This window comes from Buchnera aphidicola (Thelaxes californica), from assembly GCF_005080825.1.
Lineage (GTDB): Bacteria > Pseudomonadota > Gammaproteobacteria > Enterobacterales > Enterobacteriaceae > Buchnera_I > Buchnera_I aphidicola_V.
In genome coordinates this window covers 258,812-316,482 of record NZ_CP034852.1, presented here as the reverse complement: position 1 = coordinate 316,482, position 57,671 = coordinate 258,812, and the positions used below count along the sequence as shown (strand labels likewise).

The window sequence follows — 57,671 nt, the reverse complement described above, 5'->3', positions numbered from 1 at the left end:
AAAATTCTAATCATTACCCTATCACTTCTAAAAAACATACTTTAGAACATTTAAGAAATTTTAGTCATCTTCGACCTAGAACTAATTTAATTCTTGCTATTACTAGAATACGTAATATTCTTATTCAAAGTATTCATTCTTTTTTATATCACAACAATTTTTATTGGATTCCTACTCCTATTATTACTAGTCTTGATGCTGAAGGAACTGGAGAAATATTTCATGTATGTGTTAAAAATAAAAAAACAATAAAAAATTGTACAAATAATCAAAAAAATATTTATGAAAAATTTTTTAACCAGGATGCTTATTTAACAGTATCAGGTCAATTAACTTTAGAATCGTATGCTTGTTCTCTTTCAAGAGTATATAATTTTGGACCTACTTTTAGAGCAGAAAATTCTAATACCAGTAGACATTTATCTGAATTTTGGATGTTAGAAGTAGAAGCTGCATTTTTTAATATGCATAACATTTTAAATTTTGCAGAAAAGTTAATTAAATATACGTTAAAAGAAGTTTTAAAAAAAAACGCTATTGAATTAGAAATATTGTCAAAATTATTAAATATAAATATTTCAGAAAGAATTGTAAAATCTATTAATACTAAAATTATTATTTTAACATATAGTAAAGCTATAAATATTTTAAATAAACATTGTTCTTTTTTAAAGAAAAAAATATTATTTGGAGATGATTTAAATTCTGATCAAGAGCGATTTCTTGTAGAGAAATATTTTAATTATTCAATTATTGCTATCATTGATTTTCCAAAAAAATTGAAAGCATTTTATATGCGAATAAATGATGATAATCAAACTGTTGCTGCTATGGATATTTTATTTCCTTATATAGGAGAAATAATTGGAGGATCTCAACGAGAAGAACGTTTAGATATTCTAGATTCTAGAATAAGGGAATTAGGTCTAAATAAGAAAGATTATTGGTGGTATCGTGATTTACGTAAATATGGAACAGTTCCTCATTCTGGTTTTGGTATAGGTTTTGAAAGATTATTAATGTATATAACAGGTATAAATAATATCAGAGATGTTATTCCTTTTCCAAGGACAGTTAATCACGCTAATTTTTAAAAATAATAATATTAATTCCAACTAAGGCACAAAAAACTTATTGGGAATTAATATTATTATTCAAATATGTATTTTTATCAAATTTTGAAATATTTATATTTTTAAAAAAATATTTTTATTTTTTATGTAATATTGGACCTAAAAATTCTCCTCCTAATAAATGTATATGTAAATGAGGAATTTCTTGCCCTCCGTTTTTTTTACAATTTATGATAATTCGATAACCTGATTTATCAATATTCATTTTTTTTGCCATTTTAATGGCAATTTCCATCATTTCTAATAATATAATATTATTTTCTTTATTGATTTCATTAAGTGAATGAATAATTGTATTAGAAACGATTAATAAATGTATTAACGCTTGCGGTTGTTTATCTTCAAATACCGTTACTAATTTATTTTGATATAAAATTTTTTTATTTTTTGGTGTATTAATAATTTTAGAAAAAATTGTTTCTTTTATCATAATTTACTCTTTTTTTTCAAAAAACAAGGTTTGGATTTTAATCATTACTTACCAATCCTTATTTTTTGTTTAAACAGTCATAGTTGTATTAAAAATAAAATATTTAAAAAATATCATTTTTTTAAATATTCGTCTATTTTAGTTTTAATATTATCTGATTTTGTTCCAAATACAACCTGTATTCCAGACCCTGAAATTAATACTGCAGTTGCACCTAATTTTTTTAATGTTATTGAATTTACTTTTTTAGACGATTTTACAGTAACTCTTAAGCGTGTAATACAAGCATCTAAATTTTTTATATTATCAGCAGATCCTAATGCTTCGATAATTTGAGGAGTAAATGTTATGTCATCAATATTTACATTATAACATTGTGCATCTTCTCTTCCAGGAGTTTTTAAATTTAGTTTAATAATAACTATATAAAATATGATATAATATAATAATCCGTATAAAAATCCTACTATAGGAAACATCCAAATATTATGACTATGTCCACTTAATATCATAAAATCTATAAACCCATGAGAAAAACTAGTTCCAGATTTCATATCTAAAAAAATACAGAGAGAAAAAGATAAACCTGCTAAAATTGAATGAATAGCATATAATATTGGTGCAACTATGATAAAAGAAAATTCAATTGGTTCAGTTATACCAGTTAAAAAAGAGGTTAAAGCTGCAGAAATCATGATACTTCCTATTTTTTTTCTGTTTTCTTTTTTTGCAGTATGCCATATTGCCATTGCTGCACCAGGTAAACCGTACATTTTAAATAAAAATCCTCCAGATAATTTTCCTGCTGTTGTATCTCCAGCCATATATCGAGCAATATCTCCATGAAACAATTGCCCCATAGAATTACTAAATTCTCCAATTTGCATTTGAAAGGGAACATTCCAAATATGATGTAAACCAAACGGAACTAAACTTCTTTCTACAAAACCATATATACCGAAAGCAAGCATAGGATTTTGATATGCTGCCCATTCGGAAAAATGTTGAATACACTTTCCTATTGGAGGCCATATGAAGGATAAAAAACATCCTAAAAAGATAGAAGAAATACCTGAAATAATAGGAATAAATCTTTTCCCTCCAAAAAAACCTAAATATTCAGGTAGTTCAATACGATAAAAAGTATTAAACATATATGCTGTAATAATTCCAGCTATAATACCTCCAAAAATACCTGTATCTGTAAATTGATTATGTTGCATTTCAATCAAAGGGATTTTAAAAAAAATTGGAATCATTACAGAAATTGTTTTTACCATAATACCGTATGAAATTACTGATGCGAGTGCTGCAACTCCATCATTTTTAGTGAAACCTAGAGCTACTCCTATAGCAAAAATTAAAGGCATATTAGTAAATATAGAACCTCCTGCTTCTGCCATTAATCGAGATATAATTTCTGGAATCATATGAAACTTTGCTGATCCTATTCCTAATAAAAGTCCAGCAATTGGTAAAACTGATACTGGAAGCATCAAAGATTTACCTACTTTTTGAAGATTAGCGAATGTATGTTTAAACATATTTAAAATCCTTCAATAATAAAATTTTTTTTAAAAAAAATAATGAGCTCTTTTAAAAATTATTTTTTGAATAAAAAACACAAAAATTAACAATAATATGCATTTTTATTTTTAATATTAATGTCATTGAAAATTAATAAAAAAAATCATTTTTTGATACTATAATTTAAATAATTTTTTAAAGTTGAATAATATATTTTCAGATAATTCTATTAAACTGATGTTTTTTAACATTGCTATATATTTCGCAGTTTCATATAAATAAGCTGGTTGATTTTCTTTTCCTCGATATGGAACAGGAGCTAAATAAGGAGAATCTGTTTCTATTAAAATACGATTTAACGGAACAAATTTAGCAATTTTTTTTACATCATTTGCATTTTTAAAAGTAACAATTCCAGAAAAAGATATGTAAAATCCTAAGTCTAATATCTTTTTTGCAGATGAAATATTATCTGTAAATGAATGTACTATTCCTGAACATTTTTCTGCATTATTGTTTTGAAGTATTTTTATAGTGTCTGACATGGCATTTCGAGTATGTACTATTATAGGTTTATTAATTTTTATAGCTAAATCAATATGTTTTTTAAAAATTTTTTTTTGTAATAATTGATTATGGATAGGATGATAAAAATCTAATCCTGTTTCTCCTATTGCAATTACTTTTTTGTATAATGAAAATTTTTCAACAACTTTATTTATAAAACAATTTTGTTGAACATATAAAGGATGAATTCCACATGAATAAAATATTTCTTTGGTAGGAACTATCATAGTTAACATTTTTTGAAAGTCATCTATAGAAACTGCAACATTTAATAAATACTGAATTTTTTTTTTTTTTGCCAAATTGATAATTTCATTAATTTCTTTACTATTTATATTTTTTTTTTTTAAATGATGTAAATGGCAATGAGAATCCACTAATAACATAAAATACCTTTATAATAATGTTATAAATATTTTTTAAATTAATTTAAAGTCCATTTAATTAGTTCTTTTGCAATAATTAACTCAACATTTATGAAAGGAGTAGTTGATAAAATTTTTTTACAATATAACCAAGATCTTATTGTTTTATCAATGTCATTGTTAGATAATAATTTTGTAATTTTCTTTATTAATTTTAATTGATCTTGATTATATATATAAATATAATTTTTATATTGAAATCTTAAGGCATCTAATAAAATTGAAAAAATCCATTCTATTTTTAAATTATAATTTTTTAATTGAAATTCTGGTAATAAAAGAAAGAAATTTTTTTTTTTACAAGCAAGATAAAATTTTTTAAAAAAATCTTTTCTTTCATTCCATAAATGACTTTGAAGTAAATTTATAGCTTCAATAGGATAATTATTACTAACATCAAGAGCTATTTTACATTTTTTTTTTTCAATTGAAGTTTTTTTTATTAACCAATGTAAACTGATTTTTGGATCAGGAATAGGAACTGTATATATATAACATCTACTATATAATGTAGCATTTAAACTATTTAAAGTATGAGTGTGTGTTAAAAAAAAAAATGTGTTATTAGGAGGCTCTTCTAATGTTTTTAATAAAGCATTATTTGATGAATGTGTAAGTGAAATAGGTTCATCGATCCAAATAATTTTTAAACCTCCTTGTTTGGATGTTTTTGATATATGATTAATAGTTTTTTGAATAGTATCCATTTCAATATTATTATTGTTTTTTTTTAAAAAATACCAGTCTGGATGAGTTTCAGATAATATTAAAGAACAATCTAAACATTTTCCACAACTTTTAAATTTTTTTTTTTAGAACATAACAACCATTTATTAATTGCCCATACTAAAGAATATATTCCTATACCTGGTGAAGATTGTATTAATAATACTGGATGATTTTTTTTACCATAATATTGTGTAATAATTTTTTTATAATGTTCATTTAACCAAGGATACCATGGTACATTTTTTTTTTTTATATCCATTTTTTATAATTAACTCCAAGTAATCTTTTATTATATTTTTTTTTCTGCATTAATAAAAACTATAGTTAATCATTTTTAATGAGTTTTAAATAACTGTTTTTAGTTTTAATAAAAAAGAGATATGTTTTTAATTTTATCAAGATTAGAGTGTATATATTTTTTGCAATACTATTTTTGATTTAATATTTAAATAAATTGTTAAACTTAGAGAAAAATTTTGTAAAGATATTTTTTTGTAATACTTGAATATCTTCAAAGTTAATACTTAATCCTCCTTAATAAGATAAGGAGGAACAATTATGTCTAATTCCTATTACTGTATAAACTTTTGTTAAATCAGGTTTAATAACATTTTCAACTAATTGAATTCTAAAAGCATAAAGTAGTAATAATTCAGTTTTTATGTAAAAAAATTTTTTTTTAGCATGATTTAATAATATTTCTTAATTATTTTTCTATAATAGTACTTTTTATTTCTCTAACTACGAGAAGATTATTAATACCATTTTTTAATATTTTTTGATTTATTTTACATGATTCTTTTTTTTAGATCCTTCAATATCTTCTATCACAATGAATTGATTTTTTTTTTATCATAATTAAATATATTTATTTAAAATTATGTTATTAAAATTATAATTAAATTAACAAAAGTATATACTATTATGAATAAAGCAATTATTTGTTAGAATTTTTATACAATTTAATCATTCTGACTGATATTTCAATAATCTTATTATTTTTTTAGCAACTATGATGAAACACAAATTGTACAATTTTTTCTACATTGTTTAAGTCCTTAATATCTTCATCTGAAATTTCTATATCAAATTCATTTTCTAATTCCATTATAAATTCTATCATATCCAATGAATCAGCTTTTAAATCTACAGTAATATCTGTTTTATTGGAAATTTTGTCATATTCAATTCCAAATTGTTTTGAAATAATTTTTTTTATAGTTTTTGTAATATTTTCCATAATTTTTATATTATTCTCGTTTATTTAATTTAATTAAAATACATGCCACCATTCACATGTATGGTTTGACCAGTAATATAAGATGCTTGATGTGAAGACAAAAAGAAAACGACATTACTGATATCTTGTGCTTTTCCAAATCTTTTTAACGGTATTTTTGATAAAAAATTTTTTTTTTGTTCAGAATTTAATTTTTTAGTCATACCTGTATCAATAACACCAGGAGAAACAACATTGGCTGTAATGCCAAATGGAGCCACTTCTAATGCTAAAGTTTTATTAAATCCAATAATTCCTGATTTAGTAGTAGAATAATTAATTTGACCTATGTTTCCTGTTGTACCTATTATAGAACTAATTGTAATAATTCTTCCATATCTTTGTTTCATCATATTACAAATAACATATTTACAAAGATAAAATAATGAACTTAAATTTGTCTTAATAACATTATCCCATTCTTTTGGTAACATTTTTAATAATAAATTATCAGAATGAATAGATGCATTATTTATTAAAATATCAATAATACCATATTTTTTGTAAATATAATTTATGGTTTTTTTAATTTTTTTTGTTTGATTTATATTTAATATTACCCCATGACCGACATTTTTTAGTGTTTTATTTATTTTTTTTACACCTTGTAAAGATGTAGAAGTACCTATCACTGTTATCCCGTTTCGAGAAAAATATTTAGCAATATTATAACCAATTCCTTTATTTGCACCTGTAATCAATGCAATTTTTTTTTTTTCATTATTATATTCATCGCTTGTACAAAATTTGAATAATGATTTAGAGATATTGTTGATGTTTTTATAATTTTTTTATTAATATTAGTTAAGATACAATTAGAACTTATTTCTAAAAATAAAGAAACCTTTTTTTTTTTTAAGTATAAGATACAATCTTTCCAATTAATTGTATATATTAAATGTTTAACTAATGCACTTTTTATATTAATTACATCAGTATAGTATGCAATTGAAAGTGGATTTAATATTTTATACATAGGTTTTTTAAAAACATAAGTACTAATTACATTTTTAAGTTGTTTAGCTACTTTATACATTAATATACAATGTGAAGCAACTTTTATAGGTAAAATAATATGATGTGAAGATCCATATAATTTACATAATTGTATAGCATTCATCACTCCATTTACATTGCCTGCAATAATTATTTGATTGTCAGTATTAACACTAGCAATTGATACAATTTCTGTTTTTGAAGAAATAGTTTGACATATTTTCAATATATATTTTTGTTTTAAACCTAAAATAGCACACATTCTTCCTTTTGTATAATTTGTACTTTCTAACATCAATTTTTCTCTAATCATAACAATATTAATTGCATCTGAAAAATTAATAGTTTTAGCACAAACTAAAGCAGCATATTCTCCTAAACTATGACCAATCATTAAAAAAGGATGTATTATACTCATTGAGTTCCACATTTTATATATTGCAATACAAATTGTTAATAAAAGAACTTGAGTACCTATGTGATATTTTTTGTTTTTATTTTTTTTTATAATTTTCCATAAATCTACTTTAGCATATTCAGAAGCTTCTATAAAAGTTTTTTTAATTATAGGAAAATTTAAATTAAGTTGATAAATAGATTTAGGAGAATAATGTCCTTGTCCTGGAAACATAATCACAATATTCATATTATCTACTTTAATATAATTAATGTATTTTTTGATATTTTGATGTTTCCTAAAATATACAAATTTAGATATATATTTTTTTAAAAAAATTTTAATTTATTTTTTTTTGTTTTTAATTTTTAAAACTAAATTTCCTTTATAATAACCATTTTTAGTAATATGATGACGTATATGAAATTCTTTACTAGATTTATCTTGTGAAATATGTAAATGCATACATTTATCATGAGAACGTCTCATACCTCTTTTAGATCTAGTAGGTTTACTTTTTTGTACAGCCATATAAAATTTTTTCCTTATGTATATTATGCGCGTTTTTTGTTTGAAAAGTAAAGATAATTTATTAAAATATATAAATTTATTATTTTAATAAATTTATATATTTTTTAAATCTTTCTTCCAGTGTAGCTTGAATAAACATTTTTTTTTTTAAAATTGGATGTATAAAACTTATTGTATAAGCGTGTAATAATATTTTTTTTATTTTTTCAATTATAGGTATTTTTGAATCTAATTGAGTACTTCCGTAATCATTATCAAATAACAAAGGATAACCAGCATAAGTGGCATGCACTCTAATTTGATGAGTTCTTCCAGTAATTGGTTTAATTGACATTAATGTAACATCATTATATTTTTTTTTTATTTGAAACTTAGTCATCGATGGTTTTCCGTTGTTTTGCACTATCATAATTTTTTTTTTATCAATAATTTTTTTTATTAAAGGTGCTGATATAATATGATTATTATTATTCCATCGACCATGAACAAATGCAATATAACATTTTTTTATAGTTTTGTTTTTTATTTGATCATGTAAATGTCTTAAAACTGATTTTTTTTTAGAAATTATTAATATTCCTGAAGTATTACGATCTAATCGATGTACTAATTCAAGAGAATCAAGATGTGGATAAATTTTTCGAATAGTTTCAATTACTCCAAAATTTATACCACTACCTCCGTGTACTGCAATCCCAGATGGTTTATTTAATATGATTAAATATTTATCTTCATAAATAATTTTTTTTTTCAAATATTCAATAATTTTTAAATTTTTGGATATTGTTATTTTTTTTTTTTTAATGGGATCTTTTAAAATGGGAAAATAAATTATATCTCCTTTTTTTATTTTATATTTTGGAGTAACTTTTTTTTCGTTAATTTTAATTTTACCTATTCTTATAATTTTATAAATCATACTTTTAGGAATATTATTAAATTTTTTAAATAAAAAATTATCTATTCTTTGATTTTTTTCTTTTATTGTGGCACATAAAGGAGTGAAAAAAGAGAACTTTTTATACATAATTTTTACATACCTTAATAATTTTTTTGTGTTCTTTACAATAATTTTTATATTTTTAAAAAAAAATAATAATATTATTATAAAAAATAGTAATGATTTTTTAGTATTTTTATAAAAAATATTATTTAAATACATGATACTATATTTCATACATTTTTTTTTTGCAAACGTTTTTTATAAAATATTTGAATAATTTATTATTCAATTGATTTTATTTGTTTTTTTTTAAATGTTGTTTTAATATAAATTTTTAAAAAATTATATTAAAAATAAACATTATTTTAATATTTAATATAAGAGTTTTCATCATGAAACGAATGTTAATTAATACTATAAAAAACAATGTTATTAAAATTGCAATTATACATGATACATATTTACATGATTTTTATATTGAAAAATTTAATTTAAATAATATTAAATCAAATATTTATAAAGGAACTATTCGTAGAATTGAACCGAGTTTAGAAGCTTTATTCATTGATTTTGGAAAAAAAAAAAATGGTTTTTTACCATTTAAAGAAATTTCTGATCTTACATTAAGAGATCAAATAAAAAAAATAATTAAAATAGATCAAATAAAAAAATTTATATCCAAAAAAACAGAAATTGTTGTACAAATTACAAAAGAAAAAAGAAAAAATAAAGGACCTACTTTAACTAATTTTATTACTTTATCTGGTATTTATTTAGTTTTATTACTTAATAATCCAGGTATTATACGTATTTCTAGAAAGATTAATCATCAAAATAAAAAAAAAATAAAAATATTAATATTACTATTACAAATACCGAAAAATATGGGTATTATTGTTAGAACTGCTAGTATAGGAAAATCTATAAAAGATCTTCAAATAGATTTAAATAACATATTAAAGAATTGGAAAAAAATAATTCAAATCTCTCATAATAAAAAAGCTCCAACTTTAATGTATAAAGAGAATAATATTCTTTTTCGTGTATTTCGAGATTTATTAACTCAAGAAATTCAAGAAATAATAGTAGACGACCCACATACTTTAAAATTAACTTATGAAAACATGTACCTTTTAGGTAGATTAGGATTTGAAAAAAAAATTAAATTATACGTAAATATTATTCCTATTTTTAGTTTCTATAAATTAGAAGAGCAAATAAATTCTATTTTTTTAAGAATCATTCAACTTCCATCTGGAGGTTCTATTGTTTTAGATATTACAGAAGCATTAGTAGCAATTGATATTAATTCTGCTCGTTACAGAAAAGGTAGCGACATTCAAGAAACAGCATTTCATACAAACTTAGAAGCAGTTGATGAAATTGCAAGACAATTACGTTTACGTGATCTTAGTGGAATTATTGTAATTGATTTTATTGATATGAAATCTTTAAAAAATCAAAAAATTATAGAAAAGAGAATAAAAAATGTTATTCAATATGATCGAGCTCGTATTGAAGTTGGAAATATTTCTAAATTTGGTTTATTAGAAATGTCTAGACAATATTTAAATACTTCAAATATTTGTACTAAAAATAATATTTGTCCTTCTTGTAAAGGTTTCGGAAATTATATTATTTTATAAAAATAAAAACATTAATGATGTTTTTGAATAAAAAATATTATTTTAATTATATATAAATTAATCTTTATATATTTAACAAATAAATTTATTGTTATTTATTGTTTTGTGTTAATGTTTTCAAATAATGTTTTATTAAAAACATTTTTAATTACTAAAAGAATTAACAACAATTTAATTTAATTATTATCATGTATGATTATTTTTATTGATGAAAAATTATGATACATGATAATAATATAAATAATAATATCTTAAATTTTTAAAAAATATTAACTTTTTTGATCATATAATTTTTTATATATATTTTTATAATATTATAATATTAATTCTTTTATGTTTATACTTTTTATATATTAATAAATTATTTTTTGTTTATATATTTTCTTTTAATTGTTTTTCAATAATTTTGGATAAACCTAATCCTTTAATACTGATTAAAGTACACATACATTGATCATATAAATCAGTAGATAATTCCGTTTGTTCATTTCCAAATATTTGCTGTTTATTGATTGTTTTTTGCATACTATCAATTAATATTTTAGTGAAAATACTTTCTACATTTTTGGATAATTGTGCAGAGGAAATATTTTTATTATTAATCATAGAATTTTCAATATTAATATTATTTAATATTCTATTATTTATAATATCATTCTCTAATGAGAAGTAATTATTATTGTTCATTGTGATATCTCTATAGGATATGAAAAAAAGTTTAATGTTTTCATTGACTCTAATATAGATGCTATTTCAATATTAGAAAATCCTGTATATTTTAAAATATTTAATAACTCATTAATATCTAAATTAAAAATATTATTATTGTTGCTATTATGTATATTTATTGCGTTAATTTTTTTAATTAAGATATCAGGATTTTTTTGAAAATTATTAATTTTATTATGAAATATAATGGAAATGTTTTTATATTTTAAAACATTGTTTTTAATAAAACAATAATTGTTAATATTTAATATATTTGGATCAACATTTTTTGAAAGATTTATTGTTACAGGAACATGATTTTTTTGTTGTTTTTGATTTTTAATTTCTAAATTTTGAATTGTAGAAATTAGTTTAATTTGTTCAGTTGTATTTTTTAATGCATGATGAATTTGAATTATTTTTTCGTTAACAGGTTCTGCTATGTTAGGAAATAATGCATTTATTGTATCAGCAATTTTTTTAGCTAATTTAAAATCTTTTTTTTTTAAAATTAAAGTAATTTTTTTAAATGGTTGAAGATCATCATTATCAATTTCACTTTGTATTACTCCTCCATTTGGAATAAACCCAGTATTTATTTCATTTTTTTTGTTTAAATGTTTTCCTGTAAGTCGATGACTAGAATTTTTCATTTCTGAAACAGGTTTACATGTTTTTTTAATTAGAGTTCCTTGTGCAATTGCATATACTTTGTTGTCAATTCCTTTTAATGGAGTCATTAAAAGTACTCCACCACTTAAACTTGTTGCATTTCCAATAGATGAAACGGTAATATCAATGTTTTCTCCTAATTGAGATAAAACATTTATTTTTCCTACTACTATTACTGAAGCTATATTTGTTATATGAGCATCCTTTATATCTGGAATATCAATTTTTAATGTATGTAACATGGATTGTAATGTACTATTAGAAAAAGGTGTATTATTCATTTGATCACCTGTACCATTTAACCCAATAACTAAACCATATCCTATTAATGGATGGTCTTGTATTTGTTTAATATTAGTTAAATTTCCAATAATTTCTGATTTTGAAACATAAGGAATAAAAAATAAACATAATAATAAAATTATTTTAGATGATAGAATTTTATTCATAATATCCTTTTATAAAAGAAATATATTAATAAAAAACTGTATTTTTAAAAAAATAAAAAGTTTAAATTTTTTTAAATAAGTATAATAATAACAATGATACATGTAATTGTTTTCAAATTTAAATAGGTAATAAACTTGAAATCCAATTACCACCCCAAATTATATTTTGATCATTAATTTCATTTTTTGAATTAACATAAAAAATATAAGTGTTGGCAACTTTTTTCGATTCAATGAAATTATTAGCATTGATATTATCTGGATTAATAATTCCAGAAAAACGAATAAATTCTACATTTTGATTAATACCTATTTTTTTTTCACCTGCAATTTTTAAATTTCCATTATTCATAATTTGAGTAATAGTAACCGTTATAAACCCTTCAAAATGGTTTTGATTACTGTTTAAATCTCCATTAACGTTAAAATTTTTAGATGATTCATCAAAAATAGCTCGATTTTGATTTATACCTAATATCATACTAATGATACGAGGTATAGAATTGAAACCAAAAGCAACATTTTTATCATTACTATTTCTAGAATTAGAGTTATTACTAGCAATAGTATTTTCTTGTAAAATTACTGTGATCATATCCCCTACTGAATATTTTTTCTTATTTTCAAAAAAAGGATAATAATCTTCTTGTTTTTTTTGTAACATTAATTCTTGTAATTTTACTATATTAGGTATAGTAGGTTTAATAATAGAAGAATCTTCTAAATATTTTTTTTTTATTATATCTTCTTGAGATAGTTCAGAACAAGCACTTAAAGATAAGATAACTAATACTAAAATTATCCATTCTCTACATTTTAAAAAAAAATGTAAAAACATAATAATTTTTTCCTTTAAAAACAATAGTTACTACAAACATTAGTACTAATTACATTAAAGTTGTGATAATCTTTGTAACATTTGATCAGATGTATTAATGGCTTTACTATTAATTTCATAAGCACGTTGTGTATGAATCATATTTATTAATTCTTCAGCAACGTTGACATTAGAAGTTTCTACATACCCTTGATATAAAAAACCTGATCCATTAGTTCCAGGAGTGGTTTCTTTTGGTACACCAGATGCATTAGTTTCTTGATATAAATTTTCTCCTATACTTTCTAATCCAACATCATTTAAAAAAGTGACAATATTTAATTGTCCTAATTCTGTTGTTTGATTTTTATTACCTGTTACTGCAGTAACAATTCCATCTTTTCCTATACTTATTTTTGTAGTATCTGGAGGAACTTTAATTTCAGGTTGAATAACAAAACCGCTGTTTGTAACAAATTTTCCTTCTTTATTAATTTGAAATGATCCATCACGTGTATAACCAAATTTTTCATTTGTTAATAAAACTTGGAAAAATCCTTTTCCATTAATTGCAATATCTTTATTAGAATCAGTCTTTAATAAATTTCCTTGAGAATGTACTCTTTCTGTTGCTACAGGACCTACCCCTGTACCTACCTGAAATCCTACTGGAAATATAGTATCTTGAGTAGAATTTAATCCTGAATAACGTATATTTTGATAAAGCAAATCTTCAAATATTCCGCGTGATTTTTTAAATCCATTAGTACTCACATTTGCTAAATTATTAGAAATAACATTCATATTAATCTGTTGTGCATCCAATCCTGTTTTTGAAATCCATAAAGAAGAAAACATAATAATATTACACTCCATATTAATTATTAATATTCATAAATTTATTAGCAATTTTTTCATTATCATTATAATATTGTATCAATTTTATATTCATTTCAAATAATCGAGCATTACTAATCATATTAACCATATTATCTGTAAGAGATACATTGCTATCTTCTAAAAATCCTGAAAGAATAATATCTTTGATTTTCTTTTTTTTGAAAAAAGACTTTTTCTTATTTATTACATTTGTTGTATATAAATTACCATACTTTGATGGAATCATATGATGGTTTTTTAAATGTATTATTTTTATGATTCCTATATTTTTTATAATGTTTTGATCATTTTTATTCATATGACAAACAATTGAACCATTTTTTAATATATCTATTTTTATATTTTCTGGAATAATAATAGGTTTATTATTTATTCCAATTAATATATTTCCAGCAATATTAAGTTGTTGTTTTTCATTAATATGTATATTTCCATTTCTAGTGTAATATTCTTTTTTATCATTATTTTTTTTGACAATAAACCAATAATTTTTTTTAGAAATAGCAAGGTCTAAAGACCTTTCAGTATTTTTTAATAACCCTGCAGATGTATTAATACATTCATGCACGTTTTGTACTAAAAAATTTTTTTGACCTTGCTGAATATCACAATATCTTTGTTTTTTGGTTAAAATTGTAGCAAATTTTTCTTTAAATCCAGGAGTAGATGCATTAGCAATGTTATTTGTAATAACATTTTGTTTATCTAATAATCTGTTTATTGATTGACCAATTTGATAAATTGTAATATCCATATAAAATAATTCTGCAAATTTAAATAAAGTTAACGTGCATTTAAGAAATTATAATAGTATTTATATCGAATTAATTAATGTATGATCCATTTCATTTTGACTTTTTATTGATTGTTTTAAAGCTTCAAAATTTTTTTGAGCCATAATCATATTAATTAATTCTCTTTCTGGGTTAACATTAGAACCTTCTATTTCTCCTGTTTTTATTGTTCCAAAATTTCCTGTTCCTGGAGGACCGATAATTCCTTTTTCTTGTTCAGGATCTTCATCAAAATACATCCAAAAACCAGTTCCCATAGGGACTAAATGAGAATAATTTGGAAAATCAGTTAAAGCAAGTTGACTTAACATGATTGTCGAACCATCATCATACAATCCACTTAACATTCCATATTTATTTAAAGATAATTTAGTTATTGAAGTAGATGGTTTACCATTAATTTTATAAGAAACAGGATAATTAATAGAATTATTATCAAAATTTTTGCATATAATATTTTTTAAATCGATAGATATTTTTCTATTTTCTGATTCTCCAAATTTATTAAAGATTATATCTTGATACGATTTAGAAAGAATTTTTCCACTGTTCGTATCAAATTGCACTAAAAACTCTTTGTTATATACCCTATGATTTTGTAAAACTGGGTGTATTTTCCAAATGGAAGGTGTTTTTTTTACAAAATATAAATTTATATCATATTTCCCCCCAGTATCATCATAAGCAGATATAGGAATCATTCTATTATATGTTAAAGAATTATATGGATCAAAATCATGACGAAATTTCACTATATCAGAAGAATTAATTTGAGTACTAATTGATATAACTGTTGTAGGTTCACCAGTTATTTTTATTTTTTTACTTAAATTAATAGGATGTGGGTTTTGAAAATCTAATTTTTTTTTAGTTAAATCATACCCAGTAACATAAAAACCTTTTTTATTGACTAAATTATATTCTTTATCTAATAAAAAATGCCCGTCTTTACTATAAAGAATTTCATCACCAACATTTTGTAATCTGAAAAAACCATTTGTATAAATAGCGGAATCTAAAGTTCTATTAGTTTTAAACATGTATCCTTTATCAAAATTATAATATTTTTTCCCTTTCATACTTCCCATACCTATTTCTAAATTTTTTTCATAAGTATTAGGGAACAGATCACAAAATGGTAATAACTCTGTTTTAAATCCAGTAGTTTCAATATTTGATAAATTTTTTCCAATCATATCTATACTAGACATTGTATTATTTAAACCACTAACATTCGATGAATATGTCATATTTTTTCCTTGGAAAATGTATATGGATTTAAAAATTTGTGTTTTTGAAAAAAGTATTAATCAATAAATTATTGAGTTAATCTGACTAATTTTTTTGGTATTAAAGGTTGTATTTCAAATACTGTATTATCTTTTTTTGCAAATATTTTAATGTCATATGTTCCAGGTGTTATCGATTTTTTTGTTTGATCTAAACAATCCCAATTAAAAATATGCATTCCGACATACATTGGTTTAATTTTTTTATAAATAATTCCATCATTATTTTTCTTAGATATTCTTATATATACCATATCTGTTTTGTGAACAAGTTGATAACCTATTTTAACTAAATGATCATCATCATGTAATACAATTTCATCACTTGGCATTAATATTATTTTTTTTGCTGGATATGATGATGTATTAATAGAATTGATAATATTGTTAGAAATATTGTTATAATTGTGTATATTTTTTTTTGCAATTTTAATTGAATTTTTGATATTTTTTAAAGTATGTTCGAAAGAACAATATTTTTTTTCAAAAAAAGTTTCAGAAGAATTTAAATCATCATATTCTTTTTGTGTTTCTTTTTTTGGTATATGTATAGAAAACATTGTTTCATTGATAACTTTATTATTTTTACAAATAATAGTGACATTAGGAATATTTTTTACATCAATATTTTTTTTTATTTGATTTTCTGAATTTGGCAATAGAGAAACATTATTCAATTTATTAATCAACATACAACTTTTCCTTTTATTGCCCTATAGTTAAAGTTTTTAATATCATCGCTTTTACTGTATTTAATATTTCTATATTTGCTTCATAGTTTCTTGAAGCTTCCATGATATTAATATTTTCAGTGACTACATCTATATTTGGAACAGAAAGATATCCTTTTTTATTTGATAAAGGATGATTTGGATTATATATTATTTTTTTTGGTGAAGATTGTTCTATTATTTCAGAAGATACTCCACCTATTGGATTTTGAGTATTACTATTCATAATATTAGAATAAGATTGATGAAATGTATTGATCACTTGTTTTGGTTGATAAGGAACAATTTTTTTGTTTTTATATGTTAACGTATCAATATTTGCTAAATTTTCAGCAGATGTTCTAATTTTTTTTGATTGTGCTTCTAATGCTGAATTAGCAATATCCATTATATTAAATAAAGACATAAAGATTTACCTTTTGAATAATATATCACACTTATTTCAAATTTTTTTTGAAAAAACTAAATTACTAAATTTATATTTTTAATTTCTTTATTTAAAAGAGCAATTTCTTCTTGATATTTTAAACTATTTTTAACAAATTTCATACGTTCTTGATTCATATTTACTGTATTTCCATTTTGATCCACATTTGAATTAGAAATATAAATACTAGGTTGTACCATATTATTTTGAATATTAAAAGAGAAATGTTTATCGGATGTCTTTTTTGATTCCAAAAACATTTCTTTTGTACTATTTTTTAATTTAATCTTATTTAATTCATTTGTAAAATTAATATGACGAGATTTATAATTTTTAGTATTTACATTAGCTATATTTGATGCAATTAACTCTTCTTCTAAACTTCTTAAGTTTAATATTTCTTGTTTCATTTGTAATTGTTGTTCAAATCCAAATACAAACATATTAGTTTCCTTATTAAATATGTATAATATATTTTTTGAAAAATATATAGAGATATCTTTTGTACTATAATCTTTTTTACAATAACTGCAATAAAAATTTAAAAAAATTTTAATAATTTTATTATTTATATAAAAAAAATAATTTTTTATATTTATGTATATTCATTTGTTATTTTTTATATTAAAATATTAATGATTAATTATTGATTTTATAAAAATATAGATTATCTATTTTTTTTATAAAATACGTCTATTGACATATAATATATTTAATATTATTGTTATATATATCACATAAACCTCATAACTTTCATAATTAAATGAAATATAAAAAATCGAGCGTAAAATATGAAATGTAAAACATTAGGTATTGTTATAGCATTATTCATATTTTTTATGATAAAATTTACTATCATACCTTCTAAATTAGCAAGTGTACTTCAAAAAATAAATATTTCTAATTATATTAATAATTCTTTAAATTGGTTAAATGAAAAAGATAAAAAAAAGAATAATGTTCCTTCTCATTCTCATTCTCATTCTCATTCTCATTCTAACCCGCATCCACATGCTCACCAGCATCCACATTCTGAAGATATACAGAAAAATAAAAAAAAGAATGAATGTAGTGAAAAATTAATGACTTATTTTACAGTAAAAAAAAAAATAATGAATTTTTAAATTTTAATCAAATAATTTATTTTTGTGATAAAAATATTTCTATAATAAAAAATGTATATAAATATAATTTATATATTAAAAAAACACATACAAAAAATATAAAAAAAATTTTTTTTGATACAAAAATAAATTTAAAAAAAAAAAAAAAAATTACATTAAATTTATCCAACTTATTACAGAAAAAAAATATCTTAAATAAGTATCGTACCGTTAATTGTATTTTTTATGGAAATAACTTTATTTTTATTATTCGTGGAAAAATTTTAAATAATTCAAAATTAGGTAATGTTGTGAAAATAATTGTAGAAAATAACAAATCTTTTTCAGGAACTTTAATTGAAAAAGATAAAGTATTAATGAATTTATAAAAAGTTTTATGATATAAATCATACATCCATAATATATACACAATTTATTATGATCTTTATATATATAAATATTTTTAAAAAAAACTACTAAAATTTTTAGTGTATTTAATTTTTAATATTATAAAATGTTACTGTTTTAAAAATAGTTTAAAAAATAAATATAAGGTATAAAAAAATGAAATTGGTATATTCAATATTTTCTACTAGCGCTATTAATTGTGTTTCTCGATGTTTAGGTTTTATGAGAGATATGTTAGTTGCTCAAATATTTGGTGCAGAATTATATACAGATTCTTTTTTTTTAGCTTTTAAATTTCCTAATCATTTACATAAAATTTTTTCAGATGGAGCATGCTCTCATTATTTTTTTCCAGTTTTAGTAAATTATAAACATCATATAACTAAACGACATTCTATTAAAAATTTTTTTGCAAATTTTTTAGGTATTACTATTTTAGTTATGTTTATTATTACAACGTTAGGAATAATATTTGCAGAAGAAATAGTATCTTTTATTGCTCCTGGATTTAGTAATAATGCAGAAAAATTTCATTTTACTGTATTTTTATTGAGAACAATGTTTCCATATATATTTATTTCTGCTCTTATAAGTTTGGTTGCATCTACTTTAAATACTTGGAATTATTTTTTTATACCAGCTACATCAGCTTTAGTTTTTAATATGACTATAATTTTTATTATTATTGTTTTTAGTTCTTTTTTACATTTTCCAATTTTCAGCTTAGCATGGGGAATACTTATAGGTAGATTAAGTCAATTGTTATATCAAATTCCTTCTTTACAAGAAATTGATATGTGTGTACAACCTACTATACAAATAAAAAATATACGTATATTTGCTTTTATAAAAAAAATATTATTCATTTTTGTTTGTTTTTCGATAGGTCAAATTTCTCTTGTATTTAATAGTTTTTTTGCTTCTTTGATTCCTATAGGTTCAGTATCATGGTTATATTATGCAGATCGCATTATAGAATTTCCAACTAGTATTTTTGGAAATACTTTTGGTATAATTTTGTTACCTACTTTATCAAAAAAAAATATGCAAAAAAATGAACAAGAATATTCTGCTTTATTAGATTGGGGAATTAGAACATCGATTATATTAAGTCTTCCTTGTACTATTATTACTGAAATTTTATCATATCCAATGGTAATGACAATATTTCAATATGGTCAATTTGATGAATACGATACTTTTATGACATCACGAGCATTATCATCATATTCATTTGGAATAGTAGCAATAATATTATCTAAAGTTTTAACTCCTGCTTTTTATTCTAGGGGAAATATTACTATTCCGATAAAAGCAAATATTATGTCAATAATTATTACTCAATTTATTAGTACTATACTAGTAAACAAATACAAACATGTTGGATTAGCTTTGTCTACTAGTTTAGGAGCTTGGATTCATGTTTTTATATTAGTTTTTTATTTATATAAATATAATATTTTTACTTTACAACCAGGTTGGGGAAAATTTTTAATGAAAATGATTATATCATCATCAATAATGATTTCTTTTTTATTAATAACTCTTCCTTCAATAGAATATTGGATTAATGAATTATTTATATCTAAAGTAATTTATTTATTAATATTAATTATTACATCATTGTTTTTATATTTTTCTAGTTTATTTTTATTTAAACGTGTTGTTGAGTAATTTAATGAAAAATTTTTGGAGGAGGAGGGATTCGAACTCTCGGATGTATAACATCGGCGGTTTTCAAGACCGCTGCCTTAAACCACTCGGCCACTCCTCCTAAAAAATATTTTTTTAAGAAATGATGAAAATATAATTATATTAGATAATATACTATATTACAATATATAATAATTTTTTAATCATTTATTAAAATATTGTATTTTTAATTTTTAATAAAAATATTTATTATTTATTTTTATTAAAAAAAAGTTGATAAAAAAAAAAAAAAAAATTATAATCAAGTAAATTTTATTAGGCGCGTTGGCAGAATGGTTATGCAGCGGATTGCAAATCCGTTTAACTCGGTTCAATTCCGGGATGCGCCTCAAAAAAATAAATAGATAAAAAAGATATATGCCCGGATGGTGAAATCGGTAAACACAAGGGACTTAAAATCCCTCGGCGTAACAGCTTTGCGGGTTCAAGTCCCGCTCTGGGTATTTATATAGTTTTTAAAAAACTATATACAATAAATCTTTTAGATTTTTTTACAATAAAAAAATTATAAAAATTTTTTTTTAAATATTTTTCTATATTTAGAAATTTGTTTACAACAAAACGCATTTCTCCTTTACTTTTTAAGTATTTATTAGATTTATTTATTATTTCTTTAACAAAATTTATGTTCGAAGATAAATCATCATGGTATGGTGGATTACTCACTATCATATCAAATTTTGTTGTAACGTTTGTAAATAAATTACTTTTTATAATTTTTCCATTAACTTTGTTTAAAGAAAAATTTATTCTACTAGAGATTAAAGCACTTTTGCTATTGTCACAAACTTGTAATTTTATTTGTTTAAAATTTTTTGCAATAAATATTCCAATAATTCCAGAACCACAACATAAATCTAAAATTTTTTTATTATTTAAATTTTTTAAAGTAGATATTAATAACTCTGTTCCTGCATCGATTTTTTTAAATCCAAACACTCCTGGAAGAAAGAAAAGAAAAATACCATTCCAACAATAATTATTGTAATATTTATTCATGCTAAAGATAAAATGTTTCATTTTTTTTCCGTAAAATAATGAACATTTTCTCATTGATTTTACTTTTTTAAATACAATATGTTTTTTAAATATATTAACAGAATTTTTTACTCCGCTTTTATTCTTCCCCACTAAAAGTATCTCTGTATTAATAGGTAATTGTGACATTATACACATAATCTGAAAAATAGATTTTTTCTTATTTTTATCCCAAAAATAAATTATAAAATTTTTTTTTTTAAAATATTTGTATGAATTTTAAATTGAAAATATACAGAATCAATACAATTTTTTTTATGAAATACCCATGAATCATATTTTTCTACAGATATTGTGGTACTTTTTGCACCTAAATGAAGATAAACAGTATCTTTTATTAAACCACAGATTAAAATTTTTTTTAAAAATAATATTTCTTTATAAGACTTAATTAATATACTAGTATCATGTAAATATTGTTTCAAAATATATCCTTAAAATTTTTATATAAAATATAAATTTTTTATTTTTACAATTCAATTTTTTTATAAAAATAAAATTTTTTTATAAAAATAAAAATTTTATTGTGTATTTATTAAAATAATGATATTAAATTATAAGACTATAATTACATAAATATGTATTATATGTATAACATAAACCATTTGTATATATAAAAAATTATAATAATAAAAATTATGAATATAAAAGTTATTGAATTTAAAGAACAATGTTTTACTTTATTAGTGTTAAATATTAACAACGAAAATATTGATTTAATAAAAATAGGATTAGAAAAAAAAATAAAAAAATTTCCATATTGTTTTAATTCTATATATGTTGTTGTAAATGTTTCTGTACCATATAATTTTATTAATTGGATTGAAATAAAAAATTTACTAAAAAATTATAGTATACAGATATTAGGATTTACAGGTAATTTTGATAATATATTAAAAAAAGAAATTATAAATTCAGGTACACCTTTTTTATTAAATAAAAAAAAAAATATAAATAATAAAATTTATTCTCAAATAAAATTTTCTATAAACAATGTAAATAATACAAATAAGTATAATGATTCAATAAATAATGACAGCCTTATTATTAAAAAACCTATAAGATCAGGACAAAAAATTTACGCTCCAAATTCAGATGTAATTATTTTAAGTAACGTTAGTGCAGGTGCTGAAATTATCGCTCATGGTAACATTCATATTTATGGAGAATTAAGAGGTAGAGCATTAGCAGGATCTAGTGGAAATCAAAATTGCCATATCTTTTGTACTAAAATGTTTGCAGAACTTGTTTCTATTTCTGGTAAATATTGTCTTATAGATCAAATCCCATTAATGCTAATTGGAAAAGGAGCACAAATTTTTTTAAAAAATGGAGAATTAAAAATTTTAGAAATTAATTAAACAATATAAATAAAATAATTATTTAAAAAGGAATAAATTATGACTGACCCACGTATTATAGTAATTACTTCAGGAAAAGGAGGAGTAGGTAAAACAACTTCTAGTGCATCGATTGCGGTAGGTTTAGCAATTGAAGGAAAAAAAACTGTGGTATTAGACTTTGATATTGGATTAAGAAATTTAGATTTAGTAATGGGATGTGAACGTAGAGTTGTGTATGATTTTATCAATGTAATAAATAAAGAAGTGAAATTAAATCAAGCTTTGATTAAAGATAAAAGAATAGAAAATTTGTTTATACTTCCTGCTTCACAAACGCTTGATAAAGAATCATTGACAATATCAGGAGTACAATATGTTTTACAGGAATTACAGGATATGGGTTTTGAATTTATAATTTGTGATTCTCCTGCTGGTATTGAAAATGGAGCAATTTCAGCTATTTATTTTGCTGATGAAGCAATAATTACTACAAATCCAGAAATATCATCTGTAAGAGATTCAGATCGCATGTTAGGAATTTTATCTTCTAAAACACAAAGAGCAAAAAATAAGAATCAATTACCAATTCAAGAAAATCTTTTAATTACCAGATATAATCCTAACAGAGTAGATAAAGGAGAAATGTTAAGTATAGATGATATTACAGATATTTTAAGAATTCCAATTATTGGAGTTATACCAGAAGACATAGAAATATTAAAAGCTTCAAATACTGGAAATCCTATTATTTTAAATAACAATTCTCAATCAGGACAAGCATATTCTGATACTGTAAATAGAATATTAGGTAATACTTGTCCTTTAAGATTTATTAAAAAACAAGAAAAAAGTTTTTTTAGTCGATTATTTGGAGGATAAAATCGATGTCGTTATTAAATTTTTTTATATCAAAAAAAAAAAAAAATACTGCAAATATAGCAAGAAAAAGATTACAAATTATTGTAGCAGAAAGTAGAAAAAATAATATTGAACCAGGTTATTTACCTCAATTAAAACATGAAATTATACAAGTGATTCAAAAATATGTAAAAATTAATTCTAATATGATTACTGTACAATTAGATAAAAAAGACAAAGATATATGTATCTTAGAATTAAATATAATTTTACCAGAATAATATGAACATCAATATACAATTTTTTTTAAAATAAATTTATTATATAATTTGGAAATATTTCTTCTGAAGTAAAAAATTTTTTTTTTGAAAAATAGTAAGATGCAATAGAAAGCATATCTATAGCATAAGATTGATCATAAATATTATCTTGAGAAATTAATAAATTTTTTTTATTATTTTTGAGATCATAATTATTTCCAATGTATAAATAATTATGTAAATGTAATTCTATAAATGTTTGAATATCTTTTTTATTCATTAAACGATCTGAAAAACATTTTTTCCAAACATTTTGTTCTGATCGTATATATTTTCCTAAATATACTGAACTAGAATTTGCATTTATACATACAATGATTTTTTTATTTTTTTTTATTTTCCAATAATGTTCAGCTATAACTTTAAGAGTAGAAATTCCAATGATTGGAATATTGTAAGCTAAAGATAATCCTTGAATAATATTAGTAACAATACGAATACTAGTAAAATTACCTGGACCCCTTGAAAAAGCAATTAAATTTAACTCTTGTATTTTAATATTATTTTTATTTAATAATTGATGAATTAATGGTAATAAAATATGTAAATGATTTTTGTTACATATTTGACTAATTTGATTTTGAATTCCATTATTCAATAATGCAATAGAACATACATTAAATGCCCCATCTATAGATAAAATTTTCATGTATAACAAGATTTCCATTTTTTATAAAAAACAATTGGTTGTATTTTTTTACATTGTAATATTTGTTTTAATTTTTGTGATACGTACTAAATCAATACGATATTCTGTTGCAGTGACAATTTTAAACGATAAAGGAGCAATATTAATAATATCTCCGGATACAGGTAATTGCCCTTTTTGTGCAATTAATAATCCTGCTAAGGATGTATATGTTTTACTTTTTTTAATAAATAAATTAGTATCTAATAATTGTGCTAATGAATGCAAATCTGTAACTCCCTTTACTAACCAACTATTCGTATTTTCTTCAAAAATAACATCTGGAGTTTCATCTGCATCTGGAAATTCTCCAGCTATTGCTTCTAATACATCTAAAGGTGTAATTAATCCTTGAATGACACCAAACTCATTAGTTACAACTACAAAATTACCTTGAGCTTTTCTTAATACACCTAATAAATTAATTGGATCTAAAGTATCTGGGACTATTATTGGAGTAATTTTTGTCACAAATTTTAAAATATTTACTCTACTTTTATCTAAATTTACTAATAATTCTTTTGCTCTCACCACTCCAATTATTTCATCTAATTCTCCTTTACATACAGGGAATAAGCTATGAGGGCTTTTTAATAAATGATACCTAATTTCTTCTTTTGAATGTAATATATTTACCCAAGATATATCGCCTCTAGGAGTCATCATACTTCTAATGGATCTATTAGCTAGAGTTAATACTGCATTTATCATATATCTTTCTTCATCTTTAAAAGAATCTAATTCATCATCATTTTTTTCTGATAAAAATAAATTTTCGTTTTGATTATTTTTTCCATTATTTTCTTCTTTAGTATTACGCATCATAAATCTTAAAATAATTCCTGCAGCTCGCTGTCTTAATGGAATACGAGCTTGATATTTTACAAAATTTTTTTTTGACAACTGATTAATAAATTCAATAAAAATAGAAAAAGTTACTGCTGCATATAAATATTCTTTTGGAATATAAAACCCTAAAGATTCTGAAACTAAACTTAAACCAATAATTAACAAAAAACTTAAACATAATACAACCACTGTTTGATGTAAATTAATAAAGTTAATTAATATTTTTGATGTTAATAACATTATCATACTTGCAATTACTATTGCTAACATCATTAACACTAATTTATCAACCATCCCAACTGCGGTAACAATCGAATCAAAAGAAAATATCGCATCAAGTATTACTATTTGGATAACAACAGGCCAAAAACTTGCGTAATTTTTGTTGGCTGAAAGATTTTTTTCTTTTATGTCAATTCTTTCATGTAATTCCATTGTTGCTTTAAATAATAAAAAAATACCTCCTGATAACAAAATTAAATTTCTCCCTGATAAAGAGAAAAAGCGATTATTTACGACTATTGTTTGCATATTTATTAACCAAGAAAATGCTGACAATAATCCTAAACGCATTATAAGAGCTAAAAAAAGCCCTATTTTTCGAGCTTTATCTCTTGTTTCTGGGGGTAGTTTTGATACTAGAATTGCTATAAATAGTAAATTGTCTAATCCTAAGACAATTTCTAATGTAATTAATGTTAACAGCCCAGCCCATACCGATGGGTCTAAAAGAGAAGTCATTAGAAATTCCATTAAAATGGGCTTAAATGATGTATGTTTTATGTGTCAAAGTATATATGTAATATAAAAATATTAATATTTGTATATACAAAATAATATTTTTATATGTTTAATATTGTTATATTACTTTTAAAAAGTAAAATATAACAATAATTTATATTAACAAATTTTAGAAATGTTTATATTTTTTTTAATTCTCGAATTCTTTGGGATAAGGACGGGTGAGTTGCAAACCATTTTGTAAAATTGTTTTTCTTTTTTTTTCCATTAATGCAAAATGCAATAATTGAATTATTTACTGTAGATTCATAATTATTTTGTAATCTTAGTAAAGCATCAATCATTTTTTCTTTTCCTACTATTTGTGCTGCCCCTGAATCGGCAAAAAATTCTCTTCTTCTAGAATACCATAAAGTGATTATACTTGCTAATATCCCTAAAGTTAATTCTAATATTATAGATACTGTATGATAAATAGTATTATAAGACAACCCTAAAAAATTTGTTGTTAAATTCTCATTTTGTTCTGTATTTTTAGTAAACAATTGACTTATGAATTGTGCGGCACATCTTGAAAAAAATATTACAAAAGTATTTACAATTCCTTGTAACAAAGTCATAGTAACCATATCTCCACTTTTAATATGACTCATTTCATGAGCTAATACTGCTTGAATTTCGTTTTTTTTCATATTTTTTAATAAACCTGTAGAAACAGCAATTAATGCTGAGTTTTGAGTCGCTCCAGTAGCAAAAGCATTTATATCTACAGATTCATATATTGCTAATTCAGGAGTTTTAATACCTACAAATTCAGATTGCTTTACAATTTCATTAATTAACCATTTTTCTATAGTATTATTCGCTTTTTTAATAACATGAGCATTTACAGATTTTATTGCAATCCATTTCGAAAAAAATAATGAAATAAATGATCCAGTGAAACCAAATAAAAGTGATGTAAGAAGAAGTTTTTGTACACTTCCACTATGTATACCAGTAAAAAAACATACTATACTTAGTATAAGTAAAATTGATAAATTTGTTAAAACAAATAATAGAGCTCGAAACATAAAAGTATTCCTTTAGAAAAAAAGTTATAATAAAAATTATATTTTCTATGTCATTAAAAAAAAATATTTTACCTGAGATAACTTAAAAATGATGCATATTTTTTTATTAATTTATTTTTTTACTATACTATAGTAGTATATATTTTTTTTAATTTAAATAAAACAAATTTCAATATTAAATCCAAAATCTATTATCTACCTCAATTAAATCTTTTGCAGAAGAAGGACCATTACTACCAGATTGATATTTATGCAAAATAATATTGTTATTTTTTAATAACAGAATGATTGAATCAATCCATTTCCACGATTCTTCAATTTCATCTCTTCTAACAAATAATGATTGATTTCCATTTATGCATTCTAATAATAGCCGTTCATAAGCACCAATTAATTTATAGTTTGGAAAAGATTGATCATAAGAAAAATTAAATTTGGTATTAAATAGTATATTTTTATGTGTGACTTGTGGAACTTTATTAAAAATTTCTAATTCAAAACCTTCATTTGGTTCAATTCGAATAATTAACTTATTACTTAATTGAGCAACATGATTAAACAAATTATTTATCGGTTTTTTAAAAACCAGAACTATTTTTGAAGATTTTTTACTTAATCTTTTTCCAGTACGTACATAAAAAGGAACATTTTTCCATTGCATATTATCAATAAACATTTTTATAGCTACAAATGTTTCTATATTACTACACTCTGTAATTTTGTTTTCTTGAGTATATCCTGGCAGGATCTTACCATTAAATAATCCATGTTTGTATTGTCCTATTACTATGTTTTTATTAAAATTTTGATTTTCCATATATCTTAATGATTTTAATATTTTTACTTTTTCATTTCTTATATTATCTGCAGTAAGATTATTTGGTTGCGACATAGTAATTATAGTTAAAATTTGTAACAAATGATTTTGAACCATATCTCTAATTTGACCAGTTTGATTAAAATAATTCCATCTTCCTTCAATTCCTACTTTTTCAGATAAAGTAATTTGAATATGATCAATGTTTTCTTTATTCCATATATTATATAATATACTATTAGAAAATCGTAAATATGGCAAATTCAATAATGTTTCTTTTCCCAAATAATGATCAATTCTAAAAATTTGGGATTCTTGAAAATATTGTCCTATTTTTTCATTAATTAAATTTGAAGTGTATAATGAATTTCCTATAGGTTTTTCTATTATAATTCTTGAATTCATAGAATTCAATTGAATAGATGTTAAACCTGCACAAATAGGTTCAAATAAATTAGATGGTGTTGCAAAATAATTAATAATTAAAGAATTGGTATTACAAATGATTTTTTTTAATTGAGAAAATTGATGTAATTCAGTAACATCTAAATTACAAAAATCAAATCGAACACTTAAATTTTTCCATATTAGGTCATTAATTTTTTCGTTTAAAAAATGTTGCAAAGATTTTTTTACTATTAATAAATAATCATGCTTATTCCATGTTGCTCGTGCAACACCAATAATTCTAAAATGATTATTTAACTTTTTTAATTTTTCTAAATGATATAATGCAGGTAATAATTTTCTACGAGCTAAATCTCCTTTAGCTCCAAAAATCACGAGACAATAATTTTGTGTATTTTGATTTTCCATGTATATTTACTCTTTTTTTTAAATATATTTAAACATATTTTAAAAAAAATAAAAATGTTAAAAATATTTGTAATTTTTTAATAAAAAGATAGAAGATGTAATGATATATTCATTTATTTTAAAAGAAATTATTTCAAATGGATAGAAATAATAGTTTTTTTTAAATTTTATTTAATATAAAAATATTATTTAAAAAAATGAATAAAATTTTTTTTATAATTTAAAAAATATTTTTATTATTGTATATATTCAATGATATCATTTAAAATAAGTAAATGTTTTTTATTAATTTTTTTTATAAATAATTAATTTATTTTATATAAAACATAATTGCTATATAATTTATTTTAATAATTTGAAATAAATTTATTAACTTTTCTTTAACTATTTAATAATATTTTTTTAGGATGAAATATGATAAAAAAATGCTATCGCAGAACTAAAATTGTTGCCACTTTAGGACCATCTACTGATTATGATCAAAATTTAGAAAAAATAATAAAATTAGGAGTAAATGTATTACGTTTAAATTTTTCTCATGGTTCATTATCAGAACATATTCAAAGAATTGAAATGGCAAAAATGATTCGCGAAAAGTTAGGTGTTCATGTAGCACTTTTAGGAGATTTACAAGGACCTAAAATTCGTATCACTAAATTTACTAAATCTCAAGTTTTTTTAAAAAAAAATGATATGTTTATTTTAGACGTAAATTGTCACCCGGAACACGGAGATGTTACTTCTGTAGGTATAGATTATAAAAATTTACCTAATGATGTTTTTCCAAATGATGTTTTATTGTTAGATGATGGAAGAATACAGTTAAAAATTAAACAAGTAAATTCATTTCAAGTAATTACCAAAGTTTTAGTTGGAGGTATATTATCTAATAATAAAGGAATTAATAAGTTAGGTGGAGGTTTATCTGCTACAGTCATTACTAATAAAGATAAAAAAGATATTATTACAGCAGTAAAGATGGATTTAGATTATTTAGCCATATCATTTCCACGTTCTCCGGAAGATTTAATTTATGCAAAAAATTTAGTTAAAAAAGCGAATGGAAACGTAAAAATTATTGCAAAAATCGAACGTGCTGAAGCTGTTGCTAATGATAATATTATTTCTTCAATGATTTTAGCTTCTGATGGTATTATGGTTGCTAGAGGAGATTTAGGTGTTGAAATAGGTGATCCTGAATTAGCTGGAATACAAAAAAAACTTATTAGAAAAGCCAGACAATTAAATCGTTTAGTAATTACTGCTACTCAAATGATGGAATCAATGAATATGAATCCTTTTCCAACAAGAGCAGAAGTTATGGATGTTGCTAATGCAGTGTTAGATGGAAGTGATGCAGTAATGTTATCTTCTGAAACTGCTACTGGAAATTTTCCTTTAGAAACAGTATCTTCAATGCACAAAGTATGTGTAGGTGCAGAAAAAATGCCTAGTATTAATGTGTCTCGACATCGATTAGATGTAATATTTGATAGTATAGAAGAAGCTGTTGCAATGTCTGCTATGTATTCTGCAAATCATTTAAAAGGAGTTAAAGCAATTATAACTATGACTGAATCAGGTAGAACAGCTCTATTAACTTCTAGAATTACTTCAGGACTTCCAATTTTTGCTTTATCAAAAAATTATAAAACATTAAATTTATCTGCATTATATCGAGGTGTGACTCCAATTTATTTTAATACAATTTCCTCGGGTTTAAACGCAGCAAAAGAAGCAATAACAATATTGTTAAGCAAAAAATGTGTATGTATAGGAGATGTGGTTATTATCACACAAGGAGATATTATGGGAAAACAAGGAAAAACTAATTCTAGTCGTATATTAAAAATATTATAATTTCATATTGATGATGTTTTATATATTAAAATTATAAATACAATATTATTGTTTTAATATAATATTTAAATTATAAATTATATTTTTAAAAAAATTGTATTATATGTATCCATGTCTATTTTTTTTAAAATGAAATTTTTATTTTACGGAGTTTAATTGAAAATTAAAATTCACATTGGTAAATATTTATAAAAAAAAATCATAAATTTTATTTTAAAAGATGATAATAAGTTAATTCATGTAAAATTATTTTTATAAACAAAATTTTAAAATTTTTTTTTACCATTTTATGACAGTGTTTAATAATATATTTCAATATATTATTAAAATAGATGTTAAAAAATAACATAATATGTTATGTACATAAAATATAAAAAAAATAGTATATTTGAAATAAAAATTTGAAAAATATTGTAATAACAATAGTATTTGTTTCTTAATTTATTATTTTTCGATAAATTATCTGAAGTAATAAATATTTTTAATGAACAAAACATAAAATAATTTCATTAAAAAATAAGAAATCATAATTGTTCATAATTCATTAATCTTTACCATGTGATTTTTTTATTTTATAACAAAATAAATTAATTATTTTCAATAAATAATATTTTTGACATTCTTTCATCTGTTCATATTAATCTAAGACTTTTTTTTTAGATATTTAGTTTTTTACAAAAATATAGAATTAGATTGTTATCATATAATTATAATGATGATCATTATGTTTTAAATTTATAATTATTTTTAAATATCAAAATATAATGTTTAAATGTTGATGTATCTTTTTTTTAGGGTGAAATTTTATTAGTATTTATCATAATAAAATAATGTTTTTTTTGTGTTTTTTAGAAAAAATGTTGAATTTTTATAATTGATTATATTATGTAATTCTTTATTCAAAATTAATACATTTTTAATTCTAGTTATTAATTTATTGTATTAAAAGAAAAATGGATAGTGTTGTGTATTAAAATACATTAAAAAATGTCTTTAATATCATATGTGAATTGATTTTGTAAATGGTATTTAAAATAATTATAAATAATATTTTAAAGAAATAATTTCATATTTACATAAATATTAACAAAAATATATAGAATTATTTTCTTAAAGTTTACAAGATAAATTATTGAATAATATTAAAAAATTGTATATATTGTGTATTTTCTGTTATTTTTTCAATTAAATTTATTTAAAAATAAAATAATTTTGATATCTATTAATTCTTATATATTTCAAAAATTTAGAATACAAAATGTAACACACAACATTAATTAATGAATAAAAATAAATTAATTTATTATTAGGATATTTATTAAATTTATTAAAATTCGAGAATTTAATAATATATTAATTATTTTAAATAAATTTGATTTCTATAAATATTTTTTATTTTATGAAATTAATTTATACCTAGAATAATAGGTATATTGTTAATAATTTATAAAATTATTCGATGTGATGAGTTAAATAATTTAATTAAAACTATAATTAATTTATTTTTTGTTGAGATATTTTACAGATTATATATATAAAATATTTCATAATAAAACATTTTTAAAAAATTATTTTTTTTTATTCACTCAATACAACGATCAATAATTTTTTGAATAGTAATTTTAGGCATATTATAATTTAACGCTTTATTTATTGTTGTTCTCAAATGAGCATTATATGTCGGATTTTTTCCTCCTAATTTAACTGAAGTAGTTAATTCTCTAGTTAATTTCATAAAGACTTTGCTTTTTTTAACATCTTGAGCATGTTTTCTATGTTTAGTGTTTGACCATTTACTATGTCCAGCCATTATTCTTATCCTTTATAAAAAATATTTCATAATTTGTAAAAAATACCACATTTTTTAAATATTTTTTAATAAACTGATTGACAAACTATTTAATATAGATGCATCGAGTATATTTGGTGCATTTGTAGTTTGACATATAGCAGAAGTAGTTTTTGGAAATGCAATTACATCTTTTATACTATTACTTGCAGTTAATAACATTATAATTCTATCTAAACCAAATGCAATACCCCCATGAGGAGGAGGTCCATATTCTAATGCTTCTAAAAAAAAACCAAATTTTTCTTTTTGTTGAATTTCATTTATTCCAAGCATTTTTAAAATTATTTTTTGTAATTTTATATCATTAATTCTTATAGATCCACCTCCAATTTCATAACCATTGATAACTAAATCATAAGAATCGCTAAGTATTGTAAGTGGTTGTTTCTGTAATATTTCTGCAGTATATTTTTTTGGTGCAGTAAAAGGATGATGTACACTAGAAAAAAAATTTAAGTCATTTTTTTTTTCAAATAATGGAAAATCAATAATCCATACAGGTTTCCATAATAATGGATTAATAAGGTTTAAATCTTTTCCAATTTTTGTTCTTAATTTACCCATAATATTAATGACAATGTTTTTTAAACCATATGAAAAAACAATACAATCACCTTCTTTGGATTGAGTTAATTGAACAATTTGTTTTATTTCTTGATTGGAAAAATTTATAACATAATTAGTTGATATTTTTATATCATTATCAGTAATTTTATCAAAATTAATAAAAAATAAATCAGAAATATTTTGTTCTTTAAAATATTTTTGATATGAATTAAGATCTAATTTATTTTTAATAAAATTATTTTTAATGTGAATTGCACAAAAATTTATATTCTCTATTTTTAGAGAATTAAATGTATTAATTTTTTTAGATAATAAAATATTACTAATATCTGTTATTTGTAAAGGATTTCTCAAATCAGGTTTATCTGTTCCATATAAAGACATAGCAGTTGCAAAAGAAATAATAGGAAATATACCCAAATCAATTTTTTTTATATTTTTCCATAATTGACATATCATTTTTTCTGATAATAATCGAATTTTATAGGAATTCATAAAAGAAAATTCCATATCAATTTGAGTGAATTCTGGTTGTCTATCGGAACGTAAATCTTCATCTCGAAAACATTTTGCTATTTGATAATATCGATCAAAACCAGCAATCATTAATAATTGTTTAAATAATTGAGGTGATTGAGGTAAAGCATAAAATTTTCCTTGATGCAATCGACTAGGAACAATATAATCACGAGCTCCTTCAGGTGTTGATTTAGTTAATATAGGAGTTTCAACATTCAAAATATTATTTTTGTGCATAAACTTATTTAACAAAAAAATTACTTTGCTACGTACTTTAAAATTATTCATTAAATTGTAGTTTTTTAAATCTAAATATCTATATTTTAAACTGTATTTTTCTATATTATTTTTTAATAAAAAATTTTTAGGAAGAGATTTAGAACTACTTAAAATAACAATATCTTGTACATAAACTTCTATTTCTCCACTAAGTATGTTTTTATTAACATTACTCTTTCTTTCCTTAACTATACCAGAAATTTTAATACAAAAATTTTGACGTAATTTTTTTGCTAAAATAAAATTCTTATAATTCGTATTTTTAATAAAAATTTGTACTAAGCCTTCTCTATCACGTAAATCTATAAAAATACATTGTTTAAATTGTCTATATTGTTCAACCCATCCACATAGAGATACTATTGTATTTACATCACATAATCTAAGATTTCCACAATATTTTGTACGCATTTTTATTTAAACCTGTATCATTATTTTAATATAAAAAATATTTAATTAAATTAAAATTATTCTATTAATATATTTTATATTTTTTATTAAAAATTTATTTTTTTTAAAACAATTGTTTGATTATCTACTTCTAAAAATAATTCTACCTTTATTTAAATCATAAGGAGTTAATTCAATAGTTACTTTATCTCCTGTTAAAATACGAATATAGTTTTTTCTCATTTTTCCTGAAATATGAGCTGTTATTTTATGACCATTTTCTAGTTCTACACGAAACATAGTATTTGGTAATGTATCTATTACTGTTCCTTGCATTTCAATATTTTCTTCTTTAGCCATCGAAATTGTTCCTTATAAGTATAATTTTTGAATATATCATGATAATAAATTATTTAAATAATTAATTTTTTTCAAAATAAATAATTTTTATTGGGAATTTTGATCTAAATAACGATCGACATCCAATGCAGCCATACAACCACTTGCTGCAGATGTGATTGCTTGTTTATATACATGATCAATAACATCTCCAGCAGCAAAAATACCTGGAATACTAGTTTGTGTAAAAAAACCATGATTTCCATATTTTACTAATATATAACCATTTTCTGTTTTTAATTGTTGATGAAATAAATTAGTGTTAGGTATATGTCCTATTGCTATAAATATTCCTGATACTTGTATTTTTTTGGTGATATTTTTATTAAGATTAGATTGTATATATATTGTATTTACTCCTAATTCATTTCCTAAAATTTCTTTTACTACATAGTTTTTATATATAATAATTTTTTTTGTATGTATATATGGACGCATACGTTGAATTAATATTTTTTCTGCTTTAAATGTTGAATTTCTATGAATTAAATAAATTTTTTTTACAATTTTTGTTAAATATAAAACTTCTTCAATAGCAGTATTACCTCCTCCTATCACTGCTACAATTTGATTTTTAAAAAAAAATCCATCACATGTAGCACAATAAGATACACCCTTTCCCTGAAAATCAACTTCAGAGGATAATCCTAAATGTCTAGGAATAGCTCCAGTAGCAATAATAACAGTTTTACTAAAATATTTTTTTTTTTCCCCATTTAAAACAAAAGGAAAAGTTTTAAAATTTACATTTTGTATATGATCTTCAATAATGTTTTTAGAAAATTTTTCAGCATGTTGTCGCATTCTATTCATTAAATCAGATCCGCTAATTTTTTTTATTTCTCCTGGCCAATTTTCAATATCTTGAGTAGTCGTTAATTGTCCTCCTATATTGTTTCCTGTAATTAAAACAGGAAATAAATTTGCTCTTGCAGCGTATATATATGCTGTATACCCAGCAGGTCCTGAACCAATAATGATTACTGAGTGAATATTATTTTTTTTTTGCATTATTTTTCTCAAAAAAATATACATCATTAAATTTCATTAATATACAAAAATTTTTAATTATTATTTTATTCAATATAAATATTTAATATTTACCAAAATAATTTCATTAATAATATTTTTTATTTCTTTAATTATTATTATATAATATTATTAATAGAATCACTAAACATTTTTATTTTAATGAATTAAAAATACAATTTATTAACACATAATAAAAAAGTTAATTTATTGAATATTGAAATAAAAATTCAAGATTAGATTCTGTAATTTAAGTATTTTTTTCTACTTAATATTTTGATAACATAAAAAAATAATTAAATTAACAATATGGAATTTCATGTTAAATATAAAATTAATACGAAAACAATTAAAATATACTCAAAATCAATTAAAAATAAGAGGTTTTAATTTAGATATTAACTTTATAAAAAAAATAGAAAAAAAACGTAAAAACTTAAAAAATAAAACTGAATTGTTACAATATATTAGAAATCAATCAACACAAAAAATATCTATTTATTTAAAAAAAAAAAAAAGTATACAATCATTAAAACAAAAAGTAATTATTATTAATAAAAAATTAATATTTTTTAAAAATGAATTAAATAAAATTCAAAATAACTTATTAGAATTTTATATGCACATTCCAAACATACCAGATTTTACTGTTCCTTATGGAAATAATGAATCTTATAATGTAGAAATATTGAAATGGGGTAAAATTAAACAATTTAATTTTCCAATAAAAGATCATATTACATTAGGAAAAAAAATAAAAGGACTACATTGGAATACTGGATCAAAAATTGCTGGTTCTAGATTTGTAGTAATGTCAAATAAAATTGCTTTATTACATCGTGCTTTAGGTCAATTTATGTTAGATACTCATATTAATCAACATAATTACATAGAAATGAATGTTCCTTATATAGTGAATGCTGAATCTTTATATGGTACTGGTCAATTGCCAAAATTTGAAAATGAATTATTTTGTTTATCTGATACTCATAATATTCATGTAAATAAATATTTTTTAATACCTACAGCAGAAGTTCCTTTAATTAATATATTTAGAAAAAAAAATATTATTCATGAGCAATTACCAATAAAATTGACAGCTTTATCTGCTTGCTTTCGTTCTGAAAGTAATTCTTATGGATTAGATACAAAAGGATTAATTCGCATGCATCAATTTGATAAAGTAGAATTAATACAAATAGTAGAACCTGAAAATTCACATCAATCATTAGAAATCTTAACAAAAGAAGCAGAAAAAATACTACAATTGTTACATTTACCTTACAGAAAAATACTGTTATGTGCTGGAGATTTAAGTTTTGCATCTTCAAAAACATATGACTTAGAAGTATGGTTTCCATCTCAAAATCGCTATCTTGAAGTTTCTTCGTGTTCTAATATGAAAGAATTTCAATCTCGACGTATTTCTTTAAAAAAATATTCATTTATTAAAAATAAAAAATACAGAACATTTTTACATACTTTAAATGGATCTGGTTTAGCAATTGGAAGGATTTTAGCTGCAATTTTAGAAAATAATCAAACTTCTGATGGAAAAATTTTAATTCCTAAAATCTTAAGAAAAAAATATATGCACAATTTAAAATATTTATTTTAAATAAAATATTGTTTTAAAAATTAAATATATTGAATAGATATCAATATTGTTTGTAAATTATTTTACTGGGTATAAATAACATGAATAATATATATAATTTTAGTGCAGGGCCTGCAATGCTTCCAAAAGAAATAATGCTTAAAGCACAAAATCAGCTTTTAAACTGGAATAATTTAGGAGTATCTATATTAGAATTAAGTCATCGCAGCACCGAATTTATATATTTTTTTAAAAAATGTATTGAAAATTTAAGATATTTATTAAATATTCCTAAAGAATATACCATACTTTTTTGTCATGGTGGAGCAAGAGGACAATTTTCAGCAATACCTATGAATTTATTAAATCAACAAGATACAACTGACTATATTTGTAGTGGATTTTGGTCACAAGCAGCAGCAAAAGAAGCAAAAAAATATTGTTATGTAAATGTTATTAATATAATACAAAAAAAAACATGTGGTAATATAAGTTTAATTCCAATGAAAGAATGGCCTATTCAAAATAATTCAAAATATATCCATTATTGCCCTAATGAAACAATAGAAGGTATTGCTATTGAAGAAGAACCTATTTGGTTTCAAAATAGAAAAATTATTGGAGATTTTTCTTCTACTTTATTATCTAAAGAAATTAATATCAAAAAATATGCAATGATTTATGCTAGTGCACAAAAAAATGTTGGAGTTTCTGGATTAACAATAGTAATTATAAAAAAAGAATTATTATGTTTAAATAATAAATTTATTCCTTCGATTTTAAATTATTCTACACTTTATAATAGTCAATCCATGTTTAATACTCCAGCAACTTTTTCATGGTATATTGCAGGGTTAATTTTTAAATGGCTAATTAATTTAGGAGGGGTTAAAAGCATAGAAAAAAAAAATAACAAAAAATCATCTTATTTGTATCATTTTATTGATCATAGTAAATTTTACCATAATAATATTGAAAAAAAATATCGTTCTAAAATGAATGTTACATTTGATTTAAAAAATAAAGAATTAACAAATGTTTTTGTAAAAGAAGCAATTGAATATAAATTATTAGCATTAAAAGGACATGTTGCTCGAGGTGGAATTAGAGCATCTTTATATAATTCTATGCCTTTTTCAGGAGTAAAAAAATTAGTTAAATTTATGAGTTTGTTTGAACAAAAATACCATTGAATCAAATATTCAATTTATTACAGTAAAGGTATTTATTAATGACTACTTCATTACTTTTAAAACCAGTACAACATATTCAGGGAACTATTTTGTTACCTGGATCTAAAAGCATATCTAATAGAGTATTACTAATCGCATCATTATCAAATGGAATAACTACTATTACAAATGTATTAGATAGTGATGATATACATCATATGTTACAAGCATTAAAATTGTTAGGTATTCATTATCAATTATATAAAAACAATACTGTTTGTGTCATACATGGGGTTGGAGGGTTATTTCAAATTAATAATCATGCATTAACTTTATTTTTAGGAAATGCAGGAACAGCAATACGCCCATTATTAGCAATTTTATCCTTGTCAAATCATCGTATTACTTTGACTGGAGATAATAGAATGCATGAAAGACCTATTGGGGATTTAGTAAATAGTTTACGGCAAGGAGGAGCTATAATTGAGTATAAAATCAAAAACAATTACCCCCCAATATTAATTCATGGAGGGTATGTTGGAGGAAAAATTACAGTAAAAGGTAATATTTCTAGTCAATTTTTAACATCTTTATTGATTGCTGCTCCCTTAGCTAAAAAAGATACATACATTTCTGTTGAAGGTATATTAGTTTCTCAACCTTATATTGATATTACGTTGAATATAATAAATAATTTTGGTGTAACAATTACACATAAAAAATATCAAGATTTCTATATTCCAGGAAATCAAACATATAAAAGTATAGAAAACGTTCAGATTGAAGGTGATGCATCTTCTGCTTCTTATTTTTTAGCTGCTGCTGCAATTAAAGGAGGAACGGTATGTATTAAAGGTATTGATGCTAATAGCACACAAGGGGATATAGAATTTGCGTATGTATTAGAAAAAATGGGAGCAAAAATTTCTTGGGGGGATAATTATATTAAATGTACTAAAAATCAACTCACAGGAATTGATGTAGATTTAAATCATATACCCGATGCTGCTATGACTATAGCAATAGTTGCTTTATTTGCTAAAGGAATAACTACTATTCGTAATATATATAACTGGAGATTAAAAGAATCAGATAGAATTACTGCTATGGCAACAGAATTACGAAAAGTTGGGGCAATTGTACAAGAAGGTATTGATTTTATTAGTATACAACCACCTATTAAGTTTCACTCTGCAATTATTGAAACTTATAATGATCATCGTATTGCTATGTGTTTTTCTTTAATTTGTTTATCAGAAGTTTCAGTAGAAATTTTAAATCCACAATGTGTGGCTAAAACATTCCCAAATTTTTTTAGAGAATTAAATTCTATTAGTCAATATCCAATTGAATCATTATAAAAAATTATATTTATTTTTAAAAATATTTTTTAATATATATTAATTATAAAATTTTTTTTTTCAAAAAATATTTTTTTTAATTGAAATAGAATATAATTTTTATATAAAAAAAATTATGTTTATTTAAAATCACCAATAAATTATCAACTTAATTTCAAATATATAAATAAAGTAATAATAATGAAAACATTAATTCCAGTAATAACTATTGATGGTCCTTGTGGGGTTGGAAAAAGTGTTTTATCAAAAGAAATAGCAAAAATATTTAATTGGTATAGTTTAGATTCGGGAATATTATATCGAATCATTGCATTGATTACTTTTCAATTTAATATTCCTATATTAGAAGAAAAAATTTTATCAGTTTTTTCACATGAATTATTTCTTTGGTGTACACAACATCCGTATAATTTTCAAAAATTATATGAACAAAATGTTCCAAAAATAGTATGTGAAAAAACTATTTCAAATATATCTTCAAAAATATCTGTATTTCCAAAAATTAGAAAAAAATTACTACAACAACAAAGATCTTTTAAAAAACAACCAGGTTTAATTGCAAATGGAAGAGATATGGGAACAATTGTATTTCCAGATGCACATTTAAAAATTTTTTTAGAAGGTAGTTTATCAGTACGAGTACAAAGACGTTTTAATGATCTTCACAAAAAAGGAACAAACGTTGACATTAATGATTTACATAAAGATATGTATAATCGTGATCTTAGAGACATTCAAAGAACTATTTCTCCATTAATTCCAGCAAAAGATGCTATAATAATAGATTCTACTAATATGAATTTTGAAAATGTATTAAAAATAACTTTAAAATATATTAAAAATAATGTATTTTAATTAAAAATATATAAAATTAATCTTATAATTTATGGAAAAATTATAAATTATTCATTCTTTTTTTTGTTTTAAGAAAAATTAAACAAAAAAAATATAAACTATAAAAATTTTTGAAGATTATTAATATGATAGAATCTTTTTCGAATTTATTTAAAGAATCATTAAAAACGATTAATACTAAACCAGGATCAATTATTCAAGGAACAATTATTTCTATTGAAAAAGATACTGTATTAGTAGATGCAGGGTTAAAATCAGAATCAAATATACCTATTGAACAATTTAAAGATGCACAAGGTAAATTGGAAATACAAATAGGAGATATTGTTGATGTTGCATTGGATGCTGTAGAAGATGGTTTTGGTTCCACTTTATTATCACGAGAAAAAGCTAAAAGACATGAATCATGGATTATTTTAGAAAAAGCTTATAAAGATGCTATTAATATTAAAGGTTTAATTAATGGAAAAGTTAAAGGAGGTTTTACTGTTGAATTAAATGATATACGTGCTTTTTTACCTGGTTCTCTAGTAGATGTAAGACCTATCAGAGACTCAGTTAATTTAGAGGGTCAAGAATTAGAATTTAAAGTTATTAAATTAGATAAAAAAAGAAATAATGTAGTGGTTTCTAGAAGAGCCGTTATAGAATATGAAAATAGTGCAGAACGTGATCAATTATTACAGAACTTAAAAGAAGGAATAAATTTAACAGGGATAGTTAAAAATTTAACAGATTATGGGGCATTTGTAGATTTAGGTGGAGTAGATGGATTATTACACATTACAGATATGGCTTGGAAAAGAGTAAAACATCCAAGTGAAATTGTAAATATAGGAGATGAAATACAAGTTAAAATATTAAAATTTGATAAAGAAAGAACGCGAGTGTCTTTAGGTTTAAAACAACTTGGAGAAGATCCTTGGGTTGCTATTTCGACAAAATATCCAGAAGGAATTAAAATTGATGGAAGAGTTACAAATTTAACAGATTATGGATGTTTTGTAGAAATTCAGGAAGGAGTTGAAGGATTAGTACATGTTTCTGAAATGGATTGGACTAATAAAAATATTCACCCTTCTAAGTTAGTTAACATTAATGAAACAGTTAAAGTAATGGTATTAGATATTGATGAAGATAGAAGACGTATTTCTCTTGGTTTAAAACAATGTAAAAATAATCCTTGGAAAGAGTTTTTAGAAGAAAATAAAAAAGGAAGTCATGTTCAAGGAAAAATTAAATCTATTACAGATTTCGGAATTTTTGTTGGTTTACCTAAAGGAATTGATGGATTAATACATTTATCTGATATTTCATGGACAGAAACAGGAGAAAAATTAATTGACAATTATAAAAAAGGAGAAGATATTACTGCTGTAGTTCTACAAGTTGACGCAGAAAGAGAAAGAATTTCTTTAGGTTTAAAACATCTTAAAGAAGATCCTTTAAATAAATTTTTTATTTTACATAAGAAAAAAAATAAAATTATAGGCACAATTGTTTTAATTTCAGAAAAAAATAATCAAATAATATTATCATTAGAAAATGGTGTTCGAGGAATAATAACGTTAAATACTGAAATTTTATTAAAACATTATGAAAATAAAAAAAAATTAAGTATTAATGATTTTAAAATTGGTCAAAAAATTGAAGTAATGATCCACAATATTGATAAAAAAAATAGAATCATTAACGTAATTTATGTTCCTCAAAACAATGATAAAAAAAAAATACAAACAAAAAAATTAAAAACTGAAATAAATATTGCAGAATCGAAAAAAAATGGTAATAATATTATGACTGAAGCATTTAAAGCTGCTCAAGTTACAGAATAAATTTTTGAAACTATTTTTTGATATTAAAAAATACATAAAAAACTATTATAGTTTTATGTACTAATTATATTTTGTGCAACATCGTTATATAAACAAGATATGGTAAAAAGTTTGTACAATATATATATAAATATTTATTTTATTATTATTTAATATATTAATTTTTAAATTCTATGAAATATATAAATACAATTAAAATTTTAATGAATATCATATATATGACTTTTAATGTAATATTAAAATATACATGTATATCAAATATAAAATGTATTAATTTTTTCAGTATCTAAAACAATCCAAAAATACTTATAATTTTTATGTTCAGCATTTTCGAACTAAGTTACTAATAATTTTTTTATAGTAACTTAGTAAAAATTTTTTTAAGAAAAAAAAGGAATATTAAAATCATGAAAAAAACAATAATTGCAAATTGGAAATTAAACGGAAATAAAAAAATAATTACTGATTTTTTGTTAAATGTACACAGACATTTAACTAAAACAGAGTTAAATTCTGTAAATATTGTTATTGCTTTTCCACAAATTTATTTATGTTTAGTTAAACATATAATAAATGATTTAGATTTAAATATTCATTTATGTTCACAAGATGTTAGTTACAATTCTATTGGAGCTTTTACTGGAGAAGTTTCAATACATATGCTAAAAGAAAATTTTGTAAAATATGTTATTGTGGGTCATTCTGAACGTAGAAATTTTCATAATGAAAATAATAATATTATTTTAAAAAAATTTATTAAAGTTAAAGAATCGGAATTAATTCCAATTTTATGTGTTGGAGAAAATTTAAAAGAAAAAGAAATGAAACAAACAGAATTAGTTTTAAAACAACAAATAACTAAAATTTTAGATGAATTAGGTAATACAGCATTTGACAATACAATTATTGCATATGAACCTGTTTGGGCTATTGGAACAGGAAAGTCTGCATCTATAGAAGAAGTTATTAATATTCATAAATTTATTAAAAAATATATTCAATATTATACAAATAATTCCATACAATCTTTATCTATTTATTATGGTGGATCAGTAAATGAAAAAAATATTAAAATGTTATCACAACAAAAAGATGTTGATGGATTATTAGTAGGTAACTCTTCTTTAAATAGTGAAATATTTATTAAAATGATCAAAAACATGATCTATTAAAAAAATAAAAAACAATTTTAATCATCAATAATATAAAAATAATTATATTGTTTTTATATCAAAAAAATAGAACATCAAATTTTACTTAAAATTGTTTAAAATTTTTTATAAAAAAAACTTGATCATTTAAAATATATTTTTTATATTTAATACAATTTTTGTGCAACTTTTAATAACTGATATTTAGAAGATTTTTCTATATTTGTTAAAGCATCTTGAATTTTGTAATGAATTAATTTTTCGTTTTTAATTCCAATACAATGTTGTTTATATCCTGATAATAGTAATTCAATAGAATAAGCTCCCATTCTGGATGCTAAAATACGATCATAAGCTACAGGACTACCTCCTCTTTGTAAATGTCCTAAAATTGTTGCTCTAGTTTCACGACCAGTTTTATTTTCAATATATTTTGCTAATTGAAAAGTATTACACATATACTCTGTAACAACTATAATTGCATGTTTTTTACCATTTTTTATGCCGCATTGTATTGTATCTAATAATTCTTGTTTGTTATATGGTAATTCTGGTAAAATTACAAATTCACATCCTCCTGCAATAGCGGCAGAAATAGTTAAATCACCACAATTTCTCCCCATTACTTCAATAATTGTAATTCTTTGGTGAGAAGAAGATGTATCTCTTAATCGATCAATTGCCTGTACAATGGTTTCTAATGCTGTACTATAACCGATAGTATAGTCTGTTCCTGAAATATCGTTATCAATTGTACTTGGTATACAAATACACGGAAAATTCATCTTTGTTAAACAAAGAGCTCCAGAATAAGAACCATCACCTCCTATAATAATAAGGGCATCAATATTTTTTTTTTTCATATTATTAATTGCTATTAATCTTTTTTTTTCATCTAAAAAACCTGAAAATCTTGCAGAACCTAAAAAAGTTCCACCTTTATTAATTATATCAGATACACTATATCTATCTAAAATCACCATTTTATCATTATATAATCCTAAGTATCCATCATAAATTCCATACATAACTAAACTTTCACTAATTCCAGATCGCACTACACCTCTTATAGCTGCATTCATTCCAGGAGCATCTCCTCCACTTGTTAATACTCCTATTGTTTTAATCATATTAATTCCTTTTAGTTATGTAAATTATTTTAATAAAAAATGTAAAGTTATTATATTACTTTTTATAAAGTATAATATTTTTTTGGTTGATAAGTAGAATCAAATTCATAAACAATAGGAACTCCAGTATTTAATTCTATTTTTTCAATTTCATTATCATTAATATTTGCTAAATATTTAATTAAAGATCTTAAAGAATTTCCATGTGCAACAATTAATATTTTTTTATCTTTTTTAATTTCAGGTAAAATTGTTGTATTCCAATACGTAACTACTCTTTTCATTGTGTCCTTTAAGCTTTCTGATGTTGGTATTAAACTTTTTGGAATATTATTGTATCGACAATCATTACCTGGAAAAAAAACATTTGTTTCTGATATTTTAGGAGGACATATGGTAAAACTACGACGCCATTGATGCATTTGCTCTGTTCCATATTTTAATTCTACTGCTTTTTTATTTAAACCTTCTAATATACCGTAATGTCTTTCATTTAATTTCCAATCTTTTTTTACTGGAATCCAAGAATGTTGTATATTTTTTAATATAATCCACAAACTATGAATAGCTCTTTTTAATACAGAAGTATAACTACAATCAAATTTAAAATTATGTTTTTTTAATAACATAGCAGCTTGTAATGCTTCTTGTTCCCCTTTTTGAGATAGATCAATGTCTCTCCAACCAGTAAACTGATTTTTTTGATTCCATAAACTTTCTCCATGTCGAATTAATATTAAATTTTGATGGGACATATATTTTTCCTTAAAAAAATATTTTTTATAAAAATGAATAGGAAGAATGATGATATTATCTATCTTAAATAACTTATATTTATTATATCATTCTTTTTAAGAATGCACTCTTTATAATATTCTTATAATTTTAATTATAATATATTTTATATATACAACAAGAAATATTTTTTATGTTAATAATTTTTATCATTACAAAAATATTATATTAATTAATAATTACACTATAAAAACATATAACAAAATTTTTACATATACATTGCAAATTATAAATATTTGATAAAATTAATTTTTAAAAACAATAAAAATAATCAATATATGTATATTTTTATACAAAAAATAAGAAAATAATAATTTTATTTTAATAATGTTTCATGAATAAAAAATAAAATTTAAATATCGTAGAAAAACAATAAATATTAATAATACTAAATATCATTCATATTTTTATGCATTTAATAAATTGATATAAATATATTAAATTTTTTTATTTTATTAAACACTTTAATAACTTTTTATATATAGATTAATATGTTGGTATATAAATAAACATTTATATACCAACATATTAATGTATTAAACAATAATTTTTTTTAAAAACTAAAATTATGAAAAAGTAACTAAATATTTAAACTTATTCGTGAATAATCTTCTAATATATTTTTAAACATTTTTAAAAAGCTAATCGCTTCTTTTCCATCTACTATTCTATGATCATAAGTTAAAGCAGCATACATCATAGGCATAATTTTTATCATGTTATTTATTACTACAGGACGTTTCTTAATAGTATGAATTCCCAAAATTGCAGATTGAGGGGGGTTAATAATAGGAGTGGAAAATAAAGAACCAAAAACCCCTCCATTACTGATAGTAAAATTTCCTCCGATTAATTCTTCAATTTTTAATTTTCCTTCATTTGCTTTAATAACAAAACTTTTTATTTTTTTTTCAATTTCGCTCATACTTAAATTATCAGTATTTTTTAAAATCGGAGTAATTAATCCTTTTTTAGTAGAAACTGCTATACTAATGTCAAAATATTTATAATAAATTATATCTTTTCCTTCAATGGAAGCATTAATTTCTGGAAATTGCTTTAAACATTCTGTTATTGCTTTAACATAAAATGACATAAATCCTAATTTTACTAAATTTTTTTCTTGAAAATCATTTTGATATTTTTCTCTTAATTGTATTATATGCTGCATATTGATTTCTTGAAAAGTAGTTAACATTACTGTGGAATTTTTACTTTGTAACAATCTTTCACAGATACTTTGACGCATAGGAGACATAGGTATACGCTGAGTTTTTTTATCATTTTTCAAATTTTGTTGAGGTATATTTATTTGATTACAATTTTTAAACGATATGTTTTGTTTAGAATTTAATTGATTTCTAATATATTTTTCTACAATTGCACTTGTGATTTTTTTATCTTTACATATTTTTCGTAAATTTTTTATAGAAATATCATATGTATTAATTAAACGTCTTGCGCTCGGAGTAATACTTAATGTTAAGACTTGATTATTTTCTATTTTTTTGTGTTTTTGATGTCTTATAAGAGCTACATCGTGTATAGTATTTGTTTCAACATTTAATAATCCTAATATATCTTTTGATACTACTGTTGCTCCTGCAGGTTTTATAATTTTATATAAAATTCCATCTTGAGGAGCTGGAATTTCTAAAATAACTTTATCTGTTTCTAAATCTAATAGAATATCATTATATTTTATTTTATCTCCAACTTTTTTATACCATGTTGAAACAGTTGCATTAATAACAGATTCAGGTAAAACAGGAGAGTAAATTTCTATTTTTTTACTCATTATCAATCCTTTTTCTTAATTATATGAATTGCTTCATTAATAATAGATAATTGTTCTTTTTCATGAATGTTGAAATATCCTGTTGCAGTAGAAGCTGATTCAATTCTTCCAATATATTGAATTGTTTTTGAAACACATAAACGATTTAATATATTATTAAAATGTATTGAAATATATGACCACGCTCCTTGGTTTTTAGGTTCTTCTTGGCACCATATTATTTCACAATTAATATGATATTTTTTTATACATATTTCAATTTCCTTTTCAGGAAAAGGATATAATCGTTCAATTCTAATTATAGATATATATTTATTTTCTTTGTTAGCATTCATTAATTCGTAATAAATTTTTCCACAACAAAAAATTAATCTTATAACATTTTTAATGTTATTATCTTGCATTTCAGGGATAATATTTAAAAAAGTATTTTTTAATAAATCATCTATTTTTGAATATGTTGAGATGTTTCTTAACATAGATTTAGGAGTCATTACTATCACAGGATTCATATTTTTTTTAAATATTTGTTTATAAATTATATGAAAAATTTGTGAAGCAGTAGTTGGAATACATAATTCTATATTAGAATTAGCACATAATTGTAAAAATCTTTCAACTCTTGCAGAAGAATGCTCAGGACCTTGTCCTTCATAACCATGTGGTAAAAGCATAATTAAATTACTTACTTCCCCCCATTTATCAACCCCACTTACAATAAATTGATCAATAATATTCTGAGCACCATTAACAAAATCTCCAAATTGAGCTTCCCAAATAGTTAAAGTATGATTTTGATTAGAGCTATAACCATATTCAAAACCTAAAACGGATTCTTCTGATAAAACAGAATTATTAGAATAAAATTTCCCTGAAACATTTTTAATATTGTTTAAAGGAGTATAAATAGAACCATTTAATTGATCATGAATATCAATATGACGATGAAAAAATGTCCCGCGATTAATATCTTGACCAGATAATCGACATGATATACCTGAATATAATAATGTTGCATATGCTAAAATTTCTGCTAAAGCCCAATCTATATAATTTTTTTTAATTAAAGAATATCTATGTTGAATTATTTTTTTGACTAAAGGGTGAATATGAATATTGGAAGGTATAGTATTTGCTGAAATTAATAAATTTTTTAAAATCTGTATATTAATTTTTTTTTGGAATTTTTGATTTAATTTATATTTTTCTAATAAATTTTTCGAAAAATTATTTATATTATTATTTTGAATTTTTTTTTGTATATTATCAAAATATTTTTTTTGTTCTTGTTCTAAAAAATTTGTTGTAATAATATTATCACACATTAATTTATTGCTATAAATTATACTTACAGAAGGATGTGCTTTAATTTTTTTATACATCATAGGTTGAGTAACTGTAGGTTCATCTGTTTCATTATGTCCATTTCTACGATAAGAAATTAAATCTATAAATACATCTTTTTTAAATTTGAGACGAAACATTAAAGCAGTTTGTATAATAAATATAACAGATTCTACATCATCAGCATTTACATGAAATATTGGTGCGTAAATCATTTTTGCAATATCGGTACAATATTTTGTAGATCTTAATTCATTACATTTGGATGTTGTAAACCCAATTTGATTATTTAAGATAATGTGTATAATACCACCTACTCCAAAAGATTTAGTTTGTGACATATTTAAAGATTCTTGAACTACACCTTGACCAGTAATTGCTGCATCTCCATGAATAATAATAGGTAAAATATTATTCGTATCATGATAATTTTTTTTTTCAAGATGTGATTTGACTGTACCTAGTAGAACTGGATAAATTAATTCTAAATGAGAAGGATTATGTTTTAATATAATAGAAATGCTATTTTTATAATTTAAAAAAATTTTTCTTATATAACCTAAATGATATTTCACATCTCCACTAAAAGTGCTATTACAATTTTTTCCAGAAAATTCTGCAATAATATTTAATATATTTTTTTTAAACACATTTGACAAAACATTTAAACGACCTCTATGAGACATTCCTATTGCAATTTCTTTTATATTATTTTTTTTAGAAAATGTAATAACATATTGTAATAAAGGAATTAAAACATCACACCCCTCTAAAGAAAAACGTTTAGCACCAGGAAATTGAGAATTTAAATATTTTTCGAAACTTTCTGCTTTAATTATTTGTTGTAAAAATCTTTTTTTTTCTGACAAACTAAAAAAATTTTTTAAAGGATTTTTTTCAAAACGTTCACAAATCCATTGAATTTCTTGTTCATTATTAATATGTAAAAATTCTACTCCTATATTAGAACAGTAAATTTTTTTTAAAATATCTAATGGTTTTTTTAATATAGGATAAGCAGAACGAAAATTTAAAAAAAAATTTTTTAATATCTTTTCGTTAAAATTTAATGGAATATTATTATCACAATATTTAAGATCAATATCTTTTTGTTTTACACTATTATGTAAAGGGTTTATATTGGAATAATTATGACCATAAAAACGAAAAAAATTAATTATATTTAACCAATCTTGTTCCAAAAAAATTTTTTTTTCTTTCATAAAAATATGTTTTGTATTTTTAATATGATCACAATCATTTATTTTTTTTTTATTAACATCTATAATATATTTAGAATAATATTCTTCTAAATATTTTAAATTATGATGACATAAACAAGAAGAATTTTTCCAAAAAGTAATATTTTGAGTAGTCATGCTTATCTCTTTATTTAATATATATATATTGCATATTTTTGAAAGTTTTATAATTCAAGTTGATTTTTTAGAAATACATATATATTTTTTAAATAAAATTGTGAAATATATTATCAACTAAATTGGATTAAAAATATTTATAAAATTTACATTAAGATTATATTTTTTTTTAATCCATGATCCTAAATATTGAATTCCTGCACATTCTGTAGCATGATGTCCTGCAGAAAAAAAGTGCATGTTATTTTCTTTTGCAATATGTACAGTTTCTTCTGATACTTCTCCTGTTAAAAAAGCATCCATTTTAGAGTTAGCTGCTATATTAATAAAATTTTGACCTTTACCTGAACACCAAGCAATTGTTTTAATTTTTTTATTATATTGTCCACCACAATGAAAAGGTATTCTACCAAATACTTTTGTTATTTTTTGTTTTAGATCACAAGCTAAAATTGGTATATCAAATTTTCCCCATAATACATATGGAGCAATTTTACCAAAAATTTTTATTTGTAATTGTTTAGCGATTTGAACATTATTACCTAATGTTTTATGATCATCTAGGGGAAGATGCCAACAATATAAATTAATATCGTTAGATAAAATAGTTTTTAAACGATTACGTTTAATACCTTTAATAATATTGTCTTCATTTTTCCAAAAATATCCATGATGTACTATTATTGCATCATATTTTTCTAATACAGCTATATCTAAAACTGCTTGACAAGCTGTGACTGCACACAATATTTTTTGTATTTCACTTTTTCCTTCTATTTGTAGTCCATTAGGAACTACATCTTGAAAAATATTACTATTCAACTTTTCATTAATTAATGATTCTAATAAAAAATTATTCATACAGTATTATTGACATTCCTTTTTTTTTAAAATTTTTATATATGTTTGATTATATAAAATAGTTGTGCGATAAATAAAAAATAACTATATCTATACTACAGTTAGAATAACTTATTTCTGTCAAAATATCATCATTCTATAAATATGGATTCATATAACATTTTTTTTTAAAATAATTTGCATTTTATTTAAATATTATAAAATAAAAAATCTATAAGAATTACATAATTTTATTCATGAATAATTTTATCTGTTATTAAAAATATTACATTATTAATATATTAATAATGTAATATTTATTTCATTTTTTATTATCTTCATTTAAAAAAAATAATATTTCTTTATATTTAGACAATATAATATCTTTGTTTTTGTTTCAATAACTAATAAATTTGTTATTAAAAAATTAATAAATAAAAAATTTTAAATTAATAAACAATAATATTTATTTTTTTCATTAAATTATTTCTCTTATAATTATAAGAATACTAGTAAAGTTATTTTTACCAACGTTTCAATAATGGTTATCATTCTATTTTAATAGAACTATTTTGTAAAAAAATTTTTTTGTACTTAAAAATATATTCACTATCATTAAATTGTCATAACATTTTTGTTTTTAATTAACTGGGTAAAATAAATTATTTTTTATATATTCCAAAATCTAATAAATATTTCTTTTAAAATAAATAAATATGATATATGTAAAAATTGTTACTAATATTTTAATAAGAGATCAATAAGTATCCACTTCTAATTTTAATAAAAATGTCTTTTCTTTTTTAAAGTGTTTATTGTTTAAATATATATTTTTTAACACAAATATTTTTTTTACACTTTTAAACTGAGTTTTATAAAATAATTATTATTGTAAATAATATTTATAAAAAAAATTTTTTATTCCAAAAAAATTTTTTTTATAAACAATTTTATATTTTACTTAATATCTTATACAATTTATCTATAAAATTTGTTTAACTTTTTTATTAAAAATTTTTTTTATAAATTTTAATATTATATTGTTTTATATTTATGTAATTAATATTTAATATTATAATATACATAATTTATTTTTTTTTGTTTATTAAATATGATTAAATAATAATGTTTTAATAAATTTATTAACAAATGAAAAATAATAAAAAATTGATCTATACAATATTTTTCAACCTTTAGTTATAATATAAATAATAAAATTTATTTTTTTGATTAAATAAATAATTCAATATAAATATTTTTTAACAATATGTAATCAAAATATATAAAATCAATTTTATACATATTTTGATAAAAATTCATAATATGAATTTTTATCAAAAAATTCTTCAACATATTATATGAATTAAAATATATATCACTTTTTTTAAATTCAGTGTTGTAATGAAATTAATATATTTATGGTGTTGTATATATTAAAAATATTTATTTTTAATAAATAAAGTATTAAGGAATAAATATGAAAAAAATAGGAATTTTTTTTGGTACTGATACCGGAAATACAGAAAATATTGCAAATATAATTAAAAAAAAATTAAGTAATTATGACATAAAAATTTTTGATATTTCAAATGCTACAATTAAAGATATAGAGCAATATCAAAATATTATTTTTGGTATTCCGACTTGGTATTATGGAGAAATACAGTGTGATTGGAATGATTTTATACCTAATTTAAAAAAAATAAATTTTAAAGGAAAAAAAATTGCTCTTTTTGGATGTGGTGATCAAGAAGATTATTCTGAATATTTTTGTGATGCTTTATATTATATTTATAAAATAATCAAAAAAAGAAAAGGAGAATGTGTTGGAAAATGGTCTACTTCTGGATATAATTTTACTGCTTCTAAATCATTATTAAATGAAAAATATTTTTTAGGACTAATTATAGATGAAGATAGACAACCAGAGCAAACATTAAAACGCGTTAATAAATGGGTTGAACAAATTATTGTAGAATTTAGATAAGAAATTAAATAATGTATTAATCATTATTTAATTTCTTATCTAAATAAATAATTAAATTATTAAAACAGTATTATAATAAAATTTTTACTGTTTTAATAATTATTAAATTGTATTAATAGATAAATAAACTAAAAAATTATTGTTCTTTATATACTAAACATACTAAATCTAATACTTTACTAGAATATCCTGTTTCATTATCATACCATGCAATCAATTTAGTAAAATTTTTATTTAGTGATAAACCTGCTTTTGCATCAAAAATAGAAGTTAGATAATTACCATTAAAATCACTAGAAACAACTTCTTCATCAATATAACCAATAATACCTTTCATTGTATTTTGTGAGTATTGTTTTATAATATTACAAATTTCTAAATATGTAGTAGATTTTTTATATTTTACTGTTAAATCTACAACAGATACATTAGCAGTTGGTACTCTAAATGCTATTCCAGTTAATTTACCTTGTAATTCAGGAATAACTACACCAACTGCTTTAGCAGCACCAGTTGAAGAAGGAATAATATTTTGTAAAACACCTCTTCCTCCTCTCCAATCTTTATAAGAAGGCCCATCTACTACTTTTTGTGTAGCAGTAGCTGCATGTACTGTAGTCATTAATCCTTCAATTATATTAAAATTGTCATGAATAATTTTGGCTAATGGAGCTAAACAATTAGTTGTACATGAAGCATTAGAAACTATTTTTTCTCCTCGATACTGATGAAAATTTACTCCATTAACATACATCGGTGTATCATCTTTAGAGGGACCAGTTAAAACTACTTTTTTAGCCCCTGCTAACAAATGATCCTGTGCAGTATTTTTTGTTAAAAAAAACCCTGTTGCTTCCACTACCACATCAACATCTACTTCTTTCCAATTAATTTTTTTTATATCAGATTCTGAAGAAATTCTGATATTATTTTCACCAATTGTTAAAATATTATTATGAAATTTAATTTTTTTATTAAAAATTCCATGAGTAGAATCATATTTCAATAAATAAGCTATATAATCAATACTTAATAAATCATTAATAGCTACTATCTTTATATTTTTATGAGATTGAGCCAATCGAAATACCATTCTTCCGATTCTACCAAAACCATTAATTCCTACTTTAATTATCATAATTTACCTCTTTTTAATTATATATTATATCTTCAATTAAATGTTTTTCTAAATTTAATATGATCAAGTGAAAAAATTTTATATTTTTATATAACAACTTATATAGTTGTCATTATTAATATTTTATAAAAAAACAATCTTAATGAAATATGACATTTTATAAAAATATTTTTAATATATTATATCAAAATATATAAATTTTTTTATCAAAATTTAATATTTATAATATTATCTGAATAAGTTATAATATATTATTAAGTAATATTATAATCATACAAAATAATAAATTTTATACTTTATAAAATAATTTTTTTTACAAGATATTAACACATTATAATTGAAAAAAAAATTATTATAATTATTGTATTAAAAATAATTTTTAAAAAATTTAAATATATTTTAACAATACCATAATTAGAATGAATAATACAAAAAATTGCTTTTATATTGAAACATTAGATAAAATACAAAAAAATGATTTTTTAATACATTTAGAATATGGAATTGGTCAATATAAAGGATTAAAAAAAATTAATGTTAAAAATATCGAAAATGAATATTTAATTTTGTCATGTTTTAATAACATAGAATTATTTATTCCAGTTTATTCCATTCATTTATTACAAAAATATTCGTTTGATAATGCTATCAATCCAATATTAATTAAATTATTTAATAATAATTGGAAAAAAGAAAAACAAAAAATTGCAGATAAAATTTATGATACTGCGCTTATACTCTTAGATAATCAAGCAAAAAGAGCTTCTATAAGCGGATATTCATTTAAAAATGATGTATTAAAATACAAAAAATTTATAAAAAAATGTCCTTTTAAAATTACTACGGACCAAAATAATGTAATTAAATCTGTATTTGAAGATATGTCAAAAAATATACCCATGGATAGAATTATATGTGGAGATGTAGGATTAGGAAAAACAGAAATAGCTATTCGAGCTGCATTTTTATCTTTCATAAATAATAAACAAGTTGCAATTTTGGTACCAACTACGTTATTAACACAACAACATCTGTATATTTTTAAAGAACGTTTTTCTTCATTTAAATGTAAAATTGAACATTTATCTCGTTTAAATACAAAAAAAAAAGAAAAGCAAATTTTGTTACAAACACAAACAGGAAAAATTAATATATTAATAGGTACACATAAACTGTTATTTAATAAAGTTCAATGGAATAATTTAGGTTTATTAATTATTGATGAAGAACATCGATTTGGAGTTATGCATAAAGAATATTTAAAAAAAAATAACCAGAATATTGACGTATTAACATTAACAGCAACTCCTATACCTAGAACATTAAACATGGCTTTTTCAGGTGTACGTGATTTATCAATTATAAATACTCCACCAAAAAATCGATTACCTATTAAAACATTTGTAAAACAATACGACATAAATTTAATAAAAGAAATTATATTAAAAGAAATAGATAGAGGAGGACAAGTATATTATATTTTTAATAAAGTAAATAGCATTGAAAATAAAGTTTTGAAACTATCTAATTTATTACCTCAAATAAAAATTCATATGGGACATGGTCAAATGCATCCAAAAGAATTAAAAAATATTATGACTAATTTTTATGAAAAAAAATTTGATGTATTAGTTAGTACAACAATTATTGAAACTGGAATTGATATTCCTAATGTTAATTCAATTATTATTGAAGGAGCTGATCAATTTGGTTTATCTCAATTACATCAATTAAGAGGAAGAGTAGGAAGATCTAATTTTCAAGCTTACGCATGGTTGTTAATACATGATTTAAAAAAAATAAACATAAAAGCATATCAAAGAATATCAGCTATTTCAAGTTGTAACAGTTTAGGATCAGGTTTATCATTATCTAATCGTGATTTAGAAATACGAGGAATAGGAGAATTATTAGGGGAAGATCAAAGTGGGCATATAAAAACTATAGGTGTTTCTTTATATACACAATTGTTAAATAAAACAATATCAGAAATAAAAAAAAATAAAAATGTCAACAGTAGTTGTGTATTTCAATCTCCTCCGAAAATTGAATTAAATGTTCCATCCATTATTCCAAATAGTTATATTCACGATCCATATATAAGAATCTCTTTTTACAAAAAATTATGTTATTCTCATGAATTATCACAAATAGATCTCATTCAAAAAAAATTATTAACTGATTTCGGAAAAATTCCTAAAACTATAAAAAATTTAATAAAAATTAACAAAATTAGAATTATTGCAGAAATTACAGGTTTTAAAGAAATACAATCATATGAAAAAGGAGGTATTTTTATACTTCAAGATCAACATAATATTCAATTAAATAAATTTTTTAATATAATGAATAAAAATATTACTAAATGGAAAATTGATCATAATAATAATAAAAATCTTTTATTATTTGATCATAAAATAAATGATAATATTGAACGCATCAAATGGTTATTAAATTTGATGAAAGAAATTTTTTTAAATACTTTATTAAAAAAATAATAAAACTTTTATACATTATATATAATTTATTATTTAAAATTTGGAAATAATTATGTCAATATTTATTTATATTGCAGCACCAGGTACTGAAAGCATTTACATATTAAAATTATCACAAAAAAAATATTTAACTAAAATACAACAAATAAACACAGAAGGAGAACCTCAACCTATCTTATTATTACCTGAAAAAAACTTACTATATGTTGGAATCAGACCGAAAAATCGAATAGATACTTATTATATCGATAACGAAAAAAAAATATATAAAGTACATTCTATTCAATTAGAATATCCAATTAATCATATTTCTACAGATCAAACCAAAAATTTTTTATTTTGTAGTTCATATCATGGAAATTTAATATATTTAATTTCATTAAATCATTTTGGATATCCTGAACATATATTATTTACAATAAAAAATATATATGGATGTCATTTTTCTCAAGTTGATATAGAAAATAAAATACTTTTTTCAACAGCTTTAAAAGAAAATAAAATTTATATGCATAAAATATCTGAAATGATTGAAAATAATACAATAAATTTTAAAAAACATTTAATTATGGGAAAAAATTCAGGTCCCCGTCATTTATCATTTCATCCTACAAAAAAATACTTATATAGTATTAACGAATTTAACGGTACAGTAGATGTTATAAATATTCATAATATGGAAAATATAAACATCATACAAAATATTAATATGTTACCAATAGAATATACAGGAAAATTT

At 21.7% G+C, this 57,671-nt stretch carries 54 protein-coding genes, 3 tRNA genes and 1 pseudogene (2 of these 58 running past the window's edge); 19 read left to right on the top strand and 39 right to left on the bottom strand.

The annotated features are described in order from the left end of the window. Positions 1–1,094, top strand: partial view of an asparagine--tRNA ligase gene (asnS, locus tag D9V80_RS01415; RefSeq protein WP_158353516.1) — the 3' portion only. The gene continues 310 nt to the left of window position 1, outside the view; 1,094 of the gene's 1,404 nt are visible here — the last part of the coding sequence; the start codon falls outside the window, past its left edge; its stop codon occupies positions 1,092–1,094. Between the two features lie 115 nt (positions 1,095–1,209). On the opposite strand, the gene D9V80_RS01410 is transcribed toward asnS, so the two are convergent. The 11 genes from D9V80_RS01410 to D9V80_RS01360 form a co-directional block, all read right to left on the bottom strand. Continuing rightward, the gene (locus D9V80_RS01410; RefSeq protein WP_158353514.1) at positions 1,210–1,563 is read right to left on the bottom strand and encodes an HIT domain-containing protein; all 354 of its coding nucleotides are present in this window, start codon (positions 1,561–1,563) and stop codon (positions 1,210–1,212) included. Positions 1,564–1,676: 113 nt separating this feature from the next. Further along, positions 1,677–3,107: a PTS glucose transporter subunit IIBC gene (ptsG, locus tag D9V80_RS01405; protein WP_158353512.1), complete on the bottom strand. Its 1,431-nt coding sequence runs from the start codon at positions 3,105–3,107 to the stop codon at positions 1,677–1,679. A 159-nt stretch (positions 3,108–3,266) separates the two neighbouring features. After that, positions 3,267–4,043 (bottom strand): TatD family hydrolase, encoded by a 777-nt coding sequence (locus D9V80_RS01400; protein WP_158353510.1) that lies wholly within the window; start codon positions 4,041–4,043, stop codon positions 3,267–3,269. A gap of 38 nt (positions 4,044–4,081) precedes the next feature. Next, positions 4,082–4,849 (bottom strand): DNA polymerase III subunit delta' C-terminal domain-containing protein, encoded by a 768-nt coding sequence (locus tag D9V80_RS01395; RefSeq protein WP_261978573.1) that lies wholly within the window; start codon positions 4,847–4,849, stop codon positions 4,082–4,084. An 11-nt stretch (positions 4,850–4,860) separates the two neighbouring features. Then, a complete protein-coding gene (locus tag D9V80_RS01390) occupies positions 4,861–5,070 on the bottom strand; it encodes a hypothetical protein (RefSeq protein ID WP_158353506.1) in 210 nt (69 codons plus the stop codon). 275 nt (positions 5,071–5,345) lie between these two features. Beyond that, complete coding sequence (locus tag D9V80_RS02525) at positions 5,346–5,474, bottom strand: hypothetical protein (protein ID WP_410051796.1); 129 nt, start codon at positions 5,472–5,474, stop codon at positions 5,346–5,348. A 340-nt stretch (positions 5,475–5,814) separates the two neighbouring features. Then, positions 5,815–6,051, bottom strand: coding sequence for an acyl carrier protein (gene acpP / locus D9V80_RS01380; RefSeq protein ID WP_158353504.1), 237 nt, complete (start codon positions 6,049–6,051; stop codon positions 5,815–5,817). A gap of 29 nt (positions 6,052–6,080) precedes the next feature. After that, entirely contained in the window at positions 6,081–6,791 is a 711-nt protein-coding gene (fabG, locus tag D9V80_RS01375) for a 3-oxoacyl-ACP reductase FabG (RefSeq protein ID WP_261978554.1), read from the bottom strand. Further along, complete coding sequence (locus D9V80_RS01370) at positions 6,788–7,732, bottom strand: ACP S-malonyltransferase (RefSeq protein WP_158353500.1); 945 nt, start codon at positions 7,730–7,732, stop codon at positions 6,788–6,790. The genes fabG and D9V80_RS01370 overlap by 4 nt, the downstream gene beginning before the upstream one ends. A gap of 96 nt (positions 7,733–7,828) precedes the next feature. Next, positions 7,829–8,014: a 50S ribosomal protein L32 gene (gene rpmF, locus D9V80_RS01365; protein WP_158353498.1), complete on the bottom strand. Its 186-nt coding sequence runs from the start codon at positions 8,012–8,014 to the stop codon at positions 7,829–7,831. A gap of 79 nt (positions 8,015–8,093) precedes the next feature. Continuing rightward, positions 8,094–9,041 (bottom strand): RluA family pseudouridine synthase, encoded by a 948-nt coding sequence (locus tag D9V80_RS01360; protein ID WP_158353495.1) that lies wholly within the window; start codon positions 9,039–9,041, stop codon positions 8,094–8,096. Between the two features lie 308 nt (positions 9,042–9,349). Here D9V80_RS01360 and D9V80_RS01355 point away from each other — a divergent pair, with 308 nt between their 5' ends. Further along, the gene (locus D9V80_RS01355) at positions 9,350–10,603 is read left to right on the top strand and encodes an Rne/Rng family ribonuclease (RefSeq protein ID WP_158353493.1); all 1,254 of its coding nucleotides are present in this window, start codon (positions 9,350–9,352) and stop codon (positions 10,601–10,603) included. A gap of 372 nt (positions 10,604–10,975) precedes the next feature. Here the strand turns inward: D9V80_RS01355 and D9V80_RS01350 are convergent, their stop codons facing one another. The 9 genes from D9V80_RS01350 to flgB form a co-directional block, all read right to left on the bottom strand. Further along, on the bottom strand, positions 10,976–11,290 hold the full coding sequence (locus D9V80_RS01350; protein WP_158353491.1) for a rod-binding protein: 315 nt from the start codon (positions 11,288–11,290) through the stop codon (positions 10,976–10,978). After that, positions 11,287–12,432 carry a flagellar basal body P-ring protein FlgI gene (locus D9V80_RS01345; protein WP_158353489.1) on the bottom strand — a complete coding sequence of 382 codons (1,146 nt, stop codon included), beginning with the start codon at positions 12,430–12,432 and terminating at the stop codon, positions 11,287–11,289. The genes D9V80_RS01350 and D9V80_RS01345 overlap by 4 nt, the downstream gene beginning before the upstream one ends. A gap of 118 nt (positions 12,433–12,550) precedes the next feature. Beyond that, complete coding sequence (locus tag D9V80_RS01340) at positions 12,551–13,270, bottom strand: flagellar basal body L-ring protein FlgH (protein WP_158353487.1); 720 nt, start codon at positions 13,268–13,270, stop codon at positions 12,551–12,553. Between the two features lie 54 nt (positions 13,271–13,324). Continuing rightward, a complete protein-coding gene (flgG, locus tag D9V80_RS01335) occupies positions 13,325–14,107 on the bottom strand; it encodes a flagellar basal-body rod protein FlgG (RefSeq protein WP_158353485.1) in 783 nt (260 codons plus the stop codon). A 19-nt stretch (positions 14,108–14,126) separates the two neighbouring features. Continuing rightward, positions 14,127–14,903: a flagellar hook-basal body complex protein gene (locus tag D9V80_RS01330; RefSeq protein WP_158353483.1), complete on the bottom strand. Its 777-nt coding sequence runs from the start codon at positions 14,901–14,903 to the stop codon at positions 14,127–14,129. Positions 14,904–14,963: 60 nt separating this feature from the next. After that, positions 14,964–16,193, bottom strand: coding sequence for a flagellar hook-basal body complex protein (locus D9V80_RS01325; RefSeq protein WP_158353481.1), 1,230 nt, complete (start codon positions 16,191–16,193; stop codon positions 14,964–14,966). A gap of 68 nt (positions 16,194–16,261) precedes the next feature. Continuing rightward, entirely contained in the window at positions 16,262–16,924 is a 663-nt protein-coding gene (locus D9V80_RS01320) for a hypothetical protein (RefSeq protein ID WP_158353478.1), read from the bottom strand. Positions 16,925–16,937: 13 nt separating this feature from the next. Continuing rightward, positions 16,938–17,369, bottom strand: a complete 432-nt coding sequence (gene flgC, locus D9V80_RS01315) for a flagellar basal body rod protein FlgC (protein ID WP_158353476.1) — start codon at positions 17,367–17,369, stop codon at positions 16,938–16,940. A gap of 56 nt (positions 17,370–17,425) precedes the next feature. After that, positions 17,426–17,833: a flagellar basal body rod protein FlgB gene (flgB, locus tag D9V80_RS01310; protein ID WP_158353474.1), complete on the bottom strand. Its 408-nt coding sequence runs from the start codon at positions 17,831–17,833 to the stop codon at positions 17,426–17,428. A 348-nt stretch (positions 17,834–18,181) separates the two neighbouring features. On the opposite strand from flgB, the gene D9V80_RS01305 reads away from it, so the two are divergent. Further along, on the top strand, positions 18,182–18,514 hold the full coding sequence (locus tag D9V80_RS01305; RefSeq protein ID WP_158353472.1) for a hypothetical protein: 333 nt from the start codon (positions 18,182–18,184) through the stop codon (positions 18,512–18,514). A 223-nt stretch (positions 18,515–18,737) separates the two neighbouring features. Here the strand turns inward: D9V80_RS01305 and D9V80_RS01300 are convergent, their stop codons facing one another. Further along, on the bottom strand, positions 18,738–18,923 hold the full coding sequence (locus tag D9V80_RS01300) for a hypothetical protein (protein ID WP_158353470.1): 186 nt from the start codon (positions 18,921–18,923) through the stop codon (positions 18,738–18,740). 134 nt (positions 18,924–19,057) lie between these two features. Between D9V80_RS01300 and murJ the strand changes: the two genes are divergently transcribed. Beyond that, positions 19,058–20,575, top strand: a complete 1,518-nt coding sequence (murJ, locus tag D9V80_RS01295; protein ID WP_158353468.1) for a murein biosynthesis integral membrane protein MurJ — start codon at positions 19,058–19,060, stop codon at positions 20,573–20,575. 16 nt (positions 20,576–20,591) lie between these two features. On the opposite strand, the gene D9V80_RS01290 is transcribed toward murJ, so the two are convergent. Continuing rightward, a tRNA-Ser gene (locus D9V80_RS01290) sits at positions 20,592–20,675 on the bottom strand. A gap of 197 nt (positions 20,676–20,872) precedes the next feature. Here D9V80_RS01290 and D9V80_RS01285 point away from each other — a divergent pair. Next, positions 20,873–20,943, top strand: a tRNA-Cys gene (locus D9V80_RS01285). Between the two features lie 30 nt (positions 20,944–20,973). Continuing rightward, positions 20,974–21,057, top strand: a tRNA-Leu gene (locus D9V80_RS01280). 1 nt (position 21,058) lies between these two features. Here D9V80_RS01280 and D9V80_RS01275 read toward each other — a convergent pair. The 3 genes and pseudogenes from D9V80_RS01275 to D9V80_RS01270 all read right to left on the bottom strand — a co-directional run bounded on the left by D9V80_RS01275 (position 21,059) and on the right by D9V80_RS01270 (position 22,077). After that, positions 21,059–21,634, bottom strand: coding sequence for a methyltransferase (locus D9V80_RS01275; protein ID WP_187306478.1), 576 nt, complete (start codon positions 21,632–21,634; stop codon positions 21,059–21,061). Positions 21,635–21,649: 15 nt separating this feature from the next. Continuing rightward, a pseudogene (rsmC, locus tag D9V80_RS02520) lies at positions 21,650–21,790 on the bottom strand (16S rRNA (guanine(1207)-N(2))-methyltransferase RsmC); the annotation flags it as partial. Positions 21,791–21,834: 44 nt separating this feature from the next. After that, positions 21,835–22,077 (bottom strand): hypothetical protein, encoded by a 243-nt coding sequence (locus tag D9V80_RS01270; protein WP_158353464.1) that lies wholly within the window; start codon positions 22,075–22,077, stop codon positions 21,835–21,837. Positions 22,078–22,290: 213 nt separating this feature from the next. Here D9V80_RS01270 and minC point away from each other — a divergent pair, with 213 nt between their 5' ends. From minC to minE, 3 genes are read left to right on the top strand one after another with little or no spacing between them, the layout of a single operon-like run. Next, on the top strand, positions 22,291–23,013 hold the full coding sequence (minC, locus tag D9V80_RS01265) for a septum site-determining protein MinC (RefSeq protein WP_158353462.1): 723 nt from the start codon (positions 22,291–22,293) through the stop codon (positions 23,011–23,013). Positions 23,014–23,052: 39 nt separating this feature from the next. Next, positions 23,053–23,874, top strand: coding sequence for a septum site-determining protein MinD (gene minD / locus D9V80_RS01260; protein ID WP_158353459.1), 822 nt, complete (start codon positions 23,053–23,055; stop codon positions 23,872–23,874). Positions 23,875–23,879: 5 nt separating this feature from the next. After that, positions 23,880–24,134: a cell division topological specificity factor MinE gene (minE, locus tag D9V80_RS01255; RefSeq protein WP_158353457.1), complete on the top strand. Its 255-nt coding sequence runs from the start codon at positions 23,880–23,882 to the stop codon at positions 24,132–24,134. Positions 24,135–24,159: 25 nt separating this feature from the next. Here the strand turns inward: minE and tsaB are convergent, their stop codons facing one another. From tsaB to zwf, 4 genes are all read right to left on the bottom strand, one after another. Further along, the gene (gene tsaB / locus D9V80_RS01250; RefSeq protein WP_187306477.1) at positions 24,160–24,822 is read right to left on the bottom strand and encodes a tRNA (adenosine(37)-N6)-threonylcarbamoyltransferase complex dimerization subunit type 1 TsaB; all 663 of its coding nucleotides are present in this window, start codon (positions 24,820–24,822) and stop codon (positions 24,160–24,162) included. Positions 24,823–24,870: 48 nt separating this feature from the next. Continuing rightward, on the bottom strand, positions 24,871–26,451 hold the full coding sequence (locus tag D9V80_RS01245; protein ID WP_158353453.1) for a TerC family protein: 1,581 nt from the start codon (positions 26,449–26,451) through the stop codon (positions 24,871–24,873). Between the two features lie 179 nt (positions 26,452–26,630). Further along, positions 26,631–27,524 carry a protease HtpX gene (gene htpX, locus D9V80_RS01240; protein WP_158353450.1) on the bottom strand — a complete coding sequence of 298 codons (894 nt, stop codon included), beginning with the start codon at positions 27,522–27,524 and terminating at the stop codon, positions 26,631–26,633. Between the two features lie 175 nt (positions 27,525–27,699). Further along, the gene (gene zwf, locus D9V80_RS01235) at positions 27,700–29,157 is read right to left on the bottom strand and encodes a glucose-6-phosphate dehydrogenase (RefSeq protein WP_158353448.1); all 1,458 of its coding nucleotides are present in this window, start codon (positions 29,155–29,157) and stop codon (positions 27,700–27,702) included. Between the two features lie 414 nt (positions 29,158–29,571). Here zwf and pyk point away from each other — a divergent pair, with 414 nt between their 5' ends. After that, entirely contained in the window at positions 29,572–31,017 is a 1,446-nt protein-coding gene (gene pyk, locus D9V80_RS01230; RefSeq protein WP_158353446.1) for a pyruvate kinase, read from the top strand. 1,582 nt (positions 31,018–32,599) lie between these two features. Here pyk and D9V80_RS01225 read toward each other — a convergent pair. From D9V80_RS01225 to trxB, 4 genes are all read right to left on the bottom strand, one after another. After that, the gene (locus D9V80_RS01225) at positions 32,600–32,827 is read right to left on the bottom strand and encodes a YebC/PmpR family DNA-binding transcriptional regulator (protein WP_158353443.1); all 228 of its coding nucleotides are present in this window, start codon (positions 32,825–32,827) and stop codon (positions 32,600–32,602) included. A gap of 54 nt (positions 32,828–32,881) precedes the next feature. Beyond that, on the bottom strand, positions 32,882–34,645 hold the full coding sequence (gene aspS, locus D9V80_RS01220; RefSeq protein WP_158353441.1) for an aspartate--tRNA ligase: 1,764 nt from the start codon (positions 34,643–34,645) through the stop codon (positions 32,882–32,884). Positions 34,646–34,765: 120 nt separating this feature from the next. After that, positions 34,766–34,984, bottom strand: coding sequence for a translation initiation factor IF-1 (gene infA / locus D9V80_RS01215; protein WP_158353439.1), 219 nt, complete (start codon positions 34,982–34,984; stop codon positions 34,766–34,768). A gap of 87 nt (positions 34,985–35,071) precedes the next feature. Next, complete coding sequence (gene trxB, locus D9V80_RS01210) at positions 35,072–36,034, bottom strand: thioredoxin-disulfide reductase (RefSeq protein WP_158353437.1); 963 nt, start codon at positions 36,032–36,034, stop codon at positions 35,072–35,074. A 337-nt stretch (positions 36,035–36,371) separates the two neighbouring features. Here trxB and serS point away from each other — a divergent pair, with 337 nt between their 5' ends. The 6 genes from serS (at position 36,372) to tpiA (ending at position 44,044) form a co-directional block, all read left to right on the top strand. Then, a complete protein-coding gene (gene serS / locus D9V80_RS01205) occupies positions 36,372–37,670 on the top strand; it encodes a serine--tRNA ligase (protein WP_158353435.1) in 1,299 nt (432 codons plus the stop codon). Positions 37,671–37,750: 80 nt separating this feature from the next. After that, positions 37,751–38,842 carry a 3-phosphoserine/phosphohydroxythreonine transaminase gene (gene serC, locus D9V80_RS01200; protein WP_158353433.1) on the top strand — a complete coding sequence of 364 codons (1,092 nt, stop codon included), beginning with the start codon at positions 37,751–37,753 and terminating at the stop codon, positions 38,840–38,842. A 38-nt stretch (positions 38,843–38,880) separates the two neighbouring features. Beyond that, on the top strand, positions 38,881–40,182 hold the full coding sequence (gene aroA / locus D9V80_RS01195) for a 3-phosphoshikimate 1-carboxyvinyltransferase (protein ID WP_158353431.1): 1,302 nt from the start codon (positions 38,881–38,883) through the stop codon (positions 40,180–40,182). Positions 40,183–40,362: 180 nt separating this feature from the next. Then, entirely contained in the window at positions 40,363–41,037 is a 675-nt protein-coding gene (cmk, locus tag D9V80_RS01190; protein ID WP_158353429.1) for a (d)CMP kinase, read from the top strand. A gap of 125 nt (positions 41,038–41,162) precedes the next feature. Further along, on the top strand, positions 41,163–42,872 hold the full coding sequence (gene rpsA, locus D9V80_RS01185; RefSeq protein ID WP_158353427.1) for a 30S ribosomal protein S1: 1,710 nt from the start codon (positions 41,163–41,165) through the stop codon (positions 42,870–42,872). Positions 42,873–43,279: 407 nt separating this feature from the next. Continuing rightward, positions 43,280–44,044, top strand: a complete 765-nt coding sequence (gene tpiA, locus D9V80_RS01180) for a triose-phosphate isomerase (RefSeq protein WP_158353425.1) — start codon at positions 43,280–43,282, stop codon at positions 44,042–44,044. 146 nt (positions 44,045–44,190) lie between these two features. Here tpiA and pfkA read toward each other — a convergent pair whose 3' ends face one another. From pfkA to D9V80_RS01155, 5 genes are all read right to left on the bottom strand, one after another. Continuing rightward, complete coding sequence (gene pfkA / locus D9V80_RS01175) at positions 44,191–45,153, bottom strand: 6-phosphofructokinase (RefSeq protein ID WP_158353423.1); 963 nt, start codon at positions 45,151–45,153, stop codon at positions 44,191–44,193. Positions 45,154–45,215: 62 nt separating this feature from the next. Beyond that, on the bottom strand, positions 45,216–45,908 hold the full coding sequence (gene gpmA, locus D9V80_RS01170; RefSeq protein ID WP_158353421.1) for a 2,3-diphosphoglycerate-dependent phosphoglycerate mutase: 693 nt from the start codon (positions 45,906–45,908) through the stop codon (positions 45,216–45,218). A gap of 620 nt (positions 45,909–46,528) precedes the next feature. Further along, a complete protein-coding gene (sucB, locus tag D9V80_RS01165) occupies positions 46,529–47,746 on the bottom strand; it encodes a dihydrolipoyllysine-residue succinyltransferase (protein ID WP_158353419.1) in 1,218 nt (405 codons plus the stop codon). Positions 47,747–47,748: 2 nt separating this feature from the next. After that, positions 47,749–50,469 (bottom strand): 2-oxoglutarate dehydrogenase E1 component, encoded by a 2,721-nt coding sequence (locus D9V80_RS01160; RefSeq protein WP_158353417.1) that lies wholly within the window; start codon positions 50,467–50,469, stop codon positions 47,749–47,751. Positions 50,470–50,586: 117 nt separating this feature from the next. Continuing rightward, positions 50,587–51,330, bottom strand: a complete 744-nt coding sequence (locus D9V80_RS01155; RefSeq protein WP_158353415.1) for a Nif3-like dinuclear metal center hexameric protein — start codon at positions 51,328–51,330, stop codon at positions 50,587–50,589. Between the two features lie 1,456 nt (positions 51,331–52,786). Between D9V80_RS01155 and fldA the strand changes: the two genes are divergently transcribed. Further along, a complete protein-coding gene (gene fldA, locus D9V80_RS01150; protein WP_158353413.1) occupies positions 52,787–53,296 on the top strand; it encodes a flavodoxin FldA in 510 nt (169 codons plus the stop codon). 136 nt (positions 53,297–53,432) lie between these two features. On the opposite strand, the gene gap is transcribed toward fldA, so the two are convergent. Then, positions 53,433–54,434 (bottom strand): type I glyceraldehyde-3-phosphate dehydrogenase, encoded by a 1,002-nt coding sequence (gap, locus tag D9V80_RS01145; RefSeq protein WP_158353411.1) that lies wholly within the window; start codon positions 54,432–54,434, stop codon positions 53,433–53,435. A 419-nt stretch (positions 54,435–54,853) separates the two neighbouring features. Between gap and D9V80_RS01140 the strand changes: the two genes are divergently transcribed. Continuing rightward, the gene (locus D9V80_RS01140; RefSeq protein ID WP_158353409.1) at positions 54,854–56,932 is read left to right on the top strand and encodes a DEAD/DEAH box helicase; all 2,079 of its coding nucleotides are present in this window, start codon (positions 54,854–54,856) and stop codon (positions 56,930–56,932) included. 52 nt (positions 56,933–56,984) lie between these two features. After that, a protein-coding gene (locus D9V80_RS01135) for a beta-propeller fold lactonase family protein (RefSeq protein WP_158353407.1) crosses the window boundary here: on the top strand, positions 56,985–57,671 show its 5' portion. Its footprint extends 303 nt past the window's final position; the window shows 687 of its 990 coding nt (coding positions 1–687); its start codon is at positions 56,985–56,987; its stop codon lies beyond the right edge, outside the window.

What these genes read in the sequence shown, in the direction of transcription:
- acpP (WP_158353504.1), bottom strand. Translation starts at nt 6,051, where the DNA reads ATGGAAAATATTACAAAAACTATAAAAAAAATTATTTCAAAACAATTT.
- infA (WP_158353439.1), bottom strand. Translation starts at nt 34,984, where the DNA reads ATGGCTAAAGAAGAAAATATTGAAATGCAAGGAACAGTAATAGATACA.
- gpmA (WP_158353421.1), bottom strand. Translation starts at nt 45,908, where the DNA reads ATGTCCCATCAAAATTTAATATTAATTCGACATGGAGAAAGTTTATGG.
- D9V80_RS01225 (WP_158353443.1), bottom strand. Translation starts at nt 32,827, where the DNA reads ATGGCTGGACATAGTAAATGGTCAAACACTAAACATAGAAAACATGCT.
- minC (WP_158353462.1), top strand. Translation starts at nt 22,291, where the DNA reads ATGAATATAAAAGTTATTGAATTTAAAGAACAATGTTTTACTTTATTA.
- minD (WP_158353459.1), top strand. Translation starts at nt 23,053, where the DNA reads ATGACTGACCCACGTATTATAGTAATTACTTCAGGAAAAGGAGGAGTA.
- D9V80_RS01275 (WP_187306478.1), bottom strand. Translation starts at nt 21,634, where the DNA reads ATGAAACATTTTATCTTTAGCATGAATAAATATTACAATAATTATTGT.
- htpX (WP_158353450.1), bottom strand. Translation starts at nt 27,524, where the DNA reads ATGTTTCGAGCTCTATTATTTGTTTTAACAAATTTATCAATTTTACTT.
- D9V80_RS01330 (WP_158353483.1), bottom strand. Translation starts at nt 14,903, where the DNA reads ATGGATATTACAATTTATCAAATTGGTCAATCAATAAACAGATTATTA.
- murJ (WP_158353468.1), top strand. Translation starts at nt 19,058, where the DNA reads ATGAAATTGGTATATTCAATATTTTCTACTAGCGCTATTAATTGTGTT.
- minE (WP_158353457.1), top strand. Translation starts at nt 23,880, where the DNA reads ATGTCGTTATTAAATTTTTTTATATCAAAAAAAAAAAAAAATACTGCA.
- zwf (WP_158353448.1), bottom strand. Translation starts at nt 29,157, where the DNA reads ATGGAAAATCAAAATACACAAAATTATTGTCTCGTGATTTTTGGAGCT.
- sucB (WP_158353419.1), bottom strand. Translation starts at nt 47,746, where the DNA reads ATGAGTAAAAAAATAGAAATTTACTCTCCTGTTTTACCTGAATCTGTT.
- fldA (WP_158353413.1), top strand. Translation starts at nt 52,787, where the DNA reads ATGAAAAAAATAGGAATTTTTTTTGGTACTGATACCGGAAATACAGAA.
- aroA (WP_158353431.1), top strand. Translation starts at nt 38,881, where the DNA reads ATGACTACTTCATTACTTTTAAAACCAGTACAACATATTCAGGGAACT.
- ptsG (WP_158353512.1), bottom strand. Translation starts at nt 3,107, where the DNA reads ATGTTTAAACATACATTCGCTAATCTTCAAAAAGTAGGTAAATCTTTG.
- D9V80_RS01350 (WP_158353491.1), bottom strand. Translation starts at nt 11,290, where the DNA reads ATGAACAATAATAATTACTTCTCATTAGAGAATGATATTATAAATAAT.
- D9V80_RS01390 (WP_158353506.1), bottom strand. Translation starts at nt 5,070, where the DNA reads ATGGATATAAAAAAAAAAAATGTACCATGGTATCCTTGGTTAAATGAA.
- cmk (WP_158353429.1), top strand. Translation starts at nt 40,363, where the DNA reads ATGAAAACATTAATTCCAGTAATAACTATTGATGGTCCTTGTGGGGTT.
- D9V80_RS01325 (WP_158353481.1), bottom strand. Translation starts at nt 16,193, where the DNA reads ATGACATATTCATCGAATGTTAGTGGTTTAAATAATACAATGTCTAGT.
- D9V80_RS01360 (WP_158353495.1), bottom strand. Translation starts at nt 9,041, where the DNA reads ATGTATAAAAAGTTCTCTTTTTTCACTCCTTTATGTGCCACAATAAAA.
- D9V80_RS01305 (WP_158353472.1), top strand. Translation starts at nt 18,182, where the DNA reads ATGAAATGTAAAACATTAGGTATTGTTATAGCATTATTCATATTTTTT.
- D9V80_RS01410 (WP_158353514.1), bottom strand. Translation starts at nt 1,563, where the DNA reads ATGATAAAAGAAACAATTTTTTCTAAAATTATTAATACACCAAAAAAT.
- D9V80_RS01355 (WP_158353493.1), top strand. Translation starts at nt 9,350, where the DNA reads ATGAAACGAATGTTAATTAATACTATAAAAAACAATGTTATTAAAATT.
- D9V80_RS01160 (WP_158353417.1), bottom strand. Translation starts at nt 50,469, where the DNA reads ATGACTACTCAAAATATTACTTTTTGGAAAAATTCTTCTTGTTTATGT.
- D9V80_RS01370 (WP_158353500.1), bottom strand. Translation starts at nt 7,732, where the DNA reads ATGAATATTGTGATTATGTTTCCAGGACAAGGACATTATTCTCCTAAA.
- flgG (WP_158353485.1), bottom strand. Translation starts at nt 14,107, where the DNA reads ATGTTTTCTTCTTTATGGATTTCAAAAACAGGATTGGATGCACAACAG.
- D9V80_RS01155 (WP_158353415.1), bottom strand. Translation starts at nt 51,330, where the DNA reads ATGAATAATTTTTTATTAGAATCATTAATTAATGAAAAGTTGAATAGT.
- pfkA (WP_158353423.1), bottom strand. Translation starts at nt 45,153, where the DNA reads ATGATTAAAACAATAGGAGTATTAACAAGTGGAGGAGATGCTCCTGGA.
- serS (WP_158353435.1), top strand. Translation starts at nt 36,372, where the DNA reads ATGTTAAATATAAAATTAATACGAAAACAATTAAAATATACTCAAAAT.
- D9V80_RS01140 (WP_158353409.1), top strand. Translation starts at nt 54,854, where the DNA reads ATGAATAATACAAAAAATTGCTTTTATATTGAAACATTAGATAAAATA.
- D9V80_RS01340 (WP_158353487.1), bottom strand. Translation starts at nt 13,270, where the DNA reads ATGTTTTTACATTTTTTTTTAAAATGTAGAGAATGGATAATTTTAGTA.
- flgC (WP_158353476.1), bottom strand. Translation starts at nt 17,369, where the DNA reads ATGTCTTTATTTAATATAATGGATATTGCTAATTCAGCATTAGAAGCA.
- D9V80_RS01245 (WP_158353453.1), bottom strand. Translation starts at nt 26,451, where the DNA reads ATGACTTCTCTTTTAGACCCATCGGTATGGGCTGGGCTGTTAACATTA.
- rpmF (WP_158353498.1), bottom strand. Translation starts at nt 8,014, where the DNA reads ATGGCTGTACAAAAAAGTAAACCTACTAGATCTAAAAGAGGTATGAGA.
- tsaB (WP_187306477.1), bottom strand. Translation starts at nt 24,822, where the DNA reads ATGAAAATTTTATCTATAGATGGGGCATTTAATGTATGTTCTATTGCA.
- pyk (WP_158353446.1), top strand. Translation starts at nt 29,572, where the DNA reads ATGATAAAAAAATGCTATCGCAGAACTAAAATTGTTGCCACTTTAGGA.
- flgB (WP_158353474.1), bottom strand. Translation starts at nt 17,833, where the DNA reads ATGTTTGTATTTGGATTTGAACAACAATTACAAATGAAACAAGAAATA.
- trxB (WP_158353437.1), bottom strand. Translation starts at nt 36,034, where the DNA reads ATGCAAAAAAAAAATAATATTCACTCAGTAATCATTATTGGTTCAGGA.
- D9V80_RS01400 (WP_158353510.1), bottom strand. Translation starts at nt 4,043, where the DNA reads ATGTTATTAGTGGATTCTCATTGCCATTTACATCATTTAAAAAAAAAA.
- aspS (WP_158353441.1), bottom strand. Translation starts at nt 34,645, where the DNA reads ATGCGTACAAAATATTGTGGAAATCTTAGATTATGTGATGTAAATACA.
- D9V80_RS01320 (WP_158353478.1), bottom strand. Translation starts at nt 16,924, where the DNA reads ATGTTGATTAATAAATTGAATAATGTTTCTCTATTGCCAAATTCAGAA.
- serC (WP_158353433.1), top strand. Translation starts at nt 37,751, where the DNA reads ATGAATAATATATATAATTTTAGTGCAGGGCCTGCAATGCTTCCAAAA.
- tpiA (WP_158353425.1), top strand. Translation starts at nt 43,280, where the DNA reads ATGAAAAAAACAATAATTGCAAATTGGAAATTAAACGGAAATAAAAAA.
- rpsA (WP_158353427.1), top strand. Translation starts at nt 41,163, where the DNA reads ATGATAGAATCTTTTTCGAATTTATTTAAAGAATCATTAAAAACGATT.
- gap (WP_158353411.1), bottom strand. Translation starts at nt 54,434, where the DNA reads ATGATAATTAAAGTAGGAATTAATGGTTTTGGTAGAATCGGAAGAATG.
- D9V80_RS01345 (WP_158353489.1), bottom strand. Translation starts at nt 12,432, where the DNA reads ATGAATAAAATTCTATCATCTAAAATAATTTTATTATTATGTTTATTT.